Consider the following 54,294-nt stretch of genomic DNA (forward strand, 5'->3'; position numbering starts at 1 on the left):
TGAGGTATCAGCGCTGCGCGTTCAGCTCAGCGATATCTTTCGGCGTGGTCCGACAGCAGCCGCCAATCAGCCTCGCGCCCGCCTCCAGCCACTGCGGTAAATACCCCGCCAGCGTTTCGCAGGCTTCGCCGTGATGATGCCAGGTTTTGCTCACCGCATCATAATGCTCACCCGAGTTCGGGTAGACCACCAGCGGCAGCGATGTCAGGCCGTGCAGATGCGTCAGCGCCGCCGTAGTGTGCTCCAGCGCGATACAGTTAATGCCCAGCGCGACAACCTGCGGGTGGCCTTCCAGTGCAGAAACCACGTCACGCAGCGGCGTACCGTCGCTCAGATGCTCGCTATCGCGCAGGGTAAACGAGAACCATGCCCGGGCGCGGGGATAGGCGGTCAGCAACGCGGCCAGCGCGTTGATTTCGACGAAAGAGGGCAGCGTTTCACAGGCCAGCAGGTCCGCCCCCGCATCCAGCAGCGCCTCCACGCGGGGGCGGTGGAAGGCGGTAAATTCTTCAGCGCTACGCACGTAGTCGCCACGATATTCAGAGCCATCGGCCAAGTACGCGCCGTAAGGGCCGACGGATCCCGCAACCAGCAGCGTGCCCGCCTGCGCGTTCTCGGCCAGATACGCTTCGCGCGCCTTACGCGCCAGCTCCACGCTTTTGCCAATCAGCGCCCGGGATTGCGCCTCATCCAGCCCGCGAGCGGCAAAGCCTGCGGGCGTGGCCTGATAGCTGGCGGTGATGGCCACCTGTGCACCCGCGCGGTAGTAATCGAGGTGCACGTCGCGGATCGGCTCAGGGTTTTCCATCAGCACTTTGGCCGACCAGAGGCTGTCGGCAAGGTTACAACCGCGCGCTTCCAGCTCCGTTGCCATTGCCCCATCCAGCACCACAAACGGCTGCTTTTCAAGGAGGGCGGTAAGCGGATTATTCTGCGACATGTTCAGGCTCCTGCGTTGTCAGGTTTCGGGTCAGGTAGTACGCACCATAACACAGGGCGACAAACGGAAGCCCGCAATAAAGGGCAATACGCTGGCTGGGGTCAAACCACAGGCCGACGCAGGCCACCAGGCAGAGGATAAAGCCGAGCACGGGCACCAGCGGATACCATGGCGCGCGATACTGCAACGCGGATAGCGGCTGGCCGGACTGCACGTGACGGCGGCGAAACACGAAGTGCGACGCGCAGATGCTGATCCACACCGCCACCACCGCAAAGCCGGAGATAGCGGACAGCGCCACAAACACCGTGTCCGGCGCAACCACGCTGGAGAACAGCGCCAGCACCCCGCCGAGCATGGAAACGGAAAGGGCCGTCAGCGGCACGCCGTTTTTGTTAACGCGGGCAAAGCAGCGCGGCAGCGTGTTCTCGTTAGACAGCGACCAGAGCATGCGCCCAGACGCGTACAGGCCGGAATTCGCCGCCGAGAGGATCGCCGTCAGGATCACGAAGTTAAAGATATCAGCTGCATACGGAAGGCCGACCTTTTCAAACACCAGCACGAACGGGCTTTTCTCGACCCCAGCCTGCTGCATCGGGATCAGCGCCGCCAGCACGAACACGGTGCCGATAAAGAAGATGATAAGCCGCGCGATGGTGGTGCGTATGGCCACCGGGATAACCTTGTGCGGATTTTCCGTTTCACCCGCCGCGATGCCGATAAGCTCCGTTCCGGAGAAGGCAAAGTTAACCGCCACCATGGTCATCAGGATCGGCAGGCCGCCGTGCGGGAACCAGCCTTCGGCAGTAATGTTGCTCAGCCCCGGCGCGGCAGATCCGTCCGCCATCGGGATGAAGCCAAAGATGGCCGCGCCGCCGAGAATAATAAAGGCGACGATGGTGACAACCTTGACCAGCGAGAACCAGAATTCCCCTTCCGCGAAGAAGCGCGTGGAAATCACGTTAAGACCAAAAATTACCGCGCAAAAGACAACGCACCACGTCCAGACGGGTACCTGCGGAAACCAGTACTGCATACAGAACCCGGCCGCGGTAAAACTCGACCCGAGCGCCACCGTCCAGGTCAGCCAGTAGAGCCAGGCCACGGTATACCCCGTCGCCGGGCCAAGATAGCGAGCGGCGTAGACGTGAAACGCCCCGGTTTCCGGCATCGCCACGGAGAGCTCGCCCAGACACTGCATCACCAGCCAGACCACCAGCGCCCCGATCAGGTACGCCAGCAGCGTGCCCGCCGCGCCGGTCGTTGAAATAATGTATCCGGTGTTGAAGAATAACCCTGTGCCAATCACGCCGCCCAGCGAGAGCATAATCAGGTGGCGGGTTTTCATGGTGCGCTTAAGCTGCCCGTTTTCTTGTTGTGTTTGCATATTACCTTCTAAACGTATGGACATCTAAACATCCAAAGATAAGGTGTTATACCGCGATTGTTAACAAAAAGCCACCCGACTCCGCATCGGCGCAATTATTGGTAAATACGTAAATCGGTTCTATAGTCGACACAGTTTCTTCTACACCAGGACTCACTATGCGCTTTAACGGACTGACCAAAGGTTTCTTCATCTTTATCCTCGCCCTCGTTACCTGGGCCTTCTTTGACGTGCTGTCCCCCTATTTCTCGGCGATCCTGTGGGCCGCGATCCTGACGATTATTTTCAACCCGGTGAAAAACAAACTGCGTACCGCGCTGGGCGATCGTAACGGGCTGGCGTCGCTCCTGACGCTCGGCATTATCTGCCTGATTGTTTTTATTCCGCTGATGGCGATCCTTTCATCGCTCGCGCTGGAGCTGAATGTGGTCTACACCAAGCTGCAACAGAACAACACGCAGTTTCCTGAGGTGGTGGCGGGGATCTTCAACCGCCTGCCGGACTGGGCCAGCGGTTTCCTGGCGGATCACAACCTGACCAACGCCGCGCAGATCCAGAAAAAACTTTCCGATGTCGCATTACAGGGCGGACAGTATCTGGCGGGCAGCGCGTTCCTGATTGGTAAAGGCACGTTCGGCTTTGCCATCAGCTTCGGCATTATGCTGTATCTGCTGTTTTTCCTGCTGAAAGACGGGCCGTATCTGGTGCGCCAGATCCTCGATTCGCTACCGCTGTCTGACTTCGTTAAGCAGCACCTGTTCGCCAAGTTTGTCGGCGTGTCGCGCGCCACGGTAAAAGGCACGGCGGTTGTGGCCGTGGTTCAGGGCACGCTTGGCGGTATCGCCTTTGCCATTGTCGGTATTGACGGCAGCGTATTGTGGGGCGCGCTGATGGCGTTCCTCTCTCTGGTGCCCGCCGTCGGGTCGGCCATCGTCTGGGTTCCCGCAGCCATCTTCCTGTTCGCCACCCACCAGCTGTGGCAGGGCCTGTTCATCGTTGGCTTCTTTGCGATCGTCGTCGGGCTGGTCGATAACTTATTACGTCCGCTGCTGGTGGGCAAAGACACCAAAATGCCGGACTACCTGATTTTGATCACCACGCTCGGCGGCATGGAGCTGTACGGCATTAACGGCTTCGTGATTGGGCCGCTGATTGCCGCCCTGTTTATCGCCTGCTGGAACCTCTTCTCCGGGCGCGATCACGAAGGCAATGCCGAGGAGCTGGACGCAGACTTTATCGAAGAGGGAAGAAACCCTCGGGATCTCTGAAAGCAGACGTTCTGAAAGGCGGCCCCGTGCCGCCTTTTTTTTCGCCATAAATCAGCGGTTTTCTATAATCTTAAAAGAACGCTCTTCCATTTTTGTCGCAGAGGAAACCAACAGGTGCGAATCGCCACGATCACAAACTGGGCTTATGGCGTCACGGTGTGCCTGACCATTGCCTCCGGCATCGTCATGCTGATGGCTTCCCACGCCGACAACATCGAACGTGAAGCCGTTAAACAACGCCAGGTCTTCGATCAGCTTACGGAAGAGATCGAGATAGATACCTGGATGCTCTCCGATCTGGCGCGCCTTTACATCATCAAAAAAGAACCCGACGTGCTGGAGAAATACCAGGCGAAAGAAGCTGAGCTGAAGAATATTGAACACACGCTGCGCCAGCTCAAAAACACGGGGGCATCGGGCGAAGAGCTGGCGCTGCTGTATGACGGTCTGAAAATTGTTGACGAACTCCAGGATGAACAGCAGGCAGCCATTGACGGCATCGCACGGGGCGAAGAACAGCAGGCCGTTGCGCTGCTTTTTGGTAAGAGCTATGAGCTGGAACTCGAACGGGCGCAGAACAATATCGAACGCTTTCGCATGCTGCTGGACAAGCGCATTATTGCCGACGTGCAGGCTGCAACCAAAACGTCGAAAACGCTTCGCACTGCCTCTGAGGTGATGGTCGGCCTGACCGCCCTGCTCTTCTTGTTTGTGATGGGCTTTATCCTCAAGCGCCGCGTGCTCCGTCCGGTGGTGCGTCTGAGTGACGTGGTTCATCGTCTGGCATCCCAGGATTACGCCGTCGAAACGCCGAACTTCACCCAGGTTGATGAAATAGGCGATATGGCGCAGGCCATCCGCATCTTCCGCGAGAACGGGCTGGCAAGGCAGCGGCTGGAAAAAGAGCGCGATGCTGACTGGGCCATCCGCGAGCTGCTGGCGCGAATGACCCAGCGGCTTCAGGGCTGTGAAAACTTTGCCGACGTGATGAATGTGGCGGAGCTGTTTGCGCCCAATATCGCGCCGGGGGTTTCCGGGCGTCTGTATATTCTGGAGCGCGATCCGTGGCAGATGCGCTGCGCGGCCGAATGGCTGTCGCCCGAAGGGGATAAAAAGCCGTTCCATCCTGACGAATGCTGGGCCGTCCGGCGTGGTCAAAGCCATCCGCCGGTGAACGGCGAGCCGGATATCGGCTGTTATCATCTGCCTGAATCCCAGGCACGGCAATCGCTGTGCGTTCCCTTAATTGCTCAGGGCGAGGCGATTGGGTTGCTCTCATTCCAGAACATCACGCCTGAAACCGCGCCGTCCCGCGCCTATCTGGAACTGATGGCCGAGGCGCTGGGTCTGGCGCTGGCCAACCAGCGGCTGCGGGATGCTCTTCTGGAAAAAGCCCTGTTCGATCCCTTGACGGGGCTGCGTAATCGCCACCATCTGGAGGATACGTTACGTACCCAAATGAAGCAGGCCGTGCGTAACGATGAGCCGGTAAGCTGCCTGATGATCGATATCGATCACTTCAAGAGCATTAATGACCGCTTTGGTCATGAGGCCGGCGATCTGGTGATCAAAAGCGTGGCAACCATTATTCAACGGGCGGTACACGATACCGGGCTGGCCTTCCGCTACGGTGGCGAGGAGTTCCTGGCGCTTCTTACCGGCGCGGATGAGGAGGCAGCGCACGCCGCCGCAACGGAGATCTACAACGGCGTGCACGCGCTTTCGCTGCGCTACGGGCTTTCGGAAATTGGCCCGGTGGACGTTTCGATCGGGATCGCCAGCTATCCCCAGCACGCCCATGGCGATAATCTGCTGCGCGCGGCGGACGTCGCGCTATACCGGGCGAAAGAGCTGGGGCGCTCGCGGATTGTCAGCTTTGGGATGTTGGAGGCGGGCTAGCGGGTGTTGTCAGAAGTTCAATCATTGCCCGGGCGGCCGCCGACTGACGTCGGTGTGGCGCGTAGATCACCGAGAAAGGCCGCGACCGCCCCCGCAGCGTCGGAAGCACTTCAACGAGCTGGCCCCGCTGGATCCTCTCCTGGACGATAAACGCATAGCTCTGGCAAATCCCCATCCCCTGTTCAGCGAGGGAAACCACGCCAAGCACGTCCTCTGACGTTTCGACGGAAGAAACGGGCAGCCAGTCAATATCGCGCCCGTCTTCACGAAATACCCACGGTGCAATGCGGCCGGTACGCGGCAGGATAAACGGCAAACACATGTGCAACCGTAGTTCCTCCAGCGTCTGAGAGTTTCCCATTCGATGGAGGTAATCCGGTGACGCGACCAGTACCAGCGCGGCATCCTCCAGCTTACGGGCGACTAAGCCGCTATCTGGCATCTGGCCCAAACGTATCGCGAGGTCGAATCCTTCGGCAATCAGGTCGACGTTGCGGTTGGTAATGTTCAGCTCGACCTTAACGTGCGGATATTGTCGGGCAAAGCGTGCCAGCAGGGAGGGCAGACGGTAGTGCCCGTAGGTGGTTGGCACGCTCATGCGCACGCGGCCCGTTAAGTTGCCCTCCTGCCCCCGTCCGTCACGTTCAGCCTCATCCAGCAGAGAAAACGCCGCGCGCGCCTGCTCCAGATACACGCGCCCTGCTTCCGTTAGCCCTACACGACGGGTGGTGCGCTGCAGTAGCTGACGTCCAAGGCGCGCTTCAAGGCGGGTAACTGCACGGCTCAGTACCGAGGGCGTGGTTGAGAGGACAACCGCGGCGGCAGTAAATGAGCCGTGCTCAACAACGGTAATGAAGGCTTCGACATCGCCAAGATAATCAAATTTCCGGCTCATTTTGCTCTTTCACGAACAAATGTTTTTCAATTTCGCTAATTTATCCCCCGCTGAGCGATGAGTAAAGTGGCCTCACACATCATCAGAAGGTAAAAATTATGGATCTTCAACTCAGCGGTAAGACAGCCCTTGTTACAGGCGCAACGGCAGGGATTGGCCTGGCCATCGCCCGCACGCTGGCGCGAGAAGGCGTTGCGGTGACCATCACCGGACGTGAAAAGGCGAAGCTGCAAAACGCCGTCGCCGATATCAGCAGCGCCGCGCCTGGCGTGCCGGTAAGCGCCGTTATCGCAGATCTGGGAAGCGCTGAGGGTGCCGAAACGCTGTTTGCGGCTTGCCCGGATACCGACATTCTTATTAATAATCTGGGTTTTTACGAAGCTAAGCCTTTCGCCGACATCACGGACGAAGACTGGCTGCGCATGATCGATATTAACGTCATGTCCGGGGTTCGCCTGTCCCGGCATTATTTCCCGCGCATGCTGGAACGCAGCTGGGGCCGGGTGATTTTTATGTCCAGTGAAGTTGGCGCGTTCACGCCGCCAGACATGGTGCATTACGGCGTCAGCAAGTCTGCACAGCTCGCCGTTTCGCGCGGTATGGCAGAGCTGACCAAAGGCACTGGCGTAACGGTGAACAGCGTTCTTCCTTCGGCGACTCGCTCCGACGGCATCATCGAGTATCTTCGCCAGACCGCACCTGAACCGGGGATGACCGATCGGGCAATCGAAGAACATTTCTTCAGGACCTACCGTCCCAGCTCGTTGATTGCGCGAATGATCGAAGCAGACGAGATAGCCGCAATGGTTGCGCTGCTGGCAAGCCCGCTTGGCGCGGCCTCTAACGGAGCTGCGGTGCGCGTCGAGGGCGGCACGTTCCGCTCCATTCTGTAACAGTGAGTTCACCGGAGTATAGACATGTCTAAACGTAGTTTGCCCGCCATCGCGGTGGTGGCGCTGTTGTCTTTCACGAGCGCGGCCAGTGGCGCAACCCTTGAACGCTGGCGCAGCTATGCTGGCGTAAGCTGGGATCTGGCCGATCGCGCGGCAGCCCCAGCGGCGTTTTCCGGGTCGGTGAATGCCCCCATCGCCGGGATCCACTTTGATGCAAAAGGCACAGCCTACGTCAGTACCCCCCGGCTGGTATCCGCCGGCGCGCCCGCCACGCTGAGCGTTCTGGATACTGCGGTTTCGTCGGGCCCGGCACGCCTGACCGCATTCCCCTCACGCGAGGGAAATGCGGTGGACGGGCCTTACGGGCAAAGCCTGCGCAACGTCCTCGGTTTTTATATCGATCGCAGTAACGGCTGGCTATGGGCGCTGGATATGGGCTTCGTCGCGGGAGAAGCGGAATCTCCGGCGGGCTCGCAAAAACTGGTGGTGCTGGATCTGAACTCAGGGCGCACCATCAAACGCATCGCTCTTGATGGCGTGGCCGATCGTAAGGCCAGTTTCCTGAATGACGTAGCCGTTGATGAGCGTCGCCGCGTCGCCTATATCTCCGACAGCGGATCGCGCAGCGCGCCTGTCAATCGTGCTGGCCTTATCATCGTTGATTTCACCACCGGCAAGGCCCGGCGCGTACTGGACCGACACCCTGCCCTGCTGAACGTGCCGGGCGTAAAGGTTGTCGCACACGGGCGCGAGGTATGGCCGGGTAAACCGTTGCTGATTGGCATCAACGGCATTGCGCTCTCACCGGATGCCGGTACGCTGTACTGGACAGTCACGACGGGAACCCATGCCTATGCGCTGCCGACGGCAATCCTGCGACAGCCGGGTTCGACCGATGCGCAAATCGCGTCCCGAATTGAGGACCTGGGTGACGTGGGGGGCAACACTGACGGGATCGTGACCGATGCGAAGGGCAATCTCTACATCACAGACGTCACCCGTAACGGTATCGTCAGGTACGATCCCGTCAGCAAAGCGATGTCACCGCTCGCGTCGAACGAAGGCGTCTACTGGCCCGACACGCCGACGATCCGCCCTGATGGCGATCTGATTTTCACATCCAGCCGGCTGAACGATCATTTCGCGGGAGCGGTTAAGGCCGGAGAAGAACGCTATGATCTATGGCGTTTACCGGCAAAGGCCTTGACGCCGGAGAAAGCCGTTCCGATCCGGTAACGAACAGCCTTAAAGCCTCTGCTCACCCCGGCTGAACGACTTTCCTGCCCGGACAAATAATCGCTAAATACCGCTGCGCCACCCGACGGGTGGCGTTTTTACATCCTGAGGATGATGGATAAACGAGTGGAGAGAGAAAATATATAAACTAGTAGGATAACTAAATTATAATTCTTATACTTAAGTTAAAAAGTGGAGGCTGAAATGCGATTAATCCTAATGCTGTGCTGCTTTTTAGTACAAAGCGTCACCCTGGCGGGTGAGCTGCCAAAACCTGCTGGTAAACCCATTTTAACGATTTACGGTAATATCGAGAACACGAATGAAAATGGAAAAGCCGTGTTTGATATCGCCAGCCTTGAAAAGCTGGGTGTGGTGAGTTTCCAGACATCGTCTCCCTGGTATAATGGCCGCACTAAGTTTGAGGGTGTTCCGATGAGCAAACTCATGGATTATGTCGGCGCAAAGGGTAACGTGGTTAATGTTATTGCGCTTAATGATTACGCGACGGTCATCCCGCTCAGCGACTTTAAAAAATACAACGCCATACTTGCTCTAAAGGTTAATGGCGAATATATGCGCATCCGCGATAAAGGTCCGGCATTCATCGTATATCCCTATGACAGTCTTCCTGAACTAAACAATCAGATTTATTACTCGCGATCGGCATGGCAGGTCAGCAAGATGAAGATTGAATAGCAGTTCAGGAGAACATAATGAACAGGATACTGGTTGGTATCATTTTTTCTCTTTTTATTACAACTGGCTATATTGCTTTTCTTGTCTATGACCGACAGCAGGAGCTTCAAAAACTGACTCATTACACGGAGTCATGGTCTGTCGCCCAGCTGGTATCCGAATATTACCGCTTTGAATCATGGCTTGGTCTGTACGCAACCGATTCCGATGACGTTACGATAGACCAGGTCCGCATGCGCCTGGAAATTATGCTAAGCCAGAATGATTTATTTAAGGAGGGTGATTTAGGTCATTATATTAAAAACGATCAAGCGCATCGCGACCTCGCGTTAAGCCTTGATAAAATACTTACCTATCTGGATGCTAATCTCGAAAAGATGAGCCATTCGGACGTAAAAGCATACCTGCAAACCATGCATTTGCTGGATGCGCCACTCAGCCAGCTGTCATCAAGCGCGTTAACGAAAGATATAAGCACGATTAACAACACTAACCATAAAATACAGATCCTGTATTATATCTATTCAGCGCTCTCTTTACTGCTGGTTATTTTGAGTATTATTCTGGGATTTTTAACAATCTATCAAAATAAAAACATCCTTAAAGCGCACAGACAGGTTGAAAGTCTTGCAGAAGAGCTTCAGTTATCAAAAGAGACCCTGCAGATTCAGAATACAAAGCTGGAGTATGACGTTTACCATGACTCCCTCACCGGCATGAAAAACCGTCTGTACTTCTGGGATGACCTCAGCAAACTCAATCTTGAGGCCGAAGAAAATCACGCCCCCGTTACGGTGATGTTATTTGACTTAGACCGGTTCAAAGAGGTCAACGATACCTATGGTCATGATGCTGGCGATTTACTGTTACGCCAGGTATCCAGACGCCTGACCGCCATGAGCAGCATTTCAGACAGATTTTACCGCTTAGGCGGAGACGAGTTTGCTTTTTTATCCAGTGGGCTAACCGAAAGCGCTGCCGTTTCGCGCGCAAGAGAAATCAGCGAAAATATCAGCAAGCCCTACACGATTAATAACCAGCTCATAAAAATTGCCACCTGCGTGGGCATTGTTTTATCAGATAATGAACGACGCGCTGATTATCTGTATAAGTTCGCCGATCTGGCCCTCTATGAAGCCAAAAAGGCAGGCTCACAGCAGATTAAAGTCTTCCGGCAACGGATGTTGCAAAAATTGCAGGAAGGCAGAAACCTTGAAATTGATATGGCAAAGGCAATAAAGAATAATGAGTTTGTTATTTATTATCAGCCTATCGTCAACGCCTTCAGCAAGGAGATCTATGGCTATGAAGCGCTCATTCGCTGGAGACACCCCGAAAAGGGGATGCTGTCCCCGGATCGCTTTATTTTTGCCGCTGAAAAAACAGGCATGATCAACGAGATTGGTAAAACGGTGCTTGAGCTTGCCTGCTGGGAAGCGGCTTCGTGGGCCGTTCCGGCAATGATCTCCGTGAATGTCTCGCCTGTTCAGCTGGGCAGCAAATCGTTTATTACCATGGTGCAGTCTATTCTGACGGAGACCGGGCTACCGGCCAATCGCCTTGAGCTTGAAGTGACAGAGTCTTCACTCTTCAGCGACAGAAATAACCCTATTACCATTCTTAAAAAGCTACGCTCACTGGGCGTAAGAATTTCAATCGATGATTTCGGTACGGGTTATTCGTCGCTCTCACGGCTCAGCGAGCTGAATTTTGATAAAATCAAAATCGACAAATCTTTTGTCAATCCAATCTCCACGCAGGAAGATGTGCTTAATATTGTGAAGCTTATTACCGGTATGGCCAAAAGCCTTAACATGGGGGTGATTGCCGAGGGCGTTGAGACCGAAGAGCAGCTTGAGCGTCTACAGGCGCTGGGTTGCGAGCTGGTGCAGGGATACCTTTTCAGTAAGCCACTGCCTGAGGTCGACAGTAAAATTAAGCGCGGCCTGCAATGACTCCATCAGCTCAGCCGGCTAAGCATAACGCATCGCCCACAGGCGCCAACCGGGATCACACTTTTCAGCTCCGGTTATTCACTTACAAAAACCAGGTGTTATTATTCACGCCGTAAATACCTCTCAACTCACCCCGAGGCTTTGATGCTGGAGAATGTAATCATCCGATAGTCAGCTCCCTGCCCCTTCAGGCCGGACTGATTATCAATGCGCTGAAATCGTATGCGGACACCACCGTGTGTTTGCACGTTTGCACATGATGATTAAACAGGTTTTCCAGTATGAATTTATCCCGTCAGGAACAGCGTACCTTACACGTTCTCGCCAAAGGTGGCCGTATCGTGCACATTCGCGATACGTCCGGCCGCGTTACCGCCGTTGAATGCTACAGCCGCGAAGGGCTATTGCTGGCCGACTGCACGCTCGCCGTTTTCAAAAAGCTCAAAACCAAAAAGCTGATCAAATCCGTTAACGGTAAGCCCTACCGCATTAATACCACCGGGCTGAACAACGTTCGCGCCCAGCCTGATAATCGATAAGGAAAGGCTTATGGATATCCCACGTATTTTTACTATCAGCGAAAGTGAACACCGCATTCATAACCCCTTCACGCCAGAAAAATATGCCACGCTGGGCCGCGTGCTACGCATGAAGCCGGGCACGCACGTTCTTGACCTCGGCAGCGGCTCGGGAGAGATGCTGTGTACCTGGGCACGTGACTACGGCGTGACCGGCACCGGCATCGACATGAGCCCGCTCTTTACCGCGCAGGCAAAGCGCCGCGCGGAAGAGCTCGGCGTCAGCGAACGCGTCCAGTTTATTCATAACGACGCGGCAGGTTACGTGGCGGATGAAAAATGCGACGTGGCGGCCTGCGTTGGGGCCACATGGATTGCAGGCGGCGTCGCCGGGACGATGGATCTCCTGGCTAAGAGCCTTAAGTCCGGCGGGCTGATTCTCATCGGCGAACCGTACTGGCGTCAGGTTCCCGCGACGGAAGAGATAGCTCAAGCCTGCGGCGTCACGTCTGTCGCAGAGTTTCTCACCCTGCCCGGCCTTGTCGCATTTTTCGCTCAGCAGGGCTATGACCTGGTGGAAATGGTGCTGGCAGATCAGGAAGGCTGGGACAGATACGAAGCCGCGAAATGGATGACCATGCGTCGCTGGCTGGAGGAAAACCCCGACGATGGTTTTGCCGAGGAGATTCGGGCGGAGCTGGCAATAGCGCCTGAACGCCATGTGACCTATACGCGGGAATACATTGGCTGGGGCGTGTTTGCGTTAATGGCACGATAATGTGGAGCTGGCGGTATAGTCTTAGGGGTATGCCGCCATTTCTATGGTTTTTAGCGAAAACAAAGCATTTTATGAAAACGGTTTACCCATCCATAAAACCGCATATCAGATTTCAATTCGTATGATCAAACCTTAACCAGATGATTTATGATATTTTAATGGTTTTATAGAGTTGAGTAGAAAAGAGAAAATCAGGAGATGATGCGATAACAGGAACAGCACAAGACATCCAACCCATTGAAATTCAATGGTTATTTTATATGGCGATACAAAAACACCCCCAGAAGTACCCCCAGCGTTTTTCTTTGCTCAATAAACATACAACCATATGGCAAGTGCCTCAGAACCCTCCCTCAGGTAAGTATTTATCATTCATGTCTTACTCTACTAGTCATCCATACGAACATGAAACATGTGTTTAAAATGAGATCTTCATAAAATTTGTAAATAATAGATCCGTATTTTCTTGCTCTATCTTTTTAATAAATAGTATTGTAAGAAGTAATAGCACTCATTCTCTTAAGGATTGTACATGCGCTCACCGTATCGTTTACATGAACGTAGCTCCTTTTTTAAATACATGCCTCTTTCCACAGCTGAAATTGTCCTGCAAAACGCGTCATTGCGATGGAGTTCACCATTAATATTCAATGACCCTTTTGATGTTCCGCGAGAAGTTATCCCAGATGTGAATGAACACGATATTAGCAGAGCATTAGCCCAGAAAATTTTGTTAGAATTAAAAAACCCACGACCTGACACATCCCAACTGAACTCTGGCATAAGGTACCTTCTTGAATTCTATAAAAATTACTTTCCATTTGGACTTCCAGAAGAGTTAATAAAAAAACAAACCGAGCTGATTTTAAACCCTCCCGTAGGAGAAGGAGCAAAGGATGCTTTAACAGGGTTTAGAAATTATTGGGATAATACACTACGAGATAGACGGTTATTATGTCTTAGTGAAAGTCCGGTAATAACCTCAATGTGGAATCATTATGCTGACAGCTATAAAGGTATAGTTTTAGAATTTAGTTGCTTAGATGAATTTGATAGCGCTTGGCTTTTAGCTAAACCTGTGAAGTACACAGATAAAAAACCCTTAACTTATACTGCTGAAGGAATGGCTGAATTATTTTTCATGGATGAAGAAATCGTTAAAAACTATATAAACGAAGATATAACTTACATCAAAACCCTAGATTGGCAATATGAAAAAGAATGGAGAGTATCAACGCACCAAAGACCTCTTCAGGAAGGTCTTTATAGTGACCTAACCTTCAATATACACGAACTTAAAACAATCATACTCGGCCCCATGTTTGATATGGATAAATTACCTGCTATAAATGAGCTATCAGAGAAATATCCTTTAGTCAGTGTTTCAAGTGCAACAATTACGCGCTCTGGATTGATTGAAATAATTCCCTTAAGTGCAAATTGAAAATTTATACACTGCTAGAGGATGTGAAGGGGGTATAAAATAAAGTTAATGAATATCATATCTATCTGATTTAAATATTCATTAATAAAACCTCTTCACATCCTCATGAAAAGTCAAAGCCATAACAATATTTAGAGTTATAATTTTAATCATCTAAAGATTGTTTTAAAACATGTTTGAATAACTGAGATAATCTTTTTTCAATGTCATAAGTTTTATCGCTATAACCAATTAATCTATCGTCTATAGTTTCAATAGCTAAGAGCAACATTTCTTTAGACTTCTCCCTGTCAATCAGTTCATTAGGTGTAATAAGTGAGCCGTCCTTGTTAGAGAAATAAAGTGCTCCCTCCCTCAAAGTTCTCAAAGAACCATTTATAACTTCGGAGTATAACTCCTTACATCTTTTTTCACCTAAAGCCTCCAGCAATCTTTTACCCATAAATACCGTTGGAAGAACTGCCATTTTATGTTTAGATAAATGATTATAAAGTGGATCTTTCTTCCTATTTTGTTTTTCGTTTTTATTATCCCTACGATAAATACCAATCTCAGCTTTCGCAGTCTCTTCTATTGCTGTTACGCTTAGAAATACCGAGGTTCCAAATGACCGGCGCTCATAACACATAAAGGCATCTTCAATAAGTACCATGATATGACCACAAGCCTTATCAAAATCTTGTGTAAACTTATCATGACTAAATAGCACTGCTCCTGCGTCTGCTGCCTGAAAAATCAATTCCCATCCTGCCAACATCGATTCTTTACTCATGAAACTACCTTATATCTAAAGAAGTAAAAACCATAAATAATCAATCACTATCTTTTTGAAAGAACTTGGTTTTTAGAATGATAAAAAGCTATCGCACTGGCGAAGTAGGCTTCGGATATTTTCACAAAAAAACTTATTAAATACGCCGGATCATCTATATCAATAGATGAGGCATATTCATGCCCCTTTGATACCTTCTTAAAAAAATCAATAAACTTACTTTTATCCGCTTCAGTTAACTTGTAGTTTAAATTGTGGCTTAATTTATTCCTTATACTATTAAAATCTTTCAACCTTGTGTAAATCTCATTATAAGGAGGATCTGCTTTTTCTTTTTGCAATAAAGCAATTTTTTGTGAGAAAGTTAACTTGGCTTCGTTCCAAGAAAGTGAAGGGTACTTTAAAGAAAGATAGTCACTAATATATTTTTCAACACTAAGATGGGCAGTAAGAAATCCTCCGATGAATTCTACATCCACTCCTTCCACCCGATTCCATATACTACCTTCTGAATTTTCGGCCCCAGTGTAGATGGCTGTATGTGCTAAATCTTTCCAATCCATAATTAATCCGTTCTCGTTAAAACATTGTTATGGAGATAATCTTAGAACATCTTTTAAAACAAGCTTGAAGTATGATCCTATCATACTGATGGAAGCAACTGTAACTTAGAGCGTCTACAGCCAAAAATCCCCGCTGGCGGTGCCGGTGAGTGACAAGTTTTGCAGATGCATCCAACGAGCTGAACCTGAAGTTTTCTGAAGCGGTAGCAGTTGACACTTTCCCCCTAGTTTTCCCTAGTAAGGCATAACAAACCATAACAGGCTGACACCTGCCCTGCTTCGCATCAGGATTAACAAAAGCTAACAGCTAAGGCTCAACAAATCTCAACGCCAGCCCTTTACACTTCTGCTGTAGCTGCTGTTCGTAGGCGTCAGGATCCGTTAGGTTGGGTTGACACTTTTCCCAATATCTCGCGAAAAAGTGTCAAGTTTGAGGGGCTGGGGGGTTTACAGTTTTTCGCCGTCCAGCAGGCAGAGTGACATTAAAGCAGTTTTGTTCCAGTCATCCAGCGTATCGGGGTGCATTGTGGCAACGTAAGCCAGCTCAGAACGAAGAAACCGTAAAGCGCCTGCTGCACGGTCTTTGCCATAGAAGCTGTGGGTTTCTTCATCCGGCCGGAAGAGAATCAGTAGTTGTTCTGCGGGCTCGTGCTGAACATCAAAACCCAGCTCAGCGGCGGCTGCCTCTATCCGCTGGCCAGCATCAATATCAGCCGACAGCTCTTTCCCGCCGTCATGCTTTCATACCCATGCGGCGGCCTGCGCCCACGTCATTTCAGTCAGGTGTTCGCCAGCACCAGCAGAATTTTGTTTAGCCTGCGATGCGTCAACATCCACTTTATCGCCTGAAATAACAATTTCACCGCGGGCTATCCAGCCGTAAACAGTTTGCCGGCTGACGTCCATATGCCTGGCGTAGGCTGATTTACTTAACAGCATCCTGGTATTTCCCTCCAGGCAGAAAAAAGCCGCCCTCAGGCGGCCTGCTTCTCTTCTGAATGTGTCTGCCGCTGACTGCCTTTGAGCATCGCGCTGACATGTTCGCTGAACTGATCAAGACCGGTTATGCGTGGCTGTACGTCTGACGGATCGTCATTCTTCCCGTAAACGAGATTGTTATACCAGGTTCGGACAGCTGTAATTTGTGCGACGTCCTTCCTCACCGCGCCGACCAGATCGGCAACCGCGCTAATTACCTGCCCGTTCTCTGATACGATTCGGGAGAAGGCGAGATAAACAGACTTAATTTTTAATATGTTCTGTCTAACGATGAAAATAAGGATGGTACAAATAATGCGTAACTACTCGATATGAATGGTGCCGATAATAGGAGTCGAACCTACGACCTTCGCATTACGAATCAGAAGCACTACATTTAACATACTGTTTTAACTAGCATTGGCCGCATTCACACATACAATGCTGATGGCACAAACTGAAAGATGCAGTAACTTAACGATGGGTATATGTCACACCCATGGCACAAACATGTCACGCCCTCAAATCACCAGAAACGCAGAATTTTGCGCAGCCAATTCCAGAATCCTCATCAGCCTGTTTACTGGCTATGCCCTCCCCGCCATAATCACCACCGATCCGATTGTAAGACTTATCAGGTGCGTACCTCTTTTATCGAACAATAAGCAAATCTGAAAATCTCGTAGTGTATCGAGGCGAAAGCATTTCACGCTTCATCTGCCATTGCTGCTGTATACCCTGCCCGGCAAAATAGAGAGTGCCCTTTCCGTCCTTTGCATTCAGTCGATCTAGCACTTCCATCAGCTTTTCACTTCCGGCACGCGGAGCGCTGTCGTCGAAAAGGTTTAGCTGGGCCACGCCCTGGCTGAAGAAGTCGCCCAGCATGACTCCCGCTTTCTGGTACCGGTGACCATCCTTCCAGATTTTGTCCAGACACTTTACCGCGGCGTTGATGATGTCTCTGCTGTCCTGCGTTGGCGTGAGCAGCCTTACCGATGCGCTGTTTCCGTAATACGGCTCATTGAGCGCAAACGGAGAGGTCTTAACGAAAGCTGAGATAAAACGGCAATACTGGTGCTCGCCGCGAAGCTTCTCAGCACCACGGGCCGCGTAGCTGCAAATAGCCTGCCGCATTTGCTCATAGTCAGTAATGCGTTCGCCAAAAGATCGGCTGCATACGATTTCCTGCTTCACCGGCGCGAACTCCTCCAGATCGAGGCAAGGATCCCCACGCAGTTCCCGGACGGTACGCTCCAGCACAACATTGAAGTGTTTGCGAATGATCCATGTACTCTGCTCTGAGAGTTCCAGCGCTGTTTTGATGCCCATGGCGTTCAGCTTTTTGCTGATGCGACGACCAACGCCCCAGACATCCTCCACAGGAACAAGCGCCAGTAGCCTCCTCTGCCGGTCGACGTTTGAGAGGTCAACCACCCCGCCGGTCTGCCGCTGCCATTTTTTCGCAGCATGGTTAGCCAGCTTAGCCAGCGTCTTGGTCTGCGCTATGCCGACGCCAACTGTAAGATGCGTCCGCTGTAAAATAGTCGCGCGGATCTCTTTCCCAAATTCAGTCAGGTCCCGGCAGTTCCTTACGCCAGTCAGATCGCAGAATGCCTCATCTATGCTGTAAATTTCCACGCGAGGACTCATTTCTTCCAGCGTGGTCATTACCCGGCTGGACATGTCTGCATAGAGCTCGTAGTTGCTGCTGAAGCAAACAACACCAGCGCGCCGGAACAACTCTTTCTGTTTGAAGAACGGCTCACCCATCGCTATCCCGGCAGCCTTTGCTTCGGCGCTACGTGCGATTACGCAGCCGTCATTATTCGACAGAACGACAACCGGCCGCCCGCGCAGGTCGGGCCTGAATACTGTTTCACAGCTGGCATAAAAAGAGTTCACATCAACCAGGGCAAACATCACATCACCGGATTGTCGTCTGTGAACGCCGCAGCGCCATTGATAAAAAAGGTTACAACTCCCATGACATTAACTTCATCTAGCGCATCACCTTCTATGCTTTCACCATCTTCAGTGATGAGCACTCCTCCCATAACGACCGCGAACTGTAGTTGGCCGAAAGCACGCACCAGCACGCGCGTTCCGTTGGCGGGCACAAGATCAGGCTGAAAAAGCGCGTAACCACTTGACGTTTCAACCAGGCATGAGTAGCGGTTAACGCCACATAACTGTTCAATTCTGTATCGCTGAGCTTTTGCCTCCATGCCCCCTCCACAATTACTGTATTTGTATACAGTATTATCAATGAAGGAGTGAGATCAAGCGAAGCGAGTGAGCTGATTTATAAGTGGCGGTAAGCGCGGGAAATTTAGTTGTGAAAAACCCGCCTAAGCGGGTTTATATTTGACTGTTACGAGAAGAGATTCCGAAGATCTACATCTTACACTGCTAGCCATGCCACGCGGGGTTTGGACAGGAGCACGCGAGGATGCCTGCTGAAATCCTTGGTCTTCGCATGGATTATTTGGACGATGAGAGGTGAAATAATCGCCTAAATGTTAAAGAGCACCAACTGGCGCGATTAAAGCCCCAGGATGTGCACAAAGATCAGTCAGTAATGAAAATGTTACTGGTGGGCTGATAATGCTCTCATGGATACACTTTTACCAAATACCTGCCTGAGTGTTGCATATACGCCTGCTAAGCAGGCGCATTGCTGATTAGGTATTTGTAATTTTCTTCCATGATGCAGCTGTAGTGCCAGTTGCTTTATACCACTCAAACTGCCCGGCCGTAGTGTCGAGATATTCTTCACCTACGAACCTCGGCACAACGTTATTTACAGGATTTTGTGAAAGCTTCCTTACAAACTTATTAACATCCCATAAAATCTGAGACTCGTAGCTAAGGAAGCTCATGCCTGCGATAGTTAGCAGTGGCGATGAAGATGAACTATTACTGATTAAATTGAAGGCTATTACATGCCAGCCACGAGATGCGATATGCAGACGACCAGTTTTTTGAGTGTCGTAACCCGTTTCCCTGTTGAGTGATATCGTAGTGTTCAAGGCGCTCAAATTAAAGGAACTGGCAGGCTTTGCAGTGATATCAGAGCCAATTGCATCCCATACCCTATCATCCAGTGAATATTGCGACTGGGGAAGGCCGAAATCTAGTTCTACGCTGAGTGTGGCATTGCTAAATGAAACACTTGGAGTTATTACAATGTCATCATGCTCAGCATAGAAACAGACAAACACTTTATTACCTAACTGCGATGTCTCAATGACATACCCACCGGTAAAGCTTGCTAGCGGGGGGCTAAACATTCCAGCCTTGTTTAGTTGCGTTCCCCACGTGGACTCTTTTAGCTTCATCGAAGCTTCGAAAGTCCTTACGTTGACGTTAGATCCAGCCTTAACTTTTGTTGGGTTATTAAATTTTGAGAGAATGAAAGCGAATACCCTTGCCGCAAGATATTTGTAGCCCTCTTCTCTGAAATGCACATTATCGCTGAACCTTGTAGAATCCACCCCATAGAATACCTCCACCCCATCAAGAACAGGAATTCCATACTCCTCAGCTATATTGAAAGCTGCCTGCCTGTAAGCGTCTAAAAGCCGCACGTTGCCGCCATACTGTTTCTGAGGTGGTGGCGTAATCATTACTACCGGCGTGCCCTTGACAAGCTCTCTGGCAATAATTTTCTTGTAATAAAGCACATAGTCAGAAATTGACTGATACGGCGTAAATCCTTCAGCTGCATCATTGGTGCCATACATAATGATTGTTAAATCACTATTTACATTTGTGCTCCAGTCACCCCACCCTAGCTTAGTATTGTCTCCGGAGTAACCCTGGTTAATCACCGTGACCGTGGATGAAAAAGCTTGCTGGAGATACCCTTGCAAGGCCTGAGGGTAAGGAGTGGCAGCGCGGGTTTTGGTATGCACCCGCCCTGCCGGGGTTGGGTTTGGATCTGCTGGCGTTGGTGCTACAGTGGTATCTTCACCATACGTCAGTGAGTCACCACGGCATACAATAGTAATTGCTGCTGAATCACGAGCGACCTTTTCTGCGTAACGTGACATATTCAGGCGCTGAAGTGCATGCAACTGCTTGCCAGGGATTTGCTGGGTTCCAATGTCTACTACGTCACTGAGCTGGGCGAGTGTCAGTGCTGATTCAGCATCATTAACCAGCTCGCCAGCCGGCTTACCGGAAATAAGTGTGTCACTACCTACCTCAGCAAGTTCTGTGCGAAGCGAGGCATCGCCAACCCCTACCCATTTACCTTCACCAATGCCGCCAGTGCTATCAGGGGTAGAGCCGGCGGATACTTCTTTGGGTTGTGACCAGTCCCCATCCCAGCGGTAGAACTCCCCGTTGCTTTCCCACTGAAGAACAGTGTTAGGAGTGTCGAGGGCAGCGCCAATTTCAAAAGATTTCTTCGTGATGTAGCCATATTGCAGCATTGCCTGATTTGCATCGTAATTTATTCCAGCAATTGTACGATGTTTATCACCAAACCGGTCAATATATTCATGATTATCTGATGTCACAAACTCATCAATTTTCCCCGCGTTAAATTTCAGATCACGCGGCGATTCGCTTGGCACAGGTAAATTAGCAGGTTGCGTAGCCATATTGATTCCATAAAAAACCCGGCGCGGTGGCCGGGTTGTGGTGATAGGTATGGGTCTTATTGGTAAATCAGATCGCTATATTCAGCGAGTGTTAAAGCTGTATTGCCCTTTCCATCTGGCTGTTTTGCAGTAATCGTCCATCTGCCTGCATCGAGTTCTTCTGATGTCGCGATGGCGTACCGGGACGGTGACTGGACGTCTACCCCATCAAACAGATTAAGCTTGATGTCAGGAATAGCAGCTGTAAAACCGAAGGCAGTATCTGTCCTTGGTGTGGCCAGGTAGCGCGCCGTGGTTGCACCTGACGAATCCGTAACCTGAACATACATCGTTCCTGAGAAGTTGATACGCTCACTGGTTTCGAAGTCATTACCCACGCGAGAAACGATATAGCCAGCCTGCTGGTTGGTGTCGTAGGTATCAGGAACCTGAACCATGTCACCGATGTTCACCCATTCACCATCTGCCATTGCAGTTACAGACATGGTCATTCGGGAATAGATAAGACGCTTACACTCGCGCAGCGCACGCTCGTCAGCCTGGAATCTGTTCCTGATGTATAGCATTTCGAACTTCTTCGGTTTTGTCGGTGCACCTTCAACGATAGCGCTTCCGGTTATCCGATACCTGATAAAGTCCTGCTTATTGGTGTCCGGGTTGCGGAACTGAACCTCGACGCCGTCATAGCCGCCTGGAAGCGTCATATCGTACGAAAGCGAGTAACCATCAGGCTTTGTATTCGACCGGTTGAAAATTGTGGCCGCTGACGTTTTCTTGCTGTCCCGGGTGAAAGACAGCACGCCGTTATCGTCATAGACCAGCACGCTGGCGGCATCACAGATGCTTTCCATGCGCGACCCAAGCGATACATCCTCATCGTCAAAGGTGTAATCGAAATACCCCAGGCGCGGGTCGATTGCGTCGATTTCCGCCTGTATCTGGTACAGGCCGTAAATATCAATGCTCGACTCCGGCTGCTGACCAACGACAAGCCAGTTAAACAGCGCGATATCAGCGAATTTACGTGATGGCCTCAGCGAGTAATCGACCTGTTGCGTCGCCATGTTGTAGCTGATGACGTGCCTGGTGATCAGCGCGTTGTATTTCCTGTCGCGGCTGCCGGTGGCGTTCTCCGTTGCCCTGACAACTATTTTCACCAGCGTGTCATCAGGATGGACAACATTGGTCCTGACGTTGATAGCATGGATTTCTTCAAGCTGTATTTTGCTGTCACTGGCACTGTTTGTTATGCGCTCAAGCGAGACGGCATAGCGGCCATAACCGGCTGCAGGCGTCTGCTTATACGTCCGGTAGTAGGTCTTTGAAACGCCCTTAATCCCTTCCACAATCGCATAAGTCACCGTCTCCTCTGTGCCGGGGATCTGATTGTTGTCATCATCGACCTTCCACCATTTAATTTTGAAAGAGTCGTTGTGCTGTCCGGCATAACCGGCAATCACGTGGATCCATAGTTGAGTTGACTGAACTGGCGAAATAAACGGACCAACCACAAGCGTGCCGTTATCGGCCAGGATGAATTTTGTTGTGTTGATGGTGACACCAGATAAATCAAAGCCTGGTGCTGATATTTTATTGAACGTGAAGGTGTAATACTCAACCGGGTCAACGACGCTTCCGTCGTCGCTTTCAACAATACTTATCATCGACCCGGAAAGCTGGACGTCTTCTGTGACAGAACCGCCCGGTACAGGTCTGGTAACGTTAATCGTGAACGTCACCGGGTGCGGCAGAATTAACCCAAGGAAATAGTCGAAATCTGCCTGCTGCACGATTTTAATCGCAATCTCGCCGCCAGCGTAAACGCCGCTAACAACATTATTGGCCGTCGCGCTTTCAATCGGCGTCCCTTCTTTTTCGTTCGGCCCCAGCAACTCCTGACCGTCGACGTCATCAAACTGATACCCCTCAATGACCTGAGGGATCACTTCACCTGGTTGATAGATGGTGTAGCTCGCCCCCGCCATGGAGCCGAGATTGGTTTCGGAGAATCGAACTGACGATATGTCATATTTCCCAAGCCCAAAGCACATAATCTCCGTTACGTACTTAAGCCAGGTGTTATCCGATCCGCCGGGAACGTATTCGAATACTGATTCCTGGGTTAGGTCCGGAAACGATCTGACTTGCCCGAAGTTATCCGGCTTCGCTTCGCCATTTCGCGCGATGTTGGTCTGCCCTTTCAGGCTGTTGTTGGGTGATGTTTTGCTGTTACCAGACGCCGCGCTGGCGTTTGGTTTCGGCATAAAAGACGACAGCACTTTTTGGGTGAACTTGATCGGGTTCAGGTGCTCCAGTGGGTTAAGCAGAGTCCCAACCAGGCCGCCACTTTTTGGTTGGTCGAAAATGATTACCCGGTCATTGTCCTGAAGCTGGAAAGCAAGCTCATCGTCTGGCTGCAACTCTTTGCCGTTACGGTTGATTCGGATATCGCGGTGAAAACTTTCCTGTCCAAGCCATTCCGAAAATACCGTGCCGGCTTTAACTACCGCCCGGTCCTTCGGCATCCCCGGAACGCGCTGAATCTCGATTACCGGCATAGGTGTAAAACTCCACTCTGGTGAATAGCTTCTGAATGGTCCTGATCGCGTCGAACCGGACGTGTCCATTTTCCCCGCGGCTGTGCAGCGCGCGACCGTCTACAATCAGGCCGACATGCACAGGCTGGCTGCCAACCCAGGCGACGAAGATCCCGCTCTCAATGAACGTGCCGCCCGGCTGCCAGAAAACGACATCAGCGTCATAGCAAGTCATGAAGTCGCGCCCGGATTCGTAATCTGGTGACTGATGAATCTCGATCCCCAGAACGTGGCGGTAATAGAGCACCACCAGGCCCCAGCAGTCAGCCGCGTCAAAACTGCAGGCGCGGTTACTCCATGGGATACCCTCAACACGCGATATGAACTCGTCTTTAAGCATTCTGAAGCCCCGGATATTCTTCGACGGTGTACAGCCGCCCGACGTTGCGATTGAGCGGGTTTACGCGCGTCAGGCTGCACGTCACGTCCTTGTCGTCCATCGAGCAGTCACTGACGTAGAGCGTCCACGACTTGATGGCCGTGGTCATATCGGCTGCGTCAAATTGCTGGTAAGTCGCCGAGATAGGCGTGATGCGTGAGTAGGCTTTCCACTGTTTGAGTTGCTGCTTGAAGTCCTGCGCCAGCCGCCCAAATTTGACGGTGCTGTCGAGGATCGGCGTGTTGCTCTGCTGACTTTCGGTTAACTCCATGCGGCATGGTGCGTAGACCTGGCCGCCGAGCGTTTTGGGGAAAATCTGGTTGTTAACGAGCCTGATATAGCCAAAGACCGGGCTGTAGAACGTGATCGTTTCGTACAGGATACGGTTAGGCCTTCGGCTCTGAAATTCTCTGAGCGTCGGCATTATGGCACCTTCGGTAAACTCTCCGGGTCTCTCCCGTCAGGATAGCCCGTGACAATGATGTCCAGCCATGATCCCCACGGCGGAGGCAACTCAACGATAATGTCGTCAAACTCGTCATCTGAGTTAACCAGCTCGCGCGCAACAACATCACCGCTCCATGTGAAAATTGACCCGGACTGTGACCACGATGGCCAGGAGAGAAAGTGTAATTCCTGCACCTCGACGCCGGTATCTCCTGTCCCGGTGCCTAGCGGCATCGTGAACCACTGATTGCAGTTATCGAGATAGTTCGGGCTTCGTAACCACTGCATAAATGCGCGGTGCTGGTCGCGAGTGAAGATCCATGTCAAAGAGAATGACGTCTTCAGGTCGTCGGTTAACTTCTGAAATACCGGCGCGCCGACCGTCGGCTGGTCGACGCGAAATCCGGTATCGGTAGTTGGTGTTTTCCCCTTCTGCGCCAGCGGCAGCCAGTCAGGGTAAGGAATTGGCATATTTAGCCCCTTGCTTTGCGTGGCGCCTGGTGATTAATCTGGATGGCCTGGCTAACACGACCGCCGTTATTGATGTCTGCAACAATCATATCGATGGTCACTCCATTACCGTCCTGGGTGGCCTGGGCATCAACAGTCGCACCAGTGTAGTTCTGGATGTTTAGGTAAATGGGAACTGCTCCGGTACCGCTGTTCAGCTCCTTATTGCTGATCACCTTTCCATTGTCACCTGGGATCATGTACTGGCTGCCATTACTGGCGCGGTAGATTTCGGGCATACCGCCCTCGCCTACCTGGTACATAGAACCGGCTGAGACCGGGCCTCCGTTCTTGCGCTTACCCGCCAGTGAACTGGACATAGCCATGGCGGCAATTACTGCACCGATGCCGATCGCCGCAGCGCCACCAAACGAGCCGATGGAGGCGACGATTGCAGCGGGTGTCCAAGCTGCGGTTGTGGCCGCCGCAGAGGAAACGCTTGCCGCGGTAGTCGTCGCTGTACCGGCGACCGCTGCCGAGGTTGTGGCCGCCGTTGCTGCAATCTGAGCTGTACTGCCTGTGACTGCTGCCTTTACCCACTCCATACCCATCTGGACGAATGAGTTAACCACACTGTTAAGCACCGTCATTCCAATGCTGCGCATCGCGTCGCTTGCAGACATGCTGCCTGTGACAATGCCGGTCAGCGCATTACTGGCCACAGAACCAAGGGAGTCGAAAGCCGCCGCTGCTGCCTGAGTGGCCGCGTTCTGCTGCGCCCATTCTTCCCACATTGCCGCATTGCGCTGATCACGATACTGCTGCTCGATAGCCGCACGCGCGGCCTCGGCCTCTCCGATCTTCTGCGGATAGAGTTGGGCGTATTGTTGGATATCAGCGATGTCTTTCTGGTACTGGCTATCCAGGCCGGCTGTTTTGCTGGTTTTGCCCTGGATGGTGCTGAATTTATTAGCCGCGTCAGTACGCTCTTTCTCAGCCTTTGCCTGCTCACGCAGTGCATTAGCATTGTCCCAGGCTTTCCCGGCAAGTTGCCCGGCAAGCATGAGTTGCTCCTGCGTGGCTGTATTACCGAGAGACTGCTGTGCATTAAGCACGGCCTGCGCTCTCGATAACTCGCCAACACTACCGGCTGACAGCTCGGCCTTCTGCCGCAACTCATCCAGTTTTTGGTTAACATTTTCCTGCGCTTTAGCGTACTGCTCCGCCTCTTTCTGGGCTGCCGACGCCCCGCCTTTCGACTTGCTACCAGTGGTCGTTGCAGTGGCCTTTATCTCGATCGGCTTGGTGTTGGCGGCGGTCTGTGATGCTTTGGAAACAGCGGCCAGGTCGCCAACCAGCATGGCGGCTTTATTGCTCAGCCCGGCCAGTGCTTTGTTTTGTGCCTCCCAACCGTCGAGACCAAGCCATGACCAGGTGCGGGCCCGGCGCGTAAACATTTCTGCTGTGCTGTTCAGATCAGAAATCTGCGCATCGGCAGATATTGCCTTCCCGGCCAGCCTGTCGAGAGCAGCCGTCAATGAGTCAATCACGGCGACCATGCCAGAACTTGCACCAGTAGCCTGGTTAACAGAGTCGATCATTGACAGGAATGAGTTTGTCAGCGCGGTATTGGCTTGAGCCAGAGTACGAGGAAGTTTTTCGAACTCTGCATTTACTGAGCCAGTTTGTTTCTGGATGGCATTAAGCGCATCTTCTGCCGTCAGTTTCCCGTCCAGCATCAGCTGACGAAGCTCTCCGATGCTTACACCCATCCCAGCGGCAATCTGGCGCGCCAGTTCCGGCATTTGCTCAAGGATGGAGTTGAACTCCTCCGCTCGAACCGTACCGGATGAAATCGACTGGCCGAACTGACGAAGAGCATTCGCCATTTCTTCTGTCGAGGATCCGCCAATGCGACCTATTTTCTGAAGTGTCTCGGTGAGCTGAATAATCTGACCGTTCGTCGCTCCGGTATCGCGCAACGCCGTGCTGAGAGTCTCCCACAGCTTCGCTGTATCCTGTAGCGAACCACCCGTTGCCGAACTGATGCGCATCAGACTCTGCATAGTCTGAGATGCTGTAGCTGCGCTGCCAGTGAGCCTCTCTATACGCGCGTTGAGCTGACTCATATTGTCAGCAGCAACGAGGAAAGCCTTTCCCCAGTCAACAACGAGTGAGGCGGCAATTGCCCCGGCGACGCGGTTGATATTCGTCTGCAACTCATCCATCTTTTTGGCTGCATTGGTCGCCGAGTTGCCGATGGAGTCGAGCGACTTATTGGCCTTTCCCTGCGCCTTGAGCAAGCCAGATACATCGGCCTCGATGTCGTAATAAATCTCGCCTGCTTTCTCAGACATCAGTTTTCTCCGGGCATAAAAAAACCCACCGAGTGGTGGGTTAGTTATTCGTGTCGTTTATTGGCATCGTTCTGTGTAGGCCGGTGGTGGAGGCGTATCTTTCGAACTGAGGAAGTGATCACCAAGGGTGTAGTCGACGCCTTTTGAGAACATCCCCTTCGATTTCATTTTCAGCTCAACAAAGAATGGATGGAACCCTGCATAGGCACCGAAACCGTTCTTTCCGTTAATCTCCCCGCAAACAACAGCATTAACACGGCCGTCATCGGCATCTGTCATCTTCACGACTTTCACGTTACGGAACTGAGCGCTGCCAGGATCCAGTAGATTGGCGGAAACTTCAGATTGTGCCAGCGAAATTGCCTTTTCCTCTCCCGGCTTGCAGCCAGCCAGAACCAGTGGAATCACCAAAGCCAACAGTATTTTTTTCACTCTTATCCCCTGAGTTTTATTGTCGAGCCATATTACGCCCGGCCAGGCGATTACGGTACATCCATTATTAACTCAGGCCGCTTTCTTTGCTGATTTTTCGCGCTCAATCATTTCCTGCCAACGGCGATCGTCATCGTCCATAACAGCGTCATACTCTTCCCTGGTGAAGCCCTTCTGGTCAGGGTATTTGGCGTTAAGCATCATGGCGAACTCGGTCATGGTAAGGTTTTCAGCCTCTTCCCTGCTGATCCCAAAATGGTTTCGTGCCGCCATGATGTATTCAGTCGCATGAAACTCCGGTGTCGTTTCCTTGCTTTCGTGCTTCTGCAACTTACGAACCTTCGCCCGGCCGATAACACCATGCATGATCAGCGACTGAGCTATCAGAATAAGGTTCTCAGGCGGGAGAGCGCCACGGCGCCATACAAACGTACGCCTTCCAGTGCGTGATGGCTCATGCCAGCCTGTCAGCTCTGAAACGTCCTCGTCACAGCATGACTGAATGACATTAATAGCCGAGAGTAATGCCTCACGCACAAACGCGGCAGAACCTGCCGCATCCAGAGCCCACCGCGGCAGGGAAATGTCACCGAAGTAGTAGGCGTAAAATTTACGCTGATGCTCCGGTATGGCGCTGTGAATTTTTCGCGCCGCCTCAAGCATCTTCGCTACGTCATCATTGAATAGCGCATAGAAGGTGCGGACGATATGCTCTGGCTCGCCGATCCGCGTCATGTTACGGAACGATGGCCGGAAGAAGTATTCACGGCCGCCAGCACCAATCAGGCACTCTCCAATTTCTTTCAAAGGGGTCATATCGCTCTCCATAACCAGTATCAAGGGCAGCACGCCGCCCTTTGTAGTGATTACGGTGCGGCAGTAACGGTAACGGCGCAGGTGTCGGTGAAATCACCGTCAGCAGTAGTAGCCGTAATAGTCGCGGTGCCCTCGGCAACTGCTGTCACCAGGCCGGTTGAACTGACAGTGGCGATGGATGGCGCCGAAGTCGTCCAGGTGATCGCTTTGTTAGTTGCATCGGTTGGTTGAACCGCGCCGCTGAGTTGTTGGGTTGCGCCAACGACCAGAGATGCAGTTGCAGGGGTAACCTCAACACCAGTAACATCGATAGAGTCAGCAACTTCAAACACAACAGTATCAGCGTCGTAAACCTTCCACTCGCCGGAGAAGGTGGAGATATCGTTTGTACCGAAATCACCAGACCATGACGTGGTGTTCATGTAACCCTGGATGTAAGTACCGGCGTTCTCACCAGCGAAGTCGAAACGCACCCACAGGTTAGGCTGACGGCCTGCCTGAACTTCGTCAAAGATGTACTTCGACAGACGCCACGCGCCGATCTCGTTATCTTTATCAGACTTGCGAAACTCACCTTCGCCAGAGATCGTTAGATCCATGTTGTTGACCAGGTTCTCCACCAGCCCTTTAGCATCATCTGCCTCGGAGTTGATGGTGTTCATCGAATAGTCGATGCCCTTGGTCGTCATAGCGCCGAGACGCTTCCACTCGGAAAGCGCTGGCACTGCGTCGGGGCAGCCAAAGGCCATGCGTAGCACAGCTACTTTCCCGATCAGCTTGCCAAAATCATTAGCACAGCCTTGCATGTGTACCTCTCAAATAAAAAAGGCCGCCGGATGGCAGCCTGATGGGTTGGTGATTGGGTTATTCGCCGTAAACGCACATGAACTGGAGTCTGAAGACCAGGCGCCCCTCTTCGGTCAGGATGGGTGCAGGCATATTGCCGAGGTTTTGAATAAGGCCAAGGCATTTGTCGTTAATGTCGTTCTGTTCGACATAATTGATGATTTCCTGAGCCTTCTCAGCGGCTGCGCGGCGCTTATCTTTGGCGGAAATGACATCCACCAGCACGTAGTGGCCAGATCCGAGTTCATTCCGGATGTCGGTTCCGCCGTTAGGCCGGAACACGATGAATGCGTCGGTTAACTTAGTTGTGTCGTCCCAAGCCAGCAACTGAACAATGAAGCCATTGGTAAGCCCGGCATCAACGAAGTAGTTACGCACGCGCTCATACATAGCAGGTGTCATACTGAAAGCTCCTTGCGCATTACGGCATCAATCTGGCTGCGGGTGTCGTCAAAGCCTTTAGTGAGGAACTCTTTCTGCGCTGTGGCGCGGCGGAAGGTTTGCGGCACGTTCGGATCGTGTACGAAAACAGCGTAGTTCGCCGTGTAACCCACTCTCCCGGTCAGTCGAACGCCGTTATTTATCAACTCCCGATACTGGCTATTCAACAACGTAGAGGTATCGATCGGCGTATAAAGCGCGGCCTGTGAGCTGCCGATTATCATTGCTGACTGTAACGCCCTGACAACTTTTCGCCCTTTCACGTCGTTAATGATGCGGTTGAGCCCGGCTTTCGACTGCTTAACGCCGCGAACTTTGATGCCCATGGTTTTCTCCAGGCAATAAAAAAGGCCGCCGGAGCGACCTGTTCAGAGACTTTTTGCTATCCGCTCAAGCTCATCAACGTTCTCAATGAGCTTTCGCACTTCGGGGGGGAAGTTGATCGCGAGGTGTATGCTTAGACGGCGTGAATTGCTTCTCGCGCACCGGAACGGCGGCGTAAGCAGAAATAGCCACCGCCAGAGCTGAGATAGACATTGTGAGCAGGTCGAGCCCCATAAATACCCCCATTTAAGACCAGATGAATCTGTAAACTGCATATACAGATACCACCTGCGCAGCAAATACAAGTGGAGCGGCAAGCCACGCTATTTTGCGGTGATTAGTTATCAGTTCTTTGGCGCAGCAAAGAAAACAGATTGCCATCAACCATAAATAAAAGACAAAGAAAGAAATGCTCATGAAGACCTCTGTTTAGATGCCGGTCAGTATCGCATAATCATCCGCGACACGCTCGAATGTGTCAGCGTAACGGATAACCTGTCGCACCTCGTCGGCACCAGCCACAACCGGGTCAGCTTCGGCTGACACGCCAATCAGCAGGTAATCACCGGCGGACGCCAGCGCGAACTCTGTCCAGACGGTGTTCTTCACGACGATTTCAGCGCCCAGGCTGGCTAACTTCTTGCTGAGCCCACCTTCGTAATCACAGAGGATTTGCTCAGGTTCGGCATAACCCAGCGGATCGCCGTATTCGTCATTGCCTTCCAGCTTTCGCCAGATGGTCGCCGTGGCTGTGTAACTCCAGTTTGCTGTTGCCGACATCAACCCTCCTTCCAGCGCAGCACCTTCGCGCCAGTCGCCCGGATGCGGTCACAGTTGATATGCCACTCGCCGTCCGATTTTACGTAGCCGGTAGTCTCCCGCCCTGTGTCGGTCATCACCCATACGCGGGTGAGCGGCTTAGGCTTGCCTTCCGTTACTGATTTGTACTTCATCAGCAGCCCCCGACCACCATGAACAGGCCGACACTGTTACCGGCGCTGATCGGCAACTCACCGGTGCAACCGCTGGTATCAAGCCGGGCCAGCGAGTCGCGCAACCAGGTAATGCTGTCGTCGCCATATTCAAACGAGCGAGAGGCGCCGGACGGCGCACCCTGCGATTTGATGCGGCGCGCACCGGACGACGTAGCCATAAGCGCGGCGGCGTACATCAGGATCAGCTTAGCGGTGCACTCGTCATACCCAGCGCCATCAAGGCACGGGATAATCTTGTTCACCACGCAGAGAATCGGATCCAGCAGCGCACCCGGAATGGAGTAACCCAATTCACCGAGGAACGCCTGCACGTCTGCCGCTGTGATTGGGTCAGCCATGGTTATTTCGCCTTCTTGATTGCTTCCGCCAGTGCTGCTTCGGCCTCGTCCGCGCGTTTGGTTTCTGCTGCCAGCGCGTCGGCATGAGCCTTGTCTTTTGCTTCACCATCGGCGATTAGCTTTTGGTTATGCTCCAGCGCGTCGGCGAGTTGCTTTTGTAGATCAGACAGGTCTGCCGTCTGCGCGGACGCTGTAGCCACTTCGAAGGAAAGCTTTTCGCCTTTCTTCTTGTCAGTGTCCTTTGCTTTGCCAGACGCTTTCCAGCGCGCTGATGTTGCATCGTCCACTTCTACGATCGCACCAACCTCCAGTTTTCGGAGGTTGGCACCGGCGAAGACGTTACCTGCTGTGATTTCTACCAGTGCCATTCAATTTCTCCTTAGCTGCTCGCGAAGAGCACGCCATGTTTGAGGTTGATATCCTGCTTGACCATCAGGCCCATAGCGCCCCAGGTGCGCCAGATGTAGTCGCTGTTATAGAACTGACGAGGGTCAGCAACAGTGCCCACAGCCTGACCAGTGATCGGAGCGATAACGCCGGCAGTCAGGGGAACCACCAAAATCTGGTTACCTGTGAGTTCGGCGTCTTCTTTCACTGCGGCAATGCCGGACAGCTTCAGGATTTCCTGCAGGATGGTGCCGGACTGGTAATTGTCGCTGAAATAGCGCTCCCAGTTGGACATGATCTCGCTAGATACGTACCAGGTCTGCGGCGCGTACTGGTTATTGGTGATCTTCATGGTGTCACGCAGCGCGATCGCACCGTTTCGGTTCTGTTCTGCGGTTGTAGTGCGGCTGGAGAAGTCGATGTTCAGTCCAGATGCGCCCAAATCAACCTGGCCGACGCGCTCATCGTTCTTCAGGCCTTTCCACGTTTTTCCATCGAAGGTAACAAAGTTGCCTTCCGAGTCGCGGAAACCGTTGAACATGTAGTCCACGATTTTACGGCGCACATCATCAACAGAGCCGCGCTGCGCATCGGCAAGTGATGCCAGTGCTGACCCTTTGTTGAAGATTGGATCACGCCAGTGGAACTTGAAGCCGCTGTCGTGCACCGGAACCATGGTGCCGTCAAAGCTGTACGCGCGAGCATCCAGCGCCGCACCGATCTGGCCGGACATGGAAGTGTGCGCCCAGCCGCGACCGCCGGTACGTGCATATTCATACACTGACTCTTCCAGGCGGACAGAGCGTGACAATGGCATCAGGTCGTTGAACAGGGTGAATTCGGTGTTCGGCTCGAACTGTGCCAGTACCGTCTGGTCGTACGCGCGGTACATGCGGCGGATATCGTCGACAGCGTTCACCGCGTCCAGATGTCCGTTTTCACCGAAGCGAGCACGGGCAATGAAGTCAGCGACAGACTGCGCACTCATGTTGCGCGCCATCTCCAGCTCGCGGAACTGTGCCTGGTTGACTTCGAGGTTACCGGTGCGTTCACCGATAGAGCGAGAAAATACAAGCATTCAGGTGCTCCTTACTTGATAACGACGCGCAGCAGATCGCCTGCAGCAACGGTGTACGCCGTGTCTTCTTCGACATATGCGCGGATGGACTCGCCTGTGGCGTGGGCTTTAACCTGGCCGTTTGCGATGGATAATGGCTGCCCTTTTTTGTAGGTGCCTGCCGCCGCTCGCACGTTAAGGAACATGCCCGGCATCGGATGGATGCCAACCACCAACTCATTCACAGGGATTGAGTCGTCAACCTTCTGGCAGCGAAGATAGTCAAAGTCAGCGACATAGAGGATCGCCTCTTCGTTGCCATCAACCGAGGCCGTGAACTTGGCGGCGGAGAAGAAGCCAACAGCACCTGGCTTGGTGGCGGCAGCCGCGGCACCTTCACGGTTAAGCAGCGGATTAGGGAATACGCCACCGGCGTGAATTACGTGTTTTCCGTCTTTAGCCATTTTTTACTCCGGCATTTCGCTGACTGATTGGGTGTTGGTAGCCTGGTTGCGGAATGCACCGTTCAGGCCGAAAGAGGTCTGGCACTTGGCGTACATAGCGTCGAGCGCCTTGCCGTCCAGATCTGCGACTTCTTCATCGCTCATGTTCATCGCCAGCTTCACAGCCGCGCGCTTTTCGCCTTTCTCTTTGTCGGCGTTCGCGTTCAGGCTGTTGAAAACGACGTCCACGCGATCGGCGAGTGTTTTCGCCCACGATGGCATCTCTTCGTTATTTGTGGCCTGCTCTTTTTTCTTGGGCTTGCCGGTTTCAGGGTCGATTTCTTCATCGCCTTTTTTCTTGGCGGTGACTTCTTCGGCCTTCATCTGGTTGTATGCGTCCATCAGCTCGGCGTCGGACTTGCCTTCAGTCGGCTTACCAGCGGCTTGCAGCGCATTGATAATCAGTTCTTTCATCGGATCGTTCTCTCCGTTGGTTTTAATCTCGTACTCAGTGGGTTTGCGCACGACTTCTACAGGTTCGCCGACGAACACGGCCTTGCCGTCATCATCGATGAGGTACTTCTGCTTTAGGTATTTGGTGTCATTGCGGTAGATGAAGCTATCCGGCCACACAGTTTCAGGCCAAAGCCACTTATCTTCGGTGTCGCCCTCGCGCAGCTTGTCGCTGATGGCGCGGGAGATGTCGTCGAATGAGAAGTTAGAGGCATTGGTGAAGAAGAATTTGGTCTTGTTGATCAGGCCGTCGCGGGTGCAGTCGATACCATCAGCCAGGCGGGCAACCTCGATCTGCTGCTCATCACCTTCTGAGTTGACGAAGATACCCACGCCCTCCTCCGGCGTGCCAGCACCGGGCTCATCAAGCAGCACTGCCACATGGTCAAACATCATGTTGGTGGCGATCTCGTTGTACTTCTTGCCCTTCGACTCGCCGTTGGCGGCAATGCCGGAATACAGCAGGCCGGTGGATATGTGGATCGGCTCAGAATTGATGCCGGCCAGCATCTCGTCCAGGCGGTTAATCAGGCGCTTTCCCTTGTCGCTCGACTCGGCGTACTGGCGGTTGACGTACATGTCCCCCGTCACCTTCCCATCTTTGTGGCTGACGTTCTGCAACCAGGCACCGACGTGGTACTCGTTCACCGCCCGGACATCACGCGCCGACACATGCTTGCCGTCCACTTTTGGATGGCCCAGCGGCATCGGGTTACGCTCGAGCGTGTTGTAGGCCTTTTCGATTTCTGCTGCCGGGTACAACTTCCGGTTCATCACAATATCGTCCACGACAGGCGTGATGCCGCGAACCACGATATGTGGCTTGCCGTCGATGGTTTCAGTGGTGATGTTTGAAGCGGAGTTGACGACGGTCAGCACGTTAACGCGGTTGCGTTTCATGCTGGGTCCTCGTTGGTGGATTTCAGGCAATAAAAACCCAGCGCTATGGCTGGGTCGCTAATGATTTAGGTTGCTCTGAAACTTACTTGTAGTTAATTTACCCGATTGAATGCGGTAATGATTACTGCGTCAGGCATTACCATTCTTTGTTTGGCTATTTCTTTTGCTGTATTCATAAAGAAAACATCCGGCTCCAATCCTTCTGGATCGGCTACAACTGTCGATCCTGTAAGGTAGACCTGTCCATTTTTCAAGATTTGATAAGCTACAAAATATTTATTAAGCATGACTACCTCTATCGCTCTGAATGAACTGTAATTATGCCCCTTCTTTCCAGCTTATCCTCTCTTTTTTTATCTTATCCGCCAGACCCTTGTTGAAGATGCTGCCGTCGTCGTTGAGCAGCACCGGAATCTGGCTGCAATAGCAGTGGTATTTGTTACCATCTATTGCATACCAGTCGCGCACCTCTTGCACGGTTCTGACCTTTCCATGCCAGAATGCGTGCGTTGTCCTGGTGGTAGGCTTCAGCGCAGAAAGATGGAGAAGTCCGGTATTTAGCCCCAGCCTCTCGGAAGCCCAGTCCGTCTCATTCCATTGAGCTTCGCGCAGCGCGCCGACCTGCTCGGTCTGAGCGATGTTCTTCGCCTTCGACATAGACACATCGAGGCGCTTACTGATGACGCTGGCCGTCTCGCGAGGATTCACGCCGCGCGCTACCGCATCGGTGATGATGTTGGTTAAATCGCCGCGTGCTGTATCGCTGATGACTTTCCAGTCGCTGAACGTTGTCAGCCTGGCAGCCGCAACCTGATTAAGGTGACCGGGGCTGCTTAAAAGCTGCTGTAGCGTCGTCTGGCTGGCGTAAACCTGAGACTGCTGCGAGAGGTTATTGAAGGCCTCCAGCGTGCCGCGCTGCGCTTCAGCGACGACGTAATCCATCGCCCACAGGTTTTGCTCGCCTCCTTCCAGGAGGTAATCGTCCAGAATGCCCTGCACCGCCTCAAGCAGGTCCGCCAGCTCCTGCGCCGACATGCCGTAGATGAACTTACCAGCGTTGACCTGATAGAGCCGCATATCCGCGCCGTGATCGTGGCAGAGGAAGTGCCAGTTATGGCTGTTTACCTCTCGCTCTCTCCCGGTCAGGCGCTGGTCGAACAGAGCCTTCAGCGCGCGCTTGATGCCGAGATACCGCTCCTCGATATCCCGGTACATCGCGGTGACCTGCTTTTTCGACCGGGTCGGGTCAACCTTGCTGCGCGGAACTATCGGCAGCCCCACCTTTGCCGTCTGTTCGAGTGTCGTCGGCCAGTGGATCATCTGTTGTCACCTTATCGTCCGGGTTAGGCGGTTCTTGCGGCTCCGGAAGCGGGTCAAGACCAACAACTTCACGCAGCTCATTGGCTGTAATCGGCGGCTCACCACCATAGAAGCCAGTGGTTTTCTGCACGATATCGGCCAGCTTAGATGCGTTCTCGATCTTCTCTTTCTCGCCTGGCGCCAGCAGGTCGCTCCACGAGATGGTGACCTCGCCTTTTGTCGGTGGGTCGATAATCCCAAGCGTCCAGAAGCGTTCCAGCAGCGCAGTGATTCGGTCTGTCAGGAAGCCATTACGACGCGTGTTGCGACGGATAGCCCAGTCAGTTTTGTCCTCATCGCTCGCCAATCGCCCTGTCTGCTGACCGAACAGGATGGTGAAAGGGATTTGCACGGAGGCGGCCAGTTCGTTCGCGGTGACTTCCCAGGTGGGCCCCGGGTCGCCGGGCGTAACAGAGAGGACGTTAAGCCTACCAGCCTGCATGACAGCCGCTGCATCGGTACCTCTGTTCATACGTTTGAATTTATCCTCAAACGCTTCGCCGAGGTCTTTATAACCAGAGTCTTTTGCCTGCTGATTCAGCGTGGCGATATCGGTCTCTTTATCGAACTCTGCTACCATCTGACGACTGGCGTTCTTCAGGAAGCCTTCAGCACCACCGCCAGAAATTTTCTCAATATCGAGTACTTTGTTGAAGCCAGCCTCCAGCAGCGGGATGCCAGAAAGGACGTTGTCGTCTTCAGAACCCTCACAAAACAGTATGACGCGGCTCGGATGTACCGGCTCTCCGCGCATCGGCCCGACAAAAGGCTCATCACCTACCGGCTGCTCGTTGAAGTTGAACATCTTCGGCTGGCCGAACGTTTCTGACTGACGGTCGTTATCCCATTCGGCGACAGTTAACTGCGGCTCCCATACCGGGATAAGTTTTACCAGCGCTGACTCGCCCAGGGATTTCACCAGCTTGATGTCTACTGGCTCGTTCCATGACTTATTGTCTTTCACCTGAAGCAGCAGAGCAGAGTAGCGCCCCACCATATTGCGGCGGTCGGCATCCTTCACCTTCGGCCACAGCTTCTTCATGAACTTGGTGACTTTCTTTTCCCAGGCGTTTGTTTTCTCAGCCTCCTGCGCCTCATCACCGTCAACAATGACCGGGTAATCCTGCCAGCAACCTTCCAGCAGGCGATGCACCACAGCGAAGCCAGCGGCGTTGCGGCGGTACATGTTATAGAAGTCGTTGAAGGTGATCGTGCGCGGGTAGCCAAATTCCTGGTAAAGCGTAGGGCGCTTGGTGTTCCCGCCACCGATGCCGATGGCGTTCAGGTAATTCGCTCGCCTCATTTCAGTGGCGAGGTTGTTCACAGCCATCTGAAGGCCGTTATCTTGTTCGCTCACTGGCGATGCTCCTTAGAAGAATACTGCGCCGACTTGCGCTTTGTGCTTAATGTACCCATCGAGACCGTACCGGACTCCATCCCAGCAGTGGTTATTTTTGTCTTCAATAACCGGCAGGACTTCGCCAGTGATACGGTCTGTTTTGTACGAGTAAAGCCGCGCCTCTTTCGCTGTTTCTTTGCAGCGAGGATGGATGATGATCTTCTTAAACCCACGCAGGCAGGTGATGCCGTCCTCTACGCTGCCCTGCCATTTTTGGGCGGCGGAGATATTGAACCCCTGCCCTTTGATGTGGCTAATAGTCTCAGGGCGAGAGTTGTCGGCTTTGATAGGCCATTTGCGCGCTTCAGGGATACCTGGGAATTTAGCCTCGTCTGTAACCTTCCAGTCGGCAATTTGCTTCGGCGTGGCGTCTGTTTTCCCGGCGTAGAACTTCCACATGTCGTCGAGCTCAACGCCGTTTCCGTAAGCCTCGTATTCGATGTAGAGGTTGTTATCCAGAATAAACATGCGAATAAGCGTGCTTGGGTCCTTCGCGAAACCGAAGTCAGCGCCGAACAACAGGCGCTCTGATTTCTGCCAGAGATCGTCTTCGAAGCTCTGCACGACGTATTTGTTCGCCAGCACCTGCTTGTCGGAGTTTTCGAGGTAAGCGCCTTCCCAGATCCACGCATAATCGGCGTAATCGAGGTTTGCCAGATCTTCCTGACGCTCCTCCTCAAGAACCGCAGGGAACCATGGATTGTCCACATAGTTCATTTCGACAATCATCGAGCTTTTTGGCGGGTTCTTTCTGAAGAGCTTATCGGTGGCGCTGCCTTCCTTCTCCGGGTTCCAGGTGACCCAAATCTCTGAGCCTTCCTCTCGAACTGTCGGGCGAAGCTTTTTCCATGCAGTAGCGGATACAGACTCGGCCTCATCAACCCAGGCAACAAGAATGCGCGCTTTGGATTTGATGCTATCGAGGTTATGGCGAAGACCACAGAATACGTAGCTGACTCTGCGGTTCTTTGTCCGGATGTATTTCTCGCCGATGTCGAAGTATTCATCAAGCCACGGAACGGAGCGAATGGCCTGCTTCACCTCCTCCATGGAGGATTCTTCCAGCGAATTCATGTATTCGCGAGCGCAGAGGATCACGCCGCTGATATTGGCCTCCGCCGCCTGGTAAGCCTTGACTGCGGTCATTAGTGCAAACGTGCGCGTCTTTGCGGAACCGCGCCCGCCATGAGCACCACGATAGCGGATGCCTTCTGTCGCGAATACGGGGACTAACTTGGCCGGTATCTGGAGGTCAACTTGGCTTTCCATTGGCTGGGTCAACTCCTACCAGGCGAATTGTCGTCGGTCTCGGCGACATGCTGCCGTCCGGGCTGGTGTGCTCGACCTTCTGTTTGTTGCTGTAAGCGTCGCCAACCTCTTTGGCGGCCTGCTCCATCAGAGAAGCAGCCAGAGCCATGTTTCGCATGCCCTCAGCCTTCGTCATCATCCGGTCAAGTGCACGGAGACGATATGCTTTGTTGGCGATCGGGATATCGCTTAATTCGGTCTGGAAGCGCTTTCGGGTTTCGTGGAATAGCTCAACCCACTTCTGCGCCAGCCCCCTGCCGTTTGCTTTCGTCGGGTCGTGTGATTCGACCTGCTGACGCGTGATGCTCAGGCCAAATTCTTTTTTGACCAACTCAACCACCTGGGATGGTGTATCGAAGCAGGCAAGGGACTGAACGATGAAGGCTTTGACCTCACCTTTCAGTGTCGCCATGGATTACCTGCCTGTCATAATCAGTCATATTGTTAGGCCAGCTTTAACATGCACGTCCCGCATGACCTGGCTATATCGATGTGAGCCACTTCTGCTGGCGCATTGGCCGCATCAACGAGCTCCTGTACTTCTTTGCTGGCACCGTATCGACGCACGACACCAGTGAATTCTTCGACGTCGTGGCCGCGCAGTGTAAGCACTGGCTGCCCGGTCTCTTTGTTGAACTTAGGCGCGCCGAAATCATCGGTGGCTTGGGCAATGTGGTAAAGCTCATGCTCTACCAGCGCACAGAACTCGAGGTCACTGCATTGTGAGCAGTAATCGGCTGCCAGCGTGATGATGAACTTCGGGATGCGCCCGAACCATTCATACATCTGCTGTTCCATTCTGGCTTTTTGCCAGCCACCGGCGCGGAGCATTACCTGTTCAGCCTGACCGAGAACATAGCGCCCTTTCTTCGCGAATGAGTCAGACGCCCACATGAAGCAGAGGTCAGCCTCAGCCAGGTGTTCGTGGTCAGGGTTATGGATGCTGCCGGTATCGCTTATAATTTGTCGGCTTATCCACTCATGTACTTCATTGGCGGGGATCAACCTGGTGTATGGCTGCCAGTTGTCGGAGGCGATGAAGTTAACTGGCGGATATGGCCTGCGCTCGTCATCGTTAACCATCACTTACTCCGTTATTTTGATTCGAGGGTCGCCGTGTTGCCACTCACCGTCTCAACTTTAAAACACTTCCCGGTTAACCATTCCCAGCGGAGCAACGCCGACAGAATAAGTATCGGCTTCATGTAAGGGCGAAGAGAAACTTTGGTAGTGATAATCATGGGTTACTCCGTTGCTTCGTCTGATGGCTGTTCGGCCTGCTCAGCCGGCACTGGCGTGAACTCCACTCGCTTCACATCGGCCGGAGCGAAATACAGCCACTGTCCCGTCTCCGTCGCCAGCGGCACAAAGCCGTTAACCGCTCAGGCTGACGTCGTGACATCTTGCCTGTGAAGGTTTCGCCTGTTTGGGTGGTTAGCGTGATTTGGTAGATGTCTGACATGATTACCTCTTTGCCTTGTCGCAGCTGTTGCCCTGCTTCTCAGAAGTGCTTAGCCACTTACGGCTTACCCGTCAGCAAGATGTGATCACCATCCTTGCGGGGTTACACAGATCATTATCGAAGCCCCTCAATGAAGAGCTTCTGTAATGTCGATCAGCCAATCAGCAATTCTGGCTGCGTTACCTGCATGATATGCTCATGCTCGAGCTCCAGAACGCGCTTCTCTTTCTTCCGCTCGTTCATCAACCGGCTACCGATCGTGCCTTTCAGCTTTGAGCGAGTTTCTTTGATGGCGTAGCGGTGCTGCATTTCCTCACCCATCGCCATGCGTCGGTTTAGCTGCTCGGCCATCCAGTTAAAGGCATTGATATAGCACTCCTTTACTGCGGCAGCTGTCTTACCAGTGAATCCCATCACGAGCATCATGCATCCGTCGCGGGTGATGTTATACATAGGCTGAACATCGCCATTTTTATCAATGAAATCAATGGGCGCAAAATTGCGCTGGGTGAAGTCATCGGAGCATTTCAGGTTACGTATGGCACGCAAAACGTCTTTGTGTCGCTTGCCAAAGTAATCCGCCACCTTGAGTGATGTGGTGATTATCTTGTTGTCGAGGGTTGTGACCATTTCACGAAAATCGAAAGCCGGAATAACTGACGGATTATTCATAGCGTTTACCTTTCTTTGAGATGAACCTTTGCCGCATAGGAAATCAGCCCGTCGAGGCTCGCCAGCACTAACTGACTTCCTCAAAGGCTCATTTCAAAGGGTTTGGTTCGACGTGGTTTGAATGCGCTGCGGTGCGCGATGAAATGCGGATACAAAAAAGCCCCGCTAATACGAGGCTCTGTAATTCTGCTACGGTTAAAGTCCAGAGGAGAGACTGTGTCAGAACCTCAGGGATTAGGCTCTATTTCCCCTGGGTCTGCTTATCCCATTCCTCACGGAACTTGGATGGGTTTTCGAAACCTTCACTGCACTGGTTGGTTTTCATCATTTCGCCCTTTCTCTATTTTGCGAATGGCTGCCCGGTCGTAATTGCATTGCCCGACGATCCCGTAAAGTATTGCGTTCATCGAAACGCTGTCACCGTAGGAAGGGTTATCGGGCAGATCCGGCACATCAATGCGGGATGTCAGGTCCGCCGGAAGGTTCAGGACCGGCTGCTTTATCACCCGATATTCCACGGGCGGCCTCTGCTGCTGAGCGCAACCGCTCAACAGCGGCATCAGGAACAGGAGCAGCAGCGCACTTATCTGCCGCCAGGTAGCGCTTAATCTCGCTCTGTAGCATTCTGTTCTGCTTTGCCGATTCAGCCCTTTGTTCTGCGACCTCAGACATGACCACGTTTTGCCTGTTAACGGCGCCAGCAAGTTCCTTAACGCTCCCCGCCAGATCGTCATTTTTAGCCCTCAGGTCGTTGATCTGCACATCCTTGCTGTCGTTAAGCTGTGTCAGCCTGTCGTTCGTTGCCGTCAACTGTTGGTTGCGGGCATTAAGCCCCCACAGGCAAATGGCGACAAGGATGATGAACGCGCAAGGAATGAGAATGTGCGCATTATTTTTGAAAATGCGGAATAAACTGATTAACCCGAACATAAAACCCCCTTAGCTTTAGTCAAGCGGGCTTTCCTGTCCTCCAGTCCGTTGGTACCACCGTTGATGATTCTGGTGATGCGGCTAACATCATCTGAGTCAGCGATAGCGTTAAGTCCGTGATTGCTCCACCAGGCAGCTGCGGATTCAGCAGCATATTGAGGCTGAGTAAGTAGTTCCGGGCTCTTCACGATATCAACGCCAAGCTGTTTGACCAGCGCGGCGTAATTCGCTTTCCCCGTCACCTGAATCAGGCCGCGCCCGCGGTAACGATATCCATCACCGCTGTTGCGATCGCCGTTCCCGTTCCGGTTGGCGTAGATGATGCTGCCGATCATCTTCTGGTCTGCAGCGTGCGCGTTCTGGCCCGAATCAACACGACCATATCTGAAAGCATCTTCCTGGCTGATTCTATTGCCGAACATTGCCAGCAATGCGCCGTAGCGGTAATTCAGGCTTTCTTCCACATGCACGAAGCCAGATGATTCATGCCCCACCTGTGCGAGGAAGTGCGCCTGCCTTAACGGTGTGCTTATGTCGTACTTCTGCATTGCAGCCAGTACGACTGGAAACCACTTTCCGGCCAGTGCAGAACTTACGCCTGTTGCTTGCTGGAATTTACTGAGGGTCAGCATTTGCTTTGTCTCCCGGTTCATTCAGGCCAAGGCGACGGCGCGCATAGGCGAAAAGTGAATCCACCCCCACATACCCGACGCCAGCCGAGATCGGCCAGCAAAGCTCAGGAGGGAAATTCCAGTTGAAGATTGCCCATATAGCCGTGAGTGTCGGCTGAGCGAAGAAGCAAAGGATCCCGCACATCGTTGCGCCGGCGATCCGGTCTTTCCACTTTGATTTCGCGCCGCGCGAGGTAGCGAGTATCGACATGACAAAAGCCAGTACCGAATAGCCAGCTTCGTTTTTGTGGTTTACAAGCCACGCAAGCATCACCGCCCAGGTATCTGGTCTGTCTTGCATAGTGGTTTTCTTCATGTTCGCACCTACTTGGTGCTGGTTGATTAGGTCAGGCCCTCGGGACGATTTAACAACAAGGCATGTCGAGGATGTTTCCCGGGGCCTGGAATAAAAAACCTGGCGACAAGCCAGGAAGATGAGGGTAAGGCAATGTCGGCTCTCTGGCCGAAGGGTCCCAGGTAGTGGGTTTGGTGTGTGGCGATCGGACTCGAACCGATACTCAGGTTCAGCATTAGCATCATGCCTGCCCTGCTGGCTATGCCAGTTGATGCATTACTCTACCCATTTAACCCGCAAGCGGGAATTGAGTTACACCACAACGGAAAGAGCACTGGCTTGGATCGACATCAGAGGGTGGAACAGCCCTGAAATGTCCAATGCTCTTACCTGTTGTGCATATACGAAAAAGCCCAAGGCGGTAACCTCGGGCTTGAATTCTTTGTGTCGACAATCAAAGCTATGGCGAAGATATCAGATTTACATGAAATATATGCGTTTCAGTTCGGTTTTGCAAGACTTACATCTAAATTTGTCGCCTTTTGTTGTGAACGTGATCGCGTTACGGAGATAAGCGCACCGCTATCGAGTCGCTTAAAGCTGTTACGCATTGCCAGCCAGTGAGGCAGATAGGTTTCTGTCCAGGTGGATTTCGCAACGCCCGCCAGTTCTGCCAGTGCCTGGTATTCGTACATATCACGGCCAGCCAACTCCGCTTTGACGTCCTGCGCCGCCAGCCAGATCAGCTTCTTCAGGCGCTCCATCGTCTTGCCGGCAACCTTCTTCGCGCCGAGTTGTTCCCGGAACTCAGCCCACGCCCACTGAGTAATAGCCACCTGGTGTTCGAATCGGATGTTCTCGCTATAGTTCCACAGCAGCCACGCTTTTTGATGTTCCTCAAGCGACAGAACGGCGCGGCGCCACGATGCGGTCACGAACTCTACCGGACTGACCAGCGCGATAGATGAGCCTTTAGCGCGGGACTGGCTGCCGCTCATCGCCGGGCAGTCCGGGTTAACTTTCCGGCCAGTGATCGGGTCGGTGATTTTCTTTCGTCCCCGGCTGCGCGCCGTCGCGGTGAACTGCGCGTTTTCGGCGAAAGCTACCAGCTGCCCTTTCGTCGCCCCGCTCAGATCTGCGGTAGCCGCAATGAGCTGCTGACGTACGTATTCCAGTTGCTGACTGTTCATGCGGCTTCCTTCTGTGGCTGGTTGGTTTGCTGGCTGTGCTTTGCTACTGGTGGCAGACTGGCGCGCTTAACGCTTTCTGCCTGGTACTTTTCGAAATCAGCTCTGGTCATGATTCCACCACTCCCGTGCTGACTTTCTGTATTCAGGGTTCTCTGTCTGGCAGATAATTTCCGCTCGATCGCCGCTTATCAGCTCGCGAGCTTTCGCATACAGCCTTTCTCTTTTCGAAAGCTGTGTCGTTTCATACCAGGTGCTGGCAACGAACTTTCTCGCTTCAACTGGAGTGAATGTCTTCACGCTGCCTCCCGCTGTTTCAGTGCTTTGAGCTTGGCGCGGTACTCATCGCGGATCCGGATGAAGTCTTCCCGGCGGTAGTTGGTCATTTCGTGGGGACCATTGAGCCAGTCGACGTATTCCTGGCCGTAACGAGCGACCAAACCAGCTTCGTATTGCTGCGCGACCGTAGCCTCTTTGGCGGTGTATTTGCCGGCCCCGGCATTGCAGGATTTGCACTGCTTATGCGCGTTGCGTTCTTCAAATCGCAGCTCAGGGTTAGCACCGACCGTCTTGAAGTGGCCGCAGTCCCACTGGCCGCCGTGCAGATCCGGGGGATTGGTCTCTCCGCAGCTGATACATGGCAAATCGGCATCACGCGCGCGGATGTAAGCGTTGAATGCCTGCTGAGCCTGCGCTTTGTAGTAACCTGCTGGCCGTAGCTCTGCCAGGCGTTCCTTGCGGCGCTTGCGCCCGGCCTTCTCGGCTTCTTTCTGCTCCTTGATACGCTTAGCTGCTGCTTTCGCCTTCTCCTTCTCGCGCTCTTCCATTGCGAGGATTACGCCGTGTTCCGGGCAGCACCAGCGGATCCGGATATCGTGGAATTTCGGCACGAAGTATTCACCGCATACTTTGCACTTACGGCGGGATGGTTTACGCATGGGCACCACCTTGAACCTGTACCAGCGTGAGGTTTCCGCAGAACACGGCACCGGTATCGATGTACATCTGGTTGGCATACTTCAGGGGCTGGCGCGCTGGGGTGTGCCCGAAGATAAACAGATCAGCACCGGATATCGGCGATACAATGCCGTCCAGAGCGTCGCTAACCCGCTCACGATTCCAGATCACCATTTCTTCGGGTATTGGCTTATCGAACGCATATTCGTTATGCGGGTAGTCAGCGTGGCAGATAACCACCTTCCGGTCGCCAGTCAGCAGTTCGATGATTAGCGGAAGTTCAGCGGCCTTGCGTACGAGTGCTTTAGCCAGAATTTCTTTTTCATAATCGAGATAGAAGAACCAGCCGCCGCCGTTTGCCAGCCAGTGGTTAACGTTTCCATACTCCGACAAGCCATCAATCATCATCTGCTCATGGTTTCCGCGCACAGCCCGGAACCACGGCATGGTAATCAGCTCCAGGCACTCGACGTTTTCCGCGCCGCGGTCAACAAGGTCTCCAACCGAGATCAGCAAATCACGCGCCGGGTCGAACGAAGCTTTTTCGAGCTCACTCATCAGCAGCGTGTAGCACCCATGCAGATCGCCCACGACGAAGATATTGCGCCAGTCAGCGCCATTAATGCGTTGATACATGCTCATGCGGATTTTCTCCTCGCTGCGAGACGCAGCCATTTCTGATCCACCAGGCGGGCTGTGTAGTCCTTGAAAGTCGGGATGTCGGACGGCTTAACCTCGGGCTTACGCTTGCGGCGCGCCGGAACGCGGAAGATTTCGTTTGTGATGACGCGGGAAAGTGGAGTAGACATCAGGCCTCCTGCTTATCGCGCAGCTGCTGGTACTCGCAGCTCTGCGGGATGGTCAGATGGCAGCCGATATTCATCGCCCAGGCTTCGACTTTGCACAGGAAGATGTACATCTCGCCGGTTTCCAGTTCGGACGTATGGCGGAGGGATTGGACGGTTGTGACCTCGCCCGACACGACGTCTACCCGGTCCTTGCTTTCGTAGCCGAGATATGTGTGCTTCATCGCGTCTTTGACCCACTCAGGCGTAGCGAAGGTCTTGCCGCGGGCGATGAGGTATTCGCTGATTTCGGTGTACCACATGTGGCTGAGCGCGTTCTGCGACAGGCTGCGCTTCTCGCGCCAAGGTTTGACTTGCAGGCGGAAACATTGCCCGGAATCCAGCAACGGCTGAATCTGCTGACCTATGGCCGCGAAGTTGCCGCGATGGAGTTTGATGCCGTCTACTGGCAGAGTCATACGGCCTCCTTAATGGAAACCGCAGAATGCAGAAAATCGCAGGTGCATTTCTGCATCTGTGACAAGGTGAGGAGTTCAGATTGTGGTCGCATTTAAGTCCCCTTAAATGCGCAGAAGTCACCGGAGTTGTTCAGACTCCGATGACATGATTATGGCTGGTTGATTATGGAAAATCAAACAGCTTCTCTTTTATTTCTTGCTGATAAAAGGCTCGAGAGTAGGCTATATCCTTTACCAATTAATTCTTCTTGCTCTTTAGGCTCTCCACTCATTACTTCATATTTGTTAGCGTGTAAAAGATTGTGTCGAAGCCTAATAACGACCATCAAGCACACCGACAACATCGCCTCAACATTCCCTTCAGCCTTGTTTAAATAGGCATCAATCTTTTCAGCCCATCCAGAAAGATCCTCTCCTTCCTCCTGCATGGTGAGGGCATGCAATCGCTCTCTGGCTCGATCCCCACTGACATATCTACGCTTAAAATACTCAAAAACATCAGCGATTGCCGGGTTGCAATCGTCTTTGATTATATCAAGGATATTGTGACTGTATTGGTCGCTATTTTTAATGCTGCAAAATCTCGAAAAGAAATGCTTTTCGCTATAATAAAAAGCCATAGTAAATTTCATAGCTATTTCAAATAGCTCTTCAGGATATGGATGATTCTCACCCAACTCTTTTGTGATAAATCCGTTATCCATTAGCTCACCATTTAAAAATTATTTGTAACATTGTAATGTAAAAAAACCGCCAGTAGGCGGTTTCGTTTAGTCGACTGGCAGGCCGAGTTTATGCGTATTCACATAGCTTTTGGTTGGCTGGCCGGACTCACTCCGGGCATGCTCCTCTGGCGATGCGGTTATCTGATCTCTCAGCTTTCCATGACTTAACCACTAGCCCATCACAGCCAGGGCGAGAGCTGAAAGCACCCAGTGCTTTCCGGTAGACTTTGGCACTGCCTCTGTCGCCACTCTACTGTCACTACTCCAATCTTTTAATCCCCTGATCAGACACTCAGATGTGATGCTCTACAGTTGCATGCGGGGGAATACAAAAACTCGGACAAAATCAGGCCCTCCTTTCTGGATCACTCGCGGGGATAACTCTATTAAACATTTGTTCTCTATAAGTTTCAACTATACAAGATATGGTATTTTTCAAATCTTCGGGGCTGCCGATAACATCGCTGCCCAGCACAGCTTCGCCCGATGCGCCGCCTGCTGACATCCACTCATAGCTTCGTATGCTTCCCACTCCTTCTCGTCGCTGAAGCTCTCATCTGGCTCTGACTCGAAACCATTAACGATCATGTCTTCTGTGGGCTCGACTGGGACAGCCACCCAACCATCCGGAATCACCGGAGAGTTGCCGGTGGGCGACTCGGCGTTTTCGGCACCCTGAAGCATGGTGGCGCGGCAGGCGTCAGTGCGAACTTCGATTCCCGCCTTATCCAACGCAAGCAATAAGCCTCGCTCGCTGTCCCCGCAGTCGTCCAGTGTGTCATTGAGCACCGAAAGCGCTTTTTCAAAATCCTCATCGTGAATAGCGAGCGGCACAGATACCGGCGCTGGCGGGGCGGTGTAAGCGCTCATGACTTCGTACTCATCACTCCGGAACCAATCCGCCTTTGAGTGCAGCCAGCTACCAAACTTGCCTGTTACCTTGTGTTTCAAAATGAACCCCGCATGCTCCGCTTCGAGCGAGGCCAGCGCTAACTTCATTGCCGCCAGAGCCATAGCCGCATCTACGTTTACAACGCCGGGCATAGAATCGCGCTCTTCTTCAAGCTCCGTTATGGTCTTCAGGAGCCATTCTTTGGTAAGGGTAATCATGATGCTTCTCCTTTGCCTGCTGCTGCGGCGGGTGCGTCGATGCCAGCAGCAGACAAAGCGATTCGGAACGCTTCCTTCAAATCTGCAATCTGCTTGTCTTTGGTTTCCAGCTCATCCAGCAGCGCCAGCACATCAGGGTCACTTTCATCGGTGACTGTCACGCGGGATTGCTCGTAATGTTCATCAGCCAGGCTGCGGCCTTCGGCGTAGTGGCATCCGGTTTCATCGTAAATCGCACCTGAGCAGCCGTAAGTTACGCGACTGCCAGACATCCGCTGTATTGTCATTTTGGCGCCGCAGATATCGCATTTTGGTGTCGGTTTTGCGGAGTAGCGCTTACGCAGAGCCTGTTTGTCGATGTCGCTCATTGCTCATCCCCTTGGCGAACGCCGATGGCGAAGCTACGCAGCCCCTGCTGAACCCATGTGGAAAACTGTTCGCTTTGGGCCGCCATCTCCACACCCTGCGCCCGCACTTCAGCCAGGAAAGCGTCGGCGGCCGGGGTTTTAATGTCGACCAGCATTCTGACGCTTTCGACATTCTCTGGATCGGTTGATTGCTGCCATCCGATAGTTGCGTCAATCGCTGCCTTCACCCCCGCATTCTCCGCAGCCAGCGCCGCGCATCTGGCTTCCAGCTCTTCGTATGTTGGTTTCATGCTGATGCTCTCCCGTACTTGTCTGATAACTCGCCCATTTGCCTGTGGATTTCCGCAAGGTCACACCCTGCGCACCCCAGAGCTTCGGCTATGAGCTCTTCCTGTTCTTTGGATGGCCCGGTTTGCAGAATTTGATTAAGCTTCCTGTGCGATACGCCGCAGTGCTTGGCGATGCTGATGAGCGTTACACCGTTATCCTTCGCCATGGTCCTAACCATCCAGCGATAATCACTCCATTCGCTCATACCCCTACCCTCCCCCAAACCATCAATACCCGCTTCATAGCCGCGCTATTGCGGCACTCCTGGAAAATCGTGTTCTCGCCGTCGCGGTTGATCGGCTTACCTTCATGGTCTTCAGCGGCCACGTAAACATTGGTGCGCCAATTGCGTTCGCGCAGGACAATCTCGCCGTTCTGCCGCATCTTGTACGAAGCCGCCAGCACCTGAGAGCGGGACACTCCGGTTGCTTCGCATACCAGCTCCGCAGTGAATGAGCCGTAACCTTCCAGATACCACTCGATTGCTTCTCTTCCAGTCATCAGAATCCCCCTTTCTTTTTCGGCTGCTGCTCACGCCCGCGGCGTTCTGCGGCGGCGGCCTGCTGGTCTGTGTCGTAAATTGCCCCGTTGATCTGATTGCAATAAACCGTTCCGGTACTGCCGTGGCGGTTTAGTCGCAGGATTAACTCGGTTTCTCCCGGCGGCACGCTGTCATCGAAAGCACCTTCACGGTGGATACCAACCCAGTAGTCGCAGTCCTGCTCAATCTGCCCTGTGTCGCGGGAGTCGCTCGGTAACGGGCGTTTATTCACTCGCTTCTCCAGTTCGCGGTTGAGCTGGGTCAGCAGCACGACGACGCAGCCAAGCTCTTTGGCGAGGTTCTTCAGACCTTTGGTGATCATCCCGTAGGCCAGGTCATTACGATCGGCCTTTTCGGCGGTCATCAGCGTCAGGTAGTCAACCAGAATCATGCCTACGCAGCCCTTCTCGCGTTTGATTCGGCGGCTTTCGCTAACGATGTGCGCCAGTGACAGGCCCGGTGTGTCGTCGATGTACAGCATGTCGATTTCACTCAGCCGCCCGGCTGTGGCGATCGCTTTCTTAAAATCGCCGTCGTAGTCGCCCTGGTACTGGTCATCGGCATCATCCGTGGCGGGCATGTAAAAAATGCTCGGGTTTACGCCGGACTTCTGACCAACCAGTTTTTCGAGGATCTGGTCGCCTGGCATTTCTAGGCTGAACATCAGCGCTGGCTTTTTCTCGCGAATCGCGCAGTTGATCGCCATCTGCCCGTACAGGGTTGTCTTGCCCATCTTTGGCCTTGCGCCAATCACGAACAAAGAGCCTTTAACCAGACCTTTCGGCGCCAGCAGCCGGTCGAGTGACGGGATACCGGTACTCATACCGCGCTGTTCGCCTGAAGGGTCAAACCGTTTCTCCAGATCCGCTACCCAGTCATCCATAACCTCGCCGAAAGACCTCAACCCACGGCGACTGCCGGTTTTTGAATGGTCTGCGAGCTGGGTGAAAATACCCTGAATGGCCTCGTACTTCTGCGTAGCGCTCATGCCGTTGCGGGAATACAGCAGTTCAGTAGCTTCGGTCAGGCGGTTGATACCGTAGCGCTCCATTGCGGCTTCCCGGACTGATGCAGCGTATGCCACGATGTTTGCAGCACTGGGAGTGTTCTTGGCAATCTCCGCCAGGTAAGCAAAGCCACCTACCTGCTCCGCGAGCCCTTTGCCTTCAAGCGCGTCGAACAGTGTCAGACCATCGACTGGCTTGTTGTCGCGGAACATCTGGCGCATCTCGGCAAAGATCAGCTGGTGAGGTCGGCTGTAGAACGACTCAGGCTTGAGCATCGCCAGAACCTTCTGGACTCGCTCGCTGTTGTCATCATCCAACAGCAGGCCACCGATAACGCTCTGCTCTGCTTCGAGGTTTTGTGGTACAGCCATAAATTCAGCGGTCATCACGATCCCCCTCGCGCACTTCGATGTAGAGCTTTTCGGTCAGGAACTTATCGAATTTCATGCGGCGCCAGGTCTTCCCGGATTTCTGGTCTGGTCGGTCTTCAAGCATCCAGCGGCAGTTTTGAGCGATGTAGCGCAGATAGCTTCTGAAACCTTCCATATCCATCGGCTTGCCGTCCAGGTTGCGGGCAATCTTGTTAGCCTTACCCCAGAAGGTCCGGATCAGATTGCGTCGCTCATCAGTGAGGCATCTCCATCCCCGAGCTTCAGGCAGTTCGTCTTTCAGGCATTGCCATACTTCATCGCATGACAAACGGGACTTTTTCTCTTCAGCGGGTTTCTGGTCATTTGCGACATACTTACTACCGTTAGGTAGTAAGTTATTTAATATATTGTTATCTGTGGACACTGGCTGGACATCGGCTGGACACTCCACCTCCGCAGGCATTGATATAACTGCGTTTGCGCTGGACACTGGCTGGACATCTGCTGGACAAAAATTTGACTGATATTCGTCATATTTGACCACTTTTAGAACAGTAAAACGGTTGTTCGATTTGGTGGTGATCATGCCCAGGTTCTGGAATTTACGGAGCAGTGATTTAACGCGATCAGCGGTCAAACCCGTTTCCATTGCCAGCGTGTTTCGCCCGGTAATGAACTCTCCGCGTTCGCAGATCACATCACCGACATCAGTCGATACCAGTGTCTGTTCGTGATTAGCACGCAGGAGCAGGTGAACCCATAAATGAGCCGCCTCAGCGTCCTTGTAGAACGGCACATCCATAATTTTACGGTGCAGCAAGGCAAACCCCTTACCGCCATTCGTGCGCGGTTTCTGGAGCCTTCTGGCCTCTCTGGCTTCGGCTAAATTGGATACGTTACCCACGGCCACTCTCCTTACGTTTCAGTTCTTCCAGGATGGCGCGCATCTTCTCTGCCACAATCGGGTTAACCGAGCGGATGAAGCGGTCGCGGGTTATGTTTTTATGTACAGCGGTATGGTAATAGCGTGGATTTTTTGCCATTATTCCTCCTGCAACTACTGTCGTTTTTGCACCAGAAAGTCGGTTCTGTTCGCGCAGACCGGCTTTCGCCATTTCTGTAGTTCTCACATGACCCCCAGCATCGACGTGACCATCGTCATCAGCGGCCCTACCTGCTCCGGCATGAGGCGGAACAGCGACGCTATACCCTCGCTAACCTCTTTCAGCTTCTGATGCTCTGGAGCGTCAAGCAGCACAGCCTGTTTAGCCTCGGCACACTCTTTCATCGCAGTAGCGATCAGCGACATCGTGTCGTTCTGCGGCGCCAGGCGGTTGCGGTATTCCAGCGGCATCACGGACATAATTGCCGGTGCCAGCTGGCGAATGTTGTTGGCGGCGTACTCGGTGTCGCCATCGATCCAGCGAAACACTTTCTGCATCTGACGGTGCGAGTCGGTCGGGATATCCAGCCCGGTGCCGCCGGTAGCCCGCCACTCTTCAACAATCAGCGCAGCGACAAATTCACGGCTGCGGCAGTCAGCTGCCCAGGCGCGAACAGCTGCGCGGATCCCATCGATGTTTAACGCCTTGGAATCAGGTTCCCGGCGATTCTGGTAAATCATCGGCGACACCGATAATTTGGTATTTTGTTGGTACGCAAGTGAATGCATTGCTTTCCCTTTCGTGGTTAGGGCCGCCGTTAAGCGGCATGGTTGTCAGGGTGTGGAAAGATGGACGGCAGGTCCGGGCGGAATTCATGAGCCTGGATTTCACCACCAACCGCTTTCACCAGTTCAGGAACGTGAACCGGGGAGATGCGTTTCTTTCCGTTAAGCCAGTCACAGATAGTGGACTGGGCTTTGCCGCAACGTTTTGCCAGTTCTTTTTGGCTGCCAGCGATGGCGATCGCTTTCTCTACTGCGGAGTTCTTCTCTACTGTTGGGGTTTTCATAATCACCTCAGCTATCAGTTTAAAGCGATTATGGTTATCACTTTAGCGAATGTCAATCGCATAGGCGATTTTTTGCTAAATAATCGCTTGAGCGATAGAGTTAAAGGAGTCATTAACAGAGGTGAATATGGGATTCTCGGAGCGCTTAGCGCAGGCAATGGAAAGCGCTGGATATACACAGGGTCGATTAGCTAAAGAGGTCGACATGGCTCAGTCCAGCGTACACAAGTTACTCAAGAATGCTAAAGGCTCTCGAAAAACCGTTGAGATTGCCTCTGTACTTGGTGTTCGTCCTGAATGGCTTTCTACTGGTGAGGGGGAAATGGCTGCCGGTGGCGTCAGGGAGTCAACTGCGCTATACCAGGTTAAGCCGTCACTGAATGGGATTTATCGCGTGGATGTACTCGACGTTAAAGCCAGTGCTGGTCCGGGCACGCTGGTCACGAGCGATTTCATTGAAACTATCCGGGCCATCGAATACACAACTGAACAGGCGCGCGCTTTGTTTGGCAACCGGCCAGCTACGCACGTTAAGGTCATTACCGTAAATGGCGACAGCATGGATGGGACGATTTCGCCTGGAGATCAGATCTTCGTTGATACCGGCGTTACGCATTTTGACGGTGATGGGGTTTATGTGTTTGTCTTTGGCAAAACTCTCCATGTAAAGCGGCTTCAGATGCAGCGTGACCGACTGGCAGTAATATCCGATAACCCCATTTACGAAAAATGGTACGTCGAACCTGAGGATGAGGACGCTTTCTACGTGATGGCCAAGGTGTTGCTCAGACAGTCCATCGACTATAAGCGCTTCGCATAGCCCGGCACCCGGGCTAGCATCTCCAACCCTCTTTAATCAGCTTCTCGCGTATATCCTCAATGCGCTGGTAGTCCTTTCTTTTTTTCAAAATCACTGACAGCTGTGAGAAGCCATAATGTGACGGCGGATAAAATTCGCTGGGATATTTATTTCCAGTTAACGACTCGTATTCTTCCACCCTTTTGTCATGAGCATGACGCAAAGCTGGGAACGCCAATTCAGATAGAGCAATCATCTGCTCGCATAAATGCTCTGCCCTTGCGAGGTTATCGCCCCCCCCTCATCTTGTAAAATTTCTTGATATCCTCCTGAAGTCCAAAGTGAACCTGAACGATCTGCTCTGGGCTTAGCCAGCGGAGCTTATCAACCCATTCTTTATGGTCCATACGTATCCCCCTCCAAAAAAATCAGCATACCACGTAAATAAATTTCAATAAAAATCGCTTTAACAATCATGCAATTATCACCTTATCGATGATAAATATCGTTTTGGCGATTGACTCAAATAATCGCTTTAGCTATTGTTAGCTCATCGAAACGAAACATCGACAGCTGAGCGAAGTTAGCCAGCGGCGGACAGCAAGTCGCCTGCTTTTTAACAACATGCAGATTTACAGCGTCAATGACCTGTTTAGACCCTTACACGAAAAACGTGCTGTATCACCGGGTGCGATCCGGTCGGTGAGAGAGTATCCCCGCGCGAGAGCGAGAACGGCGTGAGAACGGGCAACACTGGCAGGGAGCTGGCGCTGATTCAACTTAGAGGAGTGATTCCAATGAAGCACTAAAGCGGACAGACCGCACTTTCAAGCCGCAGTAATGATGCGGCCCCGAGTCTCCACGAGAGAGCCAGACGCAGGTCCGAACTGCGACATACCGCTGGTCAGGGTTAATCGAGGAAAAGGGTATGCCGGTAAAGCAGCGCGAACGCCAGACGCGCGCCGGTTATGAGCGGCGATGAGCGACAAGGTCTCAAGGGCATGAGCGCGGCCACTGCGAGAGTGTGGCGAA

Annotated in this window: 64 protein-coding genes and 2 pseudogenes; 10 read left to right on the forward strand and 56 right to left on the reverse strand. The window is 52.8% G+C overall.

Annotation, left to right across the window (positions count from 1 at the left end; all coding sequences use genetic code 11):
- Positions 1 to 7: 7 nt before the first annotated feature.
- Both mmuM and mmuP read right to left on the reverse strand, forming a co-directional pair.
- Entirely contained in the window at positions 8 to 940 is a 933-nt protein-coding gene (gene mmuM / locus HWQ14_RS22650; protein ID WP_176611083.1) for a homocysteine S-methyltransferase, read from the reverse strand.
- Positions 927 to 2,327, reverse strand: a complete 1,401-nt coding sequence (gene mmuP / locus HWQ14_RS22655; protein ID WP_176611084.1) for an S-methylmethionine permease — start codon at positions 2,325 to 2,327, stop codon at positions 927 to 929. The genes mmuM and mmuP overlap by 14 nt, the downstream gene beginning before the upstream one ends.
- Positions 2,328 to 2,485: 158 nt before the next feature.
- Between mmuP and HWQ14_RS22660 the strand changes: the two genes are divergently transcribed.
- Both HWQ14_RS22660 and HWQ14_RS22665 read left to right on the forward strand, forming a co-directional pair.
- Positions 2,486 to 3,595, forward strand: coding sequence for an AI-2E family transporter (locus HWQ14_RS22660; protein ID WP_176611085.1), 1,110 nt, complete (start codon positions 2,486 to 2,488; stop codon positions 3,593 to 3,595).
- Positions 3,596 to 3,709: 114 nt separating this feature from the next.
- Positions 3,710 to 5,494 carry a diguanylate cyclase gene (locus HWQ14_RS22665; protein ID WP_176611086.1) on the forward strand — a complete coding sequence of 595 codons (1,785 nt, stop codon included), beginning with the start codon at positions 3,710 to 3,712 and terminating at the stop codon, positions 5,492 to 5,494.
- On the opposite strand, the gene HWQ14_RS22670 is transcribed toward HWQ14_RS22665, so the two are convergent.
- Positions 5,466 to 6,389 (reverse strand): LysR family transcriptional regulator, encoded by a 924-nt coding sequence (locus HWQ14_RS22670; RefSeq protein WP_176611087.1) that lies wholly within the window; start codon positions 6,387 to 6,389, stop codon positions 5,466 to 5,468. The two genes, HWQ14_RS22665 and HWQ14_RS22670, sit on opposite strands and share 29 nt — an antisense overlap.
- A 98-nt stretch (positions 6,390 to 6,487) precedes the next feature.
- On the opposite strand from HWQ14_RS22670, the gene HWQ14_RS22675 reads away from it, so the two are divergent.
- The 7 genes from HWQ14_RS22675 (at position 6,488) to HWQ14_RS22705 (ending at position 13,912) form a co-directional block, all read left to right on the forward strand.
- On the forward strand, positions 6,488 to 7,282 hold the full coding sequence (locus HWQ14_RS22675) for an SDR family NAD(P)-dependent oxidoreductase (protein ID WP_176611088.1): 795 nt from the start codon (positions 6,488 to 6,490) through the stop codon (positions 7,280 to 7,282).
- 24 nt (positions 7,283 to 7,306) lie between these two features.
- Positions 7,307 to 8,518 carry an L-dopachrome tautomerase-related protein gene (locus HWQ14_RS22680; RefSeq protein ID WP_176611089.1) on the forward strand — a complete coding sequence of 404 codons (1,212 nt, stop codon included), beginning with the start codon at positions 7,307 to 7,309 and terminating at the stop codon, positions 8,516 to 8,518.
- Between the two features lie 204 nt (positions 8,519 to 8,722).
- Complete coding sequence (locus HWQ14_RS22685; RefSeq protein ID WP_176611090.1) at positions 8,723 to 9,217, forward strand: molybdopterin-dependent oxidoreductase; 495 nt, start codon at positions 8,723 to 8,725, stop codon at positions 9,215 to 9,217.
- Positions 9,218 to 9,234: 17 nt separating this feature from the next.
- Entirely contained in the window at positions 9,235 to 11,172 is a 1,938-nt protein-coding gene (locus HWQ14_RS22690) for a putative bifunctional diguanylate cyclase/phosphodiesterase (RefSeq protein ID WP_176611091.1), read from the forward strand.
- A 281-nt stretch (positions 11,173 to 11,453) separates the two neighbouring features.
- On the forward strand, positions 11,454 to 11,711 hold the full coding sequence (locus HWQ14_RS22695) for a YjhX family toxin (RefSeq protein WP_176611092.1): 258 nt from the start codon (positions 11,454 to 11,456) through the stop codon (positions 11,709 to 11,711).
- A 10-nt stretch (positions 11,712 to 11,721) separates the two neighbouring features.
- Positions 11,722 to 12,468 (forward strand): SAM-dependent methyltransferase, encoded by a 747-nt coding sequence (locus HWQ14_RS22700; protein ID WP_176611093.1) that lies wholly within the window; start codon positions 11,722 to 11,724, stop codon positions 12,466 to 12,468.
- Positions 12,469 to 13,000: 532 nt separating this feature from the next.
- A complete protein-coding gene (locus HWQ14_RS22705) occupies positions 13,001 to 13,912 on the forward strand; it encodes a DUF2971 domain-containing protein (RefSeq protein ID WP_176611094.1) in 912 nt (303 codons plus the stop codon).
- A gap of 145 nt (positions 13,913 to 14,057) precedes the next feature.
- Here HWQ14_RS22705 and HWQ14_RS22710 read toward each other — a convergent pair whose 3' ends face one another.
- From HWQ14_RS22710 to HWQ14_RS22955, 53 genes and pseudogenes are all read right to left on the reverse strand, one after another.
- A complete protein-coding gene (locus HWQ14_RS22710) occupies positions 14,058 to 14,684 on the reverse strand; it encodes an AbiV family abortive infection protein (protein WP_176611095.1) in 627 nt (208 codons plus the stop codon).
- Positions 14,685 to 14,731: 47 nt separating this feature from the next.
- Positions 14,732 to 15,247: a hypothetical protein gene (locus tag HWQ14_RS22715; RefSeq protein WP_176611096.1), complete on the reverse strand. Its 516-nt coding sequence runs from the start codon at positions 15,245 to 15,247 to the stop codon at positions 14,732 to 14,734.
- Between the two features lie 741 nt (positions 15,248 to 15,988).
- Positions 15,989 to 16,186 (reverse strand): hypothetical protein, encoded by a 198-nt coding sequence (locus tag HWQ14_RS23405; RefSeq protein WP_245166424.1) that lies wholly within the window; start codon positions 16,184 to 16,186, stop codon positions 15,989 to 15,991.
- Between the two features lie 690 nt (positions 16,187 to 16,876).
- On the reverse strand, positions 16,877 to 18,145 hold the full coding sequence (locus HWQ14_RS22725) for a Y-family DNA polymerase (protein WP_176611097.1): 1,269 nt from the start codon (positions 18,143 to 18,145) through the stop codon (positions 16,877 to 16,879).
- Positions 18,145 to 18,450, reverse strand: coding sequence for a hypothetical protein (locus tag HWQ14_RS22730; protein ID WP_176611098.1), 306 nt, complete (start codon positions 18,448 to 18,450; stop codon positions 18,145 to 18,147). The genes HWQ14_RS22725 and HWQ14_RS22730 overlap by 1 nt, the downstream gene beginning before the upstream one ends.
- Before the next feature lie 456 nt (positions 18,451 to 18,906).
- Positions 18,907 to 20,832: a GDSL-type esterase/lipase family protein gene (locus tag HWQ14_RS22735; RefSeq protein WP_176611099.1), complete on the reverse strand. Its 1,926-nt coding sequence runs from the start codon at positions 20,830 to 20,832 to the stop codon at positions 18,907 to 18,909.
- A gap of 56 nt (positions 20,833 to 20,888) precedes the next feature.
- Positions 20,889 to 23,390: a host specificity factor TipJ family phage tail protein gene (locus tag HWQ14_RS22740; protein WP_176611100.1), complete on the reverse strand. Its 2,502-nt coding sequence runs from the start codon at positions 23,388 to 23,390 to the stop codon at positions 20,889 to 20,891.
- The gene (locus HWQ14_RS22745) at positions 23,332 to 23,769 is read right to left on the reverse strand and encodes an NlpC/P60 family protein (protein WP_176611101.1); all 438 of its coding nucleotides are present in this window, start codon (positions 23,767 to 23,769) and stop codon (positions 23,332 to 23,334) included. The genes HWQ14_RS22740 and HWQ14_RS22745 overlap by 59 nt, the downstream gene beginning before the upstream one ends.
- The gene (locus tag HWQ14_RS22750) at positions 23,762 to 24,232 is read right to left on the reverse strand and encodes a hypothetical protein (protein WP_176611102.1); all 471 of its coding nucleotides are present in this window, start codon (positions 24,230 to 24,232) and stop codon (positions 23,762 to 23,764) included. Before HWQ14_RS22750 ends, HWQ14_RS22745 begins: the two co-directional genes overlap by 8 nt.
- Positions 24,232 to 24,726: a hypothetical protein gene (locus tag HWQ14_RS22755; protein WP_176611103.1), complete on the reverse strand. Its 495-nt coding sequence runs from the start codon at positions 24,724 to 24,726 to the stop codon at positions 24,232 to 24,234. The genes HWQ14_RS22750 and HWQ14_RS22755 overlap by 1 nt, the downstream gene beginning before the upstream one ends.
- A gap of 2 nt (positions 24,727 to 24,728) precedes the next feature.
- The gene (locus HWQ14_RS22760; protein WP_176611104.1) at positions 24,729 to 27,062 is read right to left on the reverse strand and encodes a tape measure protein; all 2,334 of its coding nucleotides are present in this window, start codon (positions 27,060 to 27,062) and stop codon (positions 24,729 to 24,731) included.
- Between the two features lie 57 nt (positions 27,063 to 27,119).
- Positions 27,120 to 27,494 (reverse strand): membrane lipoprotein lipid attachment site-containing protein, encoded by a 375-nt coding sequence (locus HWQ14_RS22765; RefSeq protein ID WP_016245416.1) that lies wholly within the window; start codon positions 27,492 to 27,494, stop codon positions 27,120 to 27,122.
- Between the two features lie 72 nt (positions 27,495 to 27,566).
- Positions 27,567 to 28,310, reverse strand: coding sequence for a DUF6246 family protein (locus HWQ14_RS22770; RefSeq protein ID WP_176611105.1), 744 nt, complete (start codon positions 28,308 to 28,310; stop codon positions 27,567 to 27,569).
- A 50-nt stretch (positions 28,311 to 28,360) separates the two neighbouring features.
- Positions 28,361 to 29,116 (reverse strand): Ig-like domain-containing protein, encoded by a 756-nt coding sequence (locus HWQ14_RS22775; RefSeq protein WP_047716501.1) that lies wholly within the window; start codon positions 29,114 to 29,116, stop codon positions 28,361 to 28,363.
- A gap of 58 nt (positions 29,117 to 29,174) precedes the next feature.
- Positions 29,175 to 29,558, reverse strand: a complete 384-nt coding sequence (locus HWQ14_RS22780; RefSeq protein ID WP_176611106.1) for a phage tail termination protein — start codon at positions 29,556 to 29,558, stop codon at positions 29,175 to 29,177.
- Positions 29,555 to 29,923: an HK97 gp10 family phage protein gene (locus HWQ14_RS22785; RefSeq protein WP_176611107.1), complete on the reverse strand. Its 369-nt coding sequence runs from the start codon at positions 29,921 to 29,923 to the stop codon at positions 29,555 to 29,557. Before HWQ14_RS22785 ends, HWQ14_RS22780 begins: the two co-directional genes overlap by 4 nt.
- A gap of 427 nt (positions 29,924 to 30,350) precedes the next feature.
- Positions 30,351 to 30,701 carry a hypothetical protein gene (locus tag HWQ14_RS22790; RefSeq protein ID WP_176611108.1) on the reverse strand — a complete coding sequence of 117 codons (351 nt, stop codon included), beginning with the start codon at positions 30,699 to 30,701 and terminating at the stop codon, positions 30,351 to 30,353.
- A complete protein-coding gene (locus HWQ14_RS22795; protein ID WP_176611109.1) occupies positions 30,701 to 30,874 on the reverse strand; it encodes a 50S ribosomal protein L13 in 174 nt (57 codons plus the stop codon). The genes HWQ14_RS22790 and HWQ14_RS22795 overlap by 1 nt, the downstream gene beginning before the upstream one ends.
- Positions 30,874 to 31,254 (reverse strand): DUF7370 family protein, encoded by a 381-nt coding sequence (locus tag HWQ14_RS22800; RefSeq protein WP_032648628.1) that lies wholly within the window; start codon positions 31,252 to 31,254, stop codon positions 30,874 to 30,876. The genes HWQ14_RS22795 and HWQ14_RS22800 overlap by 1 nt, the downstream gene beginning before the upstream one ends.
- 2 nt (positions 31,255 to 31,256) lie before the next feature.
- A complete protein-coding gene (locus tag HWQ14_RS22805; protein WP_176611110.1) occupies positions 31,257 to 31,622 on the reverse strand; it encodes a hypothetical protein in 366 nt (121 codons plus the stop codon).
- A gap of 11 nt (positions 31,623 to 31,633) precedes the next feature.
- Complete coding sequence (locus HWQ14_RS22810; RefSeq protein ID WP_063924255.1) at positions 31,634 to 32,719, reverse strand: major capsid protein; 1,086 nt, start codon at positions 32,717 to 32,719, stop codon at positions 31,634 to 31,636.
- Positions 32,720 to 32,730: 11 nt separating this feature from the next.
- Positions 32,731 to 33,162: a hypothetical protein gene (locus tag HWQ14_RS22815; protein ID WP_176611111.1), complete on the reverse strand. Its 432-nt coding sequence runs from the start codon at positions 33,160 to 33,162 to the stop codon at positions 32,731 to 32,733.
- Between the two features lie 3 nt (positions 33,163 to 33,165).
- Positions 33,166 to 34,554, reverse strand: coding sequence for a DUF2213 domain-containing protein (locus HWQ14_RS22820; protein ID WP_176611112.1), 1,389 nt, complete (start codon positions 34,552 to 34,554; stop codon positions 33,166 to 33,168).
- Positions 34,555 to 34,646: 92 nt separating this feature from the next.
- On the reverse strand, positions 34,647 to 34,841 hold the full coding sequence (locus HWQ14_RS22825) for a hypothetical protein (protein WP_044704353.1): 195 nt from the start codon (positions 34,839 to 34,841) through the stop codon (positions 34,647 to 34,649).
- Between the two features lie 31 nt (positions 34,842 to 34,872).
- Positions 34,873 to 35,874: a phage minor head protein gene (locus HWQ14_RS22830; protein ID WP_176611113.1), complete on the reverse strand. Its 1,002-nt coding sequence runs from the start codon at positions 35,872 to 35,874 to the stop codon at positions 34,873 to 34,875.
- Entirely contained in the window at positions 35,801 to 37,270 is a 1,470-nt protein-coding gene (locus HWQ14_RS22835; RefSeq protein ID WP_176611114.1) for a DUF1073 domain-containing protein, read from the reverse strand. The genes HWQ14_RS22830 and HWQ14_RS22835 overlap by 74 nt, the downstream gene beginning before the upstream one ends.
- Positions 37,271 to 37,282: 12 nt before the next feature.
- Positions 37,283 to 38,581, reverse strand: coding sequence for a PBSX family phage terminase large subunit (locus HWQ14_RS22840; protein WP_176611115.1), 1,299 nt, complete (start codon positions 38,579 to 38,581; stop codon positions 37,283 to 37,285).
- Positions 38,565 to 39,032 carry a DUF2280 domain-containing protein gene (locus HWQ14_RS22845; protein WP_154311484.1) on the reverse strand — a complete coding sequence of 156 codons (468 nt, stop codon included), beginning with the start codon at positions 39,030 to 39,032 and terminating at the stop codon, positions 38,565 to 38,567. Before HWQ14_RS22845 ends, HWQ14_RS22840 begins: the two co-directional genes overlap by 17 nt.
- Positions 39,033 to 39,064: 32 nt before the next feature.
- Positions 39,065 to 39,703: a putative metallopeptidase gene (locus tag HWQ14_RS22850; protein ID WP_176611116.1), complete on the reverse strand. Its 639-nt coding sequence runs from the start codon at positions 39,701 to 39,703 to the stop codon at positions 39,065 to 39,067.
- Between the two features lie 161 nt (positions 39,704 to 39,864).
- A pseudogene (locus tag HWQ14_RS23410) lies at positions 39,865 to 40,082 on the reverse strand (hypothetical protein).
- 153 nt (positions 40,083 to 40,235) lie between these two features.
- Positions 40,236 to 40,754: a Rha family transcriptional regulator gene (locus tag HWQ14_RS22855; protein ID WP_032669769.1), complete on the reverse strand. Its 519-nt coding sequence runs from the start codon at positions 40,752 to 40,754 to the stop codon at positions 40,236 to 40,238.
- A gap of 302 nt (positions 40,755 to 41,056) precedes the next feature.
- Positions 41,057 to 41,314 carry an Rz1-like lysis system protein LysC gene (gene lysC / locus HWQ14_RS23550; protein WP_432418027.1) on the reverse strand — a complete coding sequence of 86 codons (258 nt, stop codon included), beginning with the start codon at positions 41,312 to 41,314 and terminating at the stop codon, positions 41,057 to 41,059.
- Positions 41,208 to 41,684: an Rz lytic protein gene (locus HWQ14_RS22860; RefSeq protein WP_176611117.1), complete on the reverse strand. Its 477-nt coding sequence runs from the start codon at positions 41,682 to 41,684 to the stop codon at positions 41,208 to 41,210. Before HWQ14_RS22860 ends, lysC begins: the two co-directional genes overlap by 107 nt.
- Positions 41,672 to 42,316, reverse strand: a complete 645-nt coding sequence (locus tag HWQ14_RS22865) for a glycoside hydrolase family 19 protein (RefSeq protein WP_176611118.1) — start codon at positions 42,314 to 42,316, stop codon at positions 41,672 to 41,674. Before HWQ14_RS22865 ends, HWQ14_RS22860 begins: the two co-directional genes overlap by 13 nt.
- Positions 42,300 to 42,671, reverse strand: a complete 372-nt coding sequence (locus HWQ14_RS22870; protein WP_048961198.1) for a phage holin family protein — start codon at positions 42,669 to 42,671, stop codon at positions 42,300 to 42,302. Before HWQ14_RS22870 ends, HWQ14_RS22865 begins: the two co-directional genes overlap by 17 nt.
- A 479-nt stretch (positions 42,672 to 43,150) precedes the next feature.
- Entirely contained in the window at positions 43,151 to 43,840 is a 690-nt protein-coding gene (locus HWQ14_RS22875; RefSeq protein WP_176611119.1) for a bacteriophage antitermination protein Q, read from the reverse strand.
- Positions 43,837 to 43,950 (reverse strand): hypothetical protein, encoded by a 114-nt coding sequence (locus HWQ14_RS23415; protein WP_245166425.1) that lies wholly within the window; start codon positions 43,948 to 43,950, stop codon positions 43,837 to 43,839. Before HWQ14_RS23415 ends, HWQ14_RS22875 begins: the two co-directional genes overlap by 4 nt.
- Positions 43,951 to 44,133: 183 nt before the next feature.
- Positions 44,134 to 44,775, reverse strand: coding sequence for a recombination protein NinG (locus tag HWQ14_RS22880; protein ID WP_176611120.1), 642 nt, complete (start codon positions 44,773 to 44,775; stop codon positions 44,134 to 44,136).
- Complete coding sequence (locus HWQ14_RS22885) at positions 44,768 to 45,436, reverse strand: serine/threonine protein phosphatase (protein ID WP_176611121.1); 669 nt, start codon at positions 45,434 to 45,436, stop codon at positions 44,768 to 44,770. Before HWQ14_RS22885 ends, HWQ14_RS22880 begins: the two co-directional genes overlap by 8 nt.
- Positions 45,433 to 45,603, reverse strand: coding sequence for a NinE family protein (locus HWQ14_RS22890; RefSeq protein ID WP_063922075.1), 171 nt, complete (start codon positions 45,601 to 45,603; stop codon positions 45,433 to 45,435). The genes HWQ14_RS22885 and HWQ14_RS22890 overlap by 4 nt, the downstream gene beginning before the upstream one ends.
- Positions 45,603 to 46,058, reverse strand: a complete 456-nt coding sequence (locus HWQ14_RS22895; protein WP_176611122.1) for a YbcN family protein — start codon at positions 46,056 to 46,058, stop codon at positions 45,603 to 45,605. The genes HWQ14_RS22890 and HWQ14_RS22895 overlap by 1 nt, the downstream gene beginning before the upstream one ends.
- A gap of 173 nt (positions 46,059 to 46,231) precedes the next feature.
- A complete protein-coding gene (locus HWQ14_RS22900) occupies positions 46,232 to 46,762 on the reverse strand; it encodes a hypothetical protein (protein WP_176611123.1) in 531 nt (176 codons plus the stop codon).
- A gap of 456 nt (positions 46,763 to 47,218) precedes the next feature.
- Positions 47,219 to 47,893 carry a hypothetical protein gene (locus HWQ14_RS22905; protein ID WP_176608606.1) on the reverse strand — a complete coding sequence of 225 codons (675 nt, stop codon included), beginning with the start codon at positions 47,891 to 47,893 and terminating at the stop codon, positions 47,219 to 47,221.
- Positions 47,890 to 48,261 (reverse strand): ead/Ea22-like family protein, encoded by a 372-nt coding sequence (locus tag HWQ14_RS22910; RefSeq protein WP_176611124.1) that lies wholly within the window; start codon positions 48,259 to 48,261, stop codon positions 47,890 to 47,892. Before HWQ14_RS22910 ends, HWQ14_RS22905 begins: the two co-directional genes overlap by 4 nt.
- Positions 48,258 to 48,551: a hypothetical protein gene (locus HWQ14_RS22915; RefSeq protein WP_176611125.1), complete on the reverse strand. Its 294-nt coding sequence runs from the start codon at positions 48,549 to 48,551 to the stop codon at positions 48,258 to 48,260. The genes HWQ14_RS22910 and HWQ14_RS22915 overlap by 4 nt, the downstream gene beginning before the upstream one ends.
- The gene (locus HWQ14_RS22920) at positions 48,548 to 48,796 is read right to left on the reverse strand and encodes an XRE family transcriptional regulator (protein WP_176608610.1); all 249 of its coding nucleotides are present in this window, start codon (positions 48,794 to 48,796) and stop codon (positions 48,548 to 48,550) included. The genes HWQ14_RS22915 and HWQ14_RS22920 overlap by 4 nt, the downstream gene beginning before the upstream one ends.
- Complete coding sequence (locus tag HWQ14_RS22925; RefSeq protein WP_176611126.1) at positions 48,793 to 49,092, reverse strand: protein ren; 300 nt, start codon at positions 49,090 to 49,092, stop codon at positions 48,793 to 48,795. The genes HWQ14_RS22920 and HWQ14_RS22925 overlap by 4 nt, the downstream gene beginning before the upstream one ends.
- Positions 49,092 to 50,525: a DnaB-like helicase C-terminal domain-containing protein gene (locus HWQ14_RS22930; RefSeq protein WP_176611127.1), complete on the reverse strand. Its 1,434-nt coding sequence runs from the start codon at positions 50,523 to 50,525 to the stop codon at positions 49,092 to 49,094. The genes HWQ14_RS22925 and HWQ14_RS22930 overlap by 1 nt, the downstream gene beginning before the upstream one ends.
- Complete coding sequence (locus HWQ14_RS22935; protein ID WP_176608611.1) at positions 50,515 to 51,414, reverse strand: DNA replication protein; 900 nt, start codon at positions 51,412 to 51,414, stop codon at positions 50,515 to 50,517. Before HWQ14_RS22935 ends, HWQ14_RS22930 begins: the two co-directional genes overlap by 11 nt.
- Positions 51,407 to 51,553, reverse strand: a complete 147-nt coding sequence (locus HWQ14_RS22940; protein ID WP_015571544.1) for a hypothetical protein — start codon at positions 51,551 to 51,553, stop codon at positions 51,407 to 51,409. The genes HWQ14_RS22935 and HWQ14_RS22940 overlap by 8 nt, the downstream gene beginning before the upstream one ends.
- Positions 51,544 to 51,625: pseudogene (locus HWQ14_RS22945) on the reverse strand (replication protein); the annotation flags it as partial. The pseudogene HWQ14_RS22945 and the gene HWQ14_RS22940, both read right to left, overlap by 10 nt.
- An 11-nt stretch (positions 51,626 to 51,636) precedes the next feature.
- The gene (locus HWQ14_RS22950) at positions 51,637 to 52,182 is read right to left on the reverse strand and encodes a toxin YdaT family protein (RefSeq protein ID WP_176608612.1); all 546 of its coding nucleotides are present in this window, start codon (positions 52,180 to 52,182) and stop codon (positions 51,637 to 51,639) included.
- Positions 52,183 to 52,211: 29 nt separating this feature from the next.
- Positions 52,212 to 52,463: a transcriptional regulator gene (locus HWQ14_RS22955; RefSeq protein WP_001514164.1), complete on the reverse strand. Its 252-nt coding sequence runs from the start codon at positions 52,461 to 52,463 to the stop codon at positions 52,212 to 52,214.
- Between the two features lie 127 nt (positions 52,464 to 52,590).
- Between HWQ14_RS22955 and HWQ14_RS22960 the strand changes: the two genes are divergently transcribed.
- Positions 52,591 to 53,283: an XRE family transcriptional regulator gene (locus HWQ14_RS22960; RefSeq protein WP_165464646.1), complete on the forward strand. Its 693-nt coding sequence runs from the start codon at positions 52,591 to 52,593 to the stop codon at positions 53,281 to 53,283.
- Positions 53,284 to 54,294 lie beyond the last annotated feature (1,011 nt).

The organism is Enterobacter cloacae, from assembly GCF_013375935.1.
Taxonomy (GTDB): Bacteria; Pseudomonadota; Gammaproteobacteria; order Enterobacterales; family Enterobacteriaceae; genus Enterobacter; species Enterobacter pasteurii.

What these genes read in the sequence shown, in the direction of transcription:
- HWQ14_RS22675 (WP_176611088.1), top strand. Translation starts at nt 6,488, where the DNA reads ATGGATCTTCAACTCAGCGGTAAGACAGCCCTTGTTACAGGCGCAACG.
- HWQ14_RS22900 (WP_176611123.1), bottom strand. Translation starts at nt 46,762, where the DNA reads ATGGATAACGGATTTATCACAAAAGAGTTGGGTGAGAATCATCCATAT.
- mmuP (WP_176611084.1), bottom strand. Translation starts at nt 2,327, where the DNA reads ATGCAAACACAACAAGAAAACGGGCAGCTTAAGCGCACCATGAAAACC.
- HWQ14_RS22795 (WP_176611109.1), bottom strand. Translation starts at nt 30,874, where the DNA reads ATGAAGTACAAATCAGTAACGGAAGGCAAGCCTAAGCCGCTCACCCGC.
- HWQ14_RS22680 (WP_176611089.1), top strand. Translation starts at nt 7,307, where the DNA reads ATGTCTAAACGTAGTTTGCCCGCCATCGCGGTGGTGGCGCTGTTGTCT.
- HWQ14_RS22940 (WP_015571544.1), bottom strand. Translation starts at nt 51,553, where the DNA reads ATGGCAAAAAATCCACGCTATTACCATACCGCTGTACATAAAAACATA.
- mmuM (WP_176611083.1), bottom strand. Translation starts at nt 940, where the DNA reads ATGTCGCAGAATAATCCGCTTACCGCCCTCCTTGAAAAGCAGCCGTTT.
- HWQ14_RS23405 (WP_245166424.1), bottom strand. Translation starts at nt 16,186, where the DNA reads ATGCTGTTAAGTAAATCAGCCTACGCCAGGCATATGGACGTCAGCCGG.
- HWQ14_RS22800 (WP_032648628.1), bottom strand. Translation starts at nt 31,254, where the DNA reads ATGGCTGACCCAATCACAGCGGCAGACGTGCAGGCGTTCCTCGGTGAA.
- HWQ14_RS22895 (WP_176611122.1), bottom strand. Translation starts at nt 46,058, where the DNA reads ATGACTCTGCCAGTAGACGGCATCAAACTCCATCGCGGCAACTTCGCG.
- HWQ14_RS22700 (WP_176611093.1), top strand. Translation starts at nt 11,722, where the DNA reads ATGGATATCCCACGTATTTTTACTATCAGCGAAAGTGAACACCGCATT.
- HWQ14_RS22735 (WP_176611099.1), bottom strand. Translation starts at nt 20,832, where the DNA reads ATGGCTACGCAACCTGCTAATTTACCTGTGCCAAGCGAATCGCCGCGT.
- HWQ14_RS22690 (WP_176611091.1), top strand. Translation starts at nt 9,235, where the DNA reads ATGAACAGGATACTGGTTGGTATCATTTTTTCTCTTTTTATTACAACT.
- HWQ14_RS22860 (WP_176611117.1), bottom strand. Translation starts at nt 41,684, where the DNA reads ATGTTCGGGTTAATCAGTTTATTCCGCATTTTCAAAAATAATGCGCAC.
- HWQ14_RS22760 (WP_176611104.1), bottom strand. Translation starts at nt 27,062, where the DNA reads ATGTCTGAGAAAGCAGGCGAGATTTATTACGACATCGAGGCCGATGTA.
- HWQ14_RS22960 (WP_165464646.1), top strand. Translation starts at nt 52,591, where the DNA reads ATGGGATTCTCGGAGCGCTTAGCGCAGGCAATGGAAAGCGCTGGATAT.
- HWQ14_RS22705 (WP_176611094.1), top strand. Translation starts at nt 13,001, where the DNA reads ATGCGCTCACCGTATCGTTTACATGAACGTAGCTCCTTTTTTAAATAC.
- HWQ14_RS22920 (WP_176608610.1), bottom strand. Translation starts at nt 48,796, where the DNA reads ATGAGCGAATGGAGTGATTATCGCTGGATGGTTAGGACCATGGCGAAG.
- HWQ14_RS22715 (WP_176611096.1), bottom strand. Translation starts at nt 15,247, where the DNA reads ATGGATTGGAAAGATTTAGCACATACAGCCATCTACACTGGGGCCGAA.
- HWQ14_RS22660 (WP_176611085.1), top strand. Translation starts at nt 2,486, where the DNA reads ATGCGCTTTAACGGACTGACCAAAGGTTTCTTCATCTTTATCCTCGCC.
- lysC (WP_432418027.1), bottom strand. Translation starts at nt 41,314, where the DNA reads ATGCCGCTGTTGAGCGGTTGCGCTCAGCAGCAGAGGCCGCCCGTGGAA.
- HWQ14_RS22955 (WP_001514164.1), bottom strand. Translation starts at nt 52,463, where the DNA reads ATGAAAACCCCAACAGTAGAGAAGAACTCCGCAGTAGAGAAAGCGATC.
- HWQ14_RS22865 (WP_176611118.1), bottom strand. Translation starts at nt 42,316, where the DNA reads ATGCTGACCCTCAGTAAATTCCAGCAAGCAACAGGCGTAAGTTCTGCA.
- HWQ14_RS23415 (WP_245166425.1), bottom strand. Translation starts at nt 43,950, where the DNA reads ATGACCAGAGCTGATTTCGAAAAGTACCAGGCAGAAAGCGTTAAGCGC.
- HWQ14_RS22685 (WP_176611090.1), top strand. Translation starts at nt 8,723, where the DNA reads ATGCGATTAATCCTAATGCTGTGCTGCTTTTTAGTACAAAGCGTCACC.
- HWQ14_RS22830 (WP_176611113.1), bottom strand. Translation starts at nt 35,874, where the DNA reads ATGATCCACTGGCCGACGACACTCGAACAGACGGCAAAGGTGGGGCTG.
- HWQ14_RS22885 (WP_176611121.1), bottom strand. Translation starts at nt 45,436, where the DNA reads ATGAGCATGTATCAACGCATTAATGGCGCTGACTGGCGCAATATCTTC.
- HWQ14_RS22695 (WP_176611092.1), top strand. Translation starts at nt 11,454, where the DNA reads ATGAATTTATCCCGTCAGGAACAGCGTACCTTACACGTTCTCGCCAAA.
- HWQ14_RS22890 (WP_063922075.1), bottom strand. Translation starts at nt 45,603, where the DNA reads ATGTCTACTCCACTTTCCCGCGTCATCACAAACGAAATCTTCCGCGTT.
- HWQ14_RS22870 (WP_048961198.1), bottom strand. Translation starts at nt 42,671, where the DNA reads ATGAAGAAAACCACTATGCAAGACAGACCAGATACCTGGGCGGTGATG.
- HWQ14_RS22770 (WP_176611105.1), bottom strand. Translation starts at nt 28,310, where the DNA reads ATGACCCCTTTGAAAGAAATTGGAGAGTGCCTGATTGGTGCTGGCGGC.
- HWQ14_RS22825 (WP_044704353.1), bottom strand. Translation starts at nt 34,841, where the DNA reads ATGCTTAATAAATATTTTGTAGCTTATCAAATCTTGAAAAATGGACAG.
- HWQ14_RS22740 (WP_176611100.1), bottom strand. Translation starts at nt 23,390, where the DNA reads ATGCCGGTAATCGAGATTCAGCGCGTTCCGGGGATGCCGAAGGACCGG.
- HWQ14_RS22775 (WP_047716501.1), bottom strand. Translation starts at nt 29,116, where the DNA reads ATGCAAGGCTGTGCTAATGATTTTGGCAAGCTGATCGGGAAAGTAGCT.
- HWQ14_RS22725 (WP_176611097.1), bottom strand. Translation starts at nt 18,145, where the DNA reads ATGTTTGCCCTGGTTGATGTGAACTCTTTTTATGCCAGCTGTGAAACA.
- HWQ14_RS22815 (WP_176611111.1), bottom strand. Translation starts at nt 33,162, where the DNA reads ATGGCTAAAGACGGAAAACACGTAATTCACGCCGGTGGCGTATTCCCT.
- HWQ14_RS22950 (WP_176608612.1), bottom strand. Translation starts at nt 52,182, where the DNA reads ATGCATTCACTTGCGTACCAACAAAATACCAAATTATCGGTGTCGCCG.
- HWQ14_RS22710 (WP_176611095.1), bottom strand. Translation starts at nt 14,684, where the DNA reads ATGAGTAAAGAATCGATGTTGGCAGGATGGGAATTGATTTTTCAGGCA.
- HWQ14_RS22790 (WP_176611108.1), bottom strand. Translation starts at nt 30,701, where the DNA reads ATGTCGGCAACAGCAAACTGGAGTTACACAGCCACGGCGACCATCTGG.
- HWQ14_RS22730 (WP_176611098.1), bottom strand. Translation starts at nt 18,450, where the DNA reads ATGGAGGCAAAAGCTCAGCGATACAGAATTGAACAGTTATGTGGCGTT.
- HWQ14_RS22670 (WP_176611087.1), bottom strand. Translation starts at nt 6,389, where the DNA reads ATGAGCCGGAAATTTGATTATCTTGGCGATGTCGAAGCCTTCATTACC.
- HWQ14_RS22925 (WP_176611126.1), bottom strand. Translation starts at nt 49,092, where the DNA reads ATGACTGGAAGAGAAGCAATCGAGTGGTATCTGGAAGGTTACGGCTCA.
- HWQ14_RS22840 (WP_176611115.1), bottom strand. Translation starts at nt 38,581, where the DNA reads ATGGAAAGCCAAGTTGACCTCCAGATACCGGCCAAGTTAGTCCCCGTA.
- HWQ14_RS22805 (WP_176611110.1), bottom strand. Translation starts at nt 31,622, where the DNA reads ATGGCACTGGTAGAAATCACAGCAGGTAACGTCTTCGCCGGTGCCAAC.
- HWQ14_RS22855 (WP_032669769.1), bottom strand. Translation starts at nt 40,754, where the DNA reads ATGAATAATCCGTCAGTTATTCCGGCTTTCGATTTTCGTGAAATGGTC.
- HWQ14_RS22785 (WP_176611107.1), bottom strand. Translation starts at nt 29,923, where the DNA reads ATGGGCATCAAAGTTCGCGGCGTTAAGCAGTCGAAAGCCGGGCTCAAC.
- HWQ14_RS22880 (WP_176611120.1), bottom strand. Translation starts at nt 44,775, where the DNA reads ATGCGTAAACCATCCCGCCGTAAGTGCAAAGTATGCGGTGAATACTTC.
- HWQ14_RS22910 (WP_176611124.1), bottom strand. Translation starts at nt 48,261, where the DNA reads ATGAGCGACATCGACAAACAGGCTCTGCGTAAGCGCTACTCCGCAAAA.
- HWQ14_RS22820 (WP_176611112.1), bottom strand. Translation starts at nt 34,554, where the DNA reads ATGAAACGCAACCGCGTTAACGTGCTGACCGTCGTCAACTCCGCTTCA.
- HWQ14_RS22915 (WP_176611125.1), bottom strand. Translation starts at nt 48,551, where the DNA reads ATGAAACCAACATACGAAGAGCTGGAAGCCAGATGCGCGGCGCTGGCT.
- HWQ14_RS22745 (WP_176611101.1), bottom strand. Translation starts at nt 23,769, where the DNA reads ATGCTTAAAGACGAGTTCATATCGCGTGTTGAGGGTATCCCATGGAGT.
- HWQ14_RS22905 (WP_176608606.1), bottom strand. Translation starts at nt 47,893, where the DNA reads ATGATTACCCTTACCAAAGAATGGCTCCTGAAGACCATAACGGAGCTT.
- HWQ14_RS22810 (WP_063924255.1), bottom strand. Translation starts at nt 32,719, where the DNA reads ATGCTTGTATTTTCTCGCTCTATCGGTGAACGCACCGGTAACCTCGAA.
- HWQ14_RS22875 (WP_176611119.1), bottom strand. Translation starts at nt 43,840, where the DNA reads ATGAACAGTCAGCAACTGGAATACGTACGTCAGCAGCTCATTGCGGCT.
- HWQ14_RS22755 (WP_176611103.1), bottom strand. Translation starts at nt 24,726, where the DNA reads ATGCCAATTCCTTACCCTGACTGGCTGCCGCTGGCGCAGAAGGGGAAA.
- HWQ14_RS22845 (WP_154311484.1), bottom strand. Translation starts at nt 39,032, where the DNA reads ATGGCGACACTGAAAGGTGAGGTCAAAGCCTTCATCGTTCAGTCCCTT.
- HWQ14_RS22750 (WP_176611102.1), bottom strand. Translation starts at nt 24,232, where the DNA reads ATGCCGACGCTCAGAGAATTTCAGAGCCGAAGGCCTAACCGTATCCTG.
- HWQ14_RS22850 (WP_176611116.1), bottom strand. Translation starts at nt 39,703, where the DNA reads ATGGTTAACGATGACGAGCGCAGGCCATATCCGCCAGTTAACTTCATC.
- HWQ14_RS22930 (WP_176611127.1), bottom strand. Translation starts at nt 50,525, where the DNA reads ATGACCGCTGAATTTATGGCTGTACCACAAAACCTCGAAGCAGAGCAG.
- HWQ14_RS22780 (WP_176611106.1), bottom strand. Translation starts at nt 29,558, where the DNA reads ATGACACCTGCTATGTATGAGCGCGTGCGTAACTACTTCGTTGATGCC.